Consider the following 56,907-nt stretch of genomic DNA (forward strand, 5'->3'; position numbering starts at 1 on the left):
CCCGGGGTGGGGAACTTCGACGATCAACTCCGGGGAATCTCACTGATCGCCATCATCGAGGACCTTGCGACGGTCAAACTCTTCTAGATGGGCTGACGCGCCCACTGTCTCCCCTCCGGCTGGGTAGAGTGCGAGATAGCCGAGCCTAGCGCCCCACCCTTCCTTTCCGACCTGGTTCGTTTGGGTCGCACCTCCGAGGGCCGGGCCTGCCGAGGGGATCAGCTAAGCTAGCTCCGGTCATGGTGACACCCAGAGTGACACTGGCCAAGGCGGAAATGTGGGCTGACCTGGGCTAATACAGCTACCAGGGGTCAGGGGTTCAAATCCCCTCAGCTCCACCGTAAGGTTCCACGAAGTCGGCCGATCACGCCCTAGGAGGAGCCACCGAATGTCCGAGGTCAAGGAGCAGGTCCTGGTACGTGGGAGGTCCGAAGCCGACGTGCTGCCATGGGCCAGAGCAGCGGTGGAGCAAGCCTGCGACCTTGAGCGCATCAACGATCCAGTCGGGTATATCGCAAGATTGCATAATGTGCTCGGCCCCTGGGCGTTCGGTGAGACGGCTGAGTCTGCTCGATCAGAACTCGCATCGGTCCTGATCGGCTGGGCATTGCTGAAGCTGGAGGACGGTGATGGCGACATACCCGTGATGGGTGGTATCTCGCTCTACTAGATGGGTCGTAGACTCGGGCCAGTTTCGAGGCGCAATCTCGTCAAGAGGTTGCGCTCATTCGGGTGGGAAGGTCCAAGGTCGCGGGCGGGCCACTCGTACATGTCAAAGAACGGGCGCAAGCTGACGATTCCGAACGATCACGGTACGGATATACGCCCCGCTCTGGTTGCCGAGATCCTCAGGCAGGCGGGTATTGCCAGGTCTGACTGGCTGTCGCGTAGGTAGCCGCCACCGGACGTTGCGGAATGTTCGGACAGGATCAAACTGTCCCTGGCGTTGTCCGACGTATCAGAAGTAGGAGCCACTGCCGGAAGAAGTAGCTGCTCCGCTCCCGGTTCCTACGAATCGAGCCACGAGAAGCGTGGCTCTGCCTGTGCGTTGATCGTGTGGTCGGGGAGCTTCCCTCGTAGTGCCTGGATCGCTGCGCCGGCCATCTTTCTGCTCAGCTCGCGGCCCGACTGCTCCGAGTACCACGCGGCGTGCGGCGTGACGACCAGGTTATCCAGCCCCAGAAGCGGGCTGCGTATGTCGAACGGTTCTGTGGCCATGACGTCGAGGGCCGCCCCGGCCAGGTGCCCGGAGTGGAGGGCCTCGTAGAGCGCTCGCTCCTCGATCAGGGCGCCGCGAGACACGTTGATGAGCCGGGCTCCGGGTTTCATCAGCCGGATCGAGTCAGCGTTGATCACGTTCTCCGTCTCCGGGGTCTGATGGGTGTGCAGCGACACGAAGCCCGAAGAGCCGAGAAGCTGGGCCAGGCTCTCCGCCGGTGTCACCGAGGAGTCTTCCATTTCGGAGGGGTTCACGTACGGGTCGAAAGCCATGACCGCGAGCCCGATGCCTCGTGCCTTGTCCGCGAGCCGGCGAGCGATACGGCCGAATCCGTAGAGACCGAGCCGGCATCCCCGAATGCGCGTGAGCCTGCCTCCGCCCAGATGGTCCCACTCGCCGCGGCGGCTGCTCGCATCCAGAGGGAGAAGGCCTCTGGCCAGGGCCAGAAGCAGCGCGAGGGCGTGATCAGACACCTCCTCGACGCAGTAGTCCGGCACGTTGGCGACCGCAATGCCGCGCTCGGTGGCGAGCTCCAGATCGACGTGCTCGTGGCCGACGCCGCCGAGGATCAGAGCGCGGCACTTCGAGGCAGCGTCCAGGGTCACCTCGGTGATCGGGCTCGTGTGGACGAGTCCGGCGTCGGCGTCGCGCAAGGCTGCGGCCGCCTCTTCCTCGCTCACGCAAACGGCTGTCAGGAGGGTGGCGCCCGCCGCCTCGAGCAGGTCGCGCTCGATCGACCAGTCCCGAGAAGGCGTTTCGGGACCATCAACGCCCACTACGAGCCAGTCCGTCATGGCGGGCCTTCCATATCGTTCTCCTGCCCCAGAACGCGACCGAGCGAGCCCGAAACGCAGGCGTGCGGGTCCGGTTGACGCGCTGACCCGGGGCCGTTTACTGTCGCGGTGTCAGCTAGCAACACAGTAGGGGAGGGGTCATGTCGGACCCGGGAAGCGTGATGACCGTTCTGGGGCCCATACCAGCAGACCAACTCGGCTACGTGCTTCCCCATGAGCATCCCTATTGCCAGCTGCGCCAGGCGTCGTACCGCTACGACTTCCCCGACCAGTTCGACGACGACCGGGTGGTCACGGCCGAGGTGGCGGCGTTCGGAGAACTGGGCGGAACCACCCTCGTCGACCTGACTGTACCGGACATCGGCAGGTCGCCGGAGCGCCTGCGTACGCTTTCGGAGAACACGGGCGTCCAGATCGTGATGGGCTGCGGATGGTATCGGGGCAATTACTACCGGCCCGAGGATGTCATCGAGAGACGTACCGTCGGCTCGCTCGCCGACCAGCTCATCGGAGAGATCACCGACGGAGTTGATGGGACCGGCATCAAGCCCGGAGTGATCGGCGAGATCGGTGTTGAGAAGACCTGGGTGGCTCCGGTGGAGGAGCGGGTGCTGCGAGCGGCGGCGCGGGCCCACAAGGAGACCGGACTCGCCCTGGGCGCGATCCACGCCATCGGCCCGGTTGCACCCGACATCCTGACGATCTTCGAGGAGGAGGACGTCGACATGTCGCGGGTGGCGGTCGGCCATTGCGACTCCTATCCCCACATGGAATTCCTCGAAGGCCTCATCGCGCGAGGGGCCCTCGTCATGTTCGACAACTGCGGACAGTACGGTGCTCTGAAGACCTTCGAGGAGCACATCATGAACACCGTGAAGGAGTTGGTCGACAGGGGGCATGAGGACTACATCCTGCTCTCCCACGACACCTGCAAGTTCCCCCAGTTCAAGATCCACGGCGGTCCTGGTTTCGTATACATCTCCGAGACGGTCATCCCGGTGCTGCGCGAGCTTGGTATCACGGAAGAGACGATCAACAAGATCATCCGGGACAACCCCCGCCGCTGGCTCGTCGGGTCGTAGGCGGCAGGCGGGCGGAGGGAGAGGCCGTGGAGCCGGAGCAGGTCGATCTCCTGCTGCGTCACGGGCACATCCTGACGATCGACCCGCAGCGACGTATCCTCACCGACGGCTCCATCGCCATTCGCGGAGACCGGATCGTCGCAGTAGGGCCGGACCGGGATGTGGCCGCTGCCTACACGGCTCCGATCGTGAAGGATCTGCGCGGCGGGCTGGTCCATCCCGGCCTCATCGACGCACATGCTCATGCCGGCGCAATGGAGGCGATCCGCGGGTTCACTCCGAAGGACACTGCGAACTGGGAGGTCGTGGAGCACGCTCTCTGGCCCGTGCGGTCACCCGAGTCCGAATACCTGGGCACCTTGCTGGACGCCATGGAGATGGTGATCAACGGGACGACCCTCTATTCGGACACGGGGGGCTCGAAGTGGCTCGATGAGACCGTCCGGGCCCTGGAGACGGTCGGCCTCCGCGGGCTTCCGGGCTATTCGATCCTCGACGGATACCTGGCAGTGGACGAGGAGGAGCTAGCCGATCCCCGCTTCGGCTCGATGCCTCCGTCGGAGATCGAGGCGCTCTCGACCCCGACGGACGAGGCGCTGGTGCTGCTGCGTGAGCAACTCGAGGCCTACCCCTTCGCCGGCGGGGGCCGGGTGCGTTGCGCCATCACCTTGTTCGGCTCCGGGAGGATCACCGATCGGCTCTACGGCGAATGCATGGAACTGGCCGAGGAGTACCAGGTCCCGATCATCATGCACCAGTCGTGGGGCCCCGAAGAGGTCACGGGGTCACTGCGCGTCCATGGAAAGCGACCGATCGAGCACCTCGCAGACCTCGGCATGCTCGGGCCCGGCCTCACCCTGGTACACATGATTCACCTGGACGAGAAAGAGGTGGAGCTCATCATCGACTCGGGGAGCGCCGTGGTGCATTGTCCGGCGGCGTCCGTGCGCAGAGGCATGGGCGCCCTGCGAGTGGGAAAACATCCGGAAATGGTTGCCGCCGGTGTGCCGGTAGGTCTCGGCTCGGACGGATACAGCGGGAAGCGCGATGTGCTGCGCCAGGCCTACCTGGCCGCAGTCGGGTTTCGCGAGACCCGAGACGACATTCCGGTCCTGACCGGCGAGACGGTCCTCGAGATGGCGACGATCCACGGCGCGGCGGCGCTCGGGATGAGCGACGAGGTCGGATCGATCGAGCCCGGCAAGCGTGCCGACATCGTCATTCACACGGTGGACCGGCCCGAAGCTCACCCACGGTTCCAGGACCCCGTCGACAACCTGGTCTTCTACCGGCAGTCGGCAACCGTCGACACGGTGTACATCGACGGCGAGGCCGTCCTCGAAGACGGCAGCTTCACCCGCTTCGATCCGGCCGCCGCCTATGAGTCAATCGATGCGTTCGCGGCCGAGTTCGAGGCCATGGTCGGGCCCTCTCGCTTTGCGAGCTGGCCCATCGTGACATGACCGCTGCCCGCGAGGAGCATCCGGCCACGGGTGTGGACACCGTGCTGAGGCACGGTCACATCATCACCATGGATCCCCATCGCCGCATCCTGCTGGATGGTTCGATCGCGATCGGCGACGGCCGGATCGTCGACATCGGACCGGATGATGAGGTTACGGTGCCCGATGGTGCGGCGGAACGGGACCTCAAGGGTGCCCTCGTTCACCCCGGATTCGTCGATGCCCACGTCCACGTCAACAGCCAGGAATTGATCCGCGGGTTCGCACCCAAGGACACCGCCGACTGGAGCGATCTGGAGCTGGCCCTGTGGGACGCGCAGTCACCGGAGATGGACCATTTCGGCACTCTCATCTCGTCCATGGAGATGGTCGCCAACGGCACGACCATGTTCGCCGATACCGGGAGCGCATTCTGGCTGGAAGACGAGGTGCGCGCCCTCGAGATGGTCGGTATCCGGGGCTTCCCCGGCCACTTTCTCATCGACGGCAACCTCGAGATCGATGCCGACGAGCTCCAGGACCCGCGGTTCGGCTCGATGCCGCAGTCGGAGATCGACATCCTCGGCGTGACCACAGATGTGGCGTTCGAACGACTGCAGCGCCAGATCGAGGATCACCCTTTCCACAGCGAGCGCCGGGTGAGGGGCGTCGTCAACATGTTCGGCAGCGGACGGAACACGGACGATCTGCTGGTCCGCGCCAGGGAGCTGGCGAACGAGCACCGGGTGCCCATGATCATGCATCAGTCCTGGGGACCCGAGGAGGTCAGCGCCTCGCTCGACGAGCACGGAAAGCGGCCCCTCGAACACCTCGCCGACCTCGGAATCCTCGGACCGCGGCTCACTCTCGTCCACATGATCCACCTCGACGAGCGCGAGCTGGAACTCACGATCGAGTCGGGTACCCACGTGGTCCACTGCCCCACGGCCTCGGTGCGCCGGGGTATGGGAGCCCTGCGGATGGGCCGTTTCCCGGAGATGGTGCGCGCCGGTCTGACGGTCGCACTCGGGTCCGATGGAGTGAGCGCACGGCGCGACGTAGGGCGGCAGATGTATCTCGCCGCGGTCGGATTCCGCGAGGTCCGGAACGAGATCCCGGTGTTCACGGGGGAAACGATCCTCGAGATGGCAACACTGCACGGTGCGGCGGCTGTGGGCATGGCGGACGAGATCGGGTCGCTGGAAGTCGGCAAGCGCGCCGACATCGTGATCCACTCCCTGGATCGGCCCGAGGCGCACCCCAGATTCCAGGATCCCGTCGACAGCCTGGTGTTTTACCGGCAATCCCGCACGGTGGACACGGTCATCATCGACGGGGAAGCCGTCTACGACGGGGGTCGCTTCACCCGCTTCGACGCGGCGGAGGCGTATCGCCGGATCGATGCAGTCGCTTCCCGCTTCGAGAACGAAGTGGGTCCGGGGAGCTTCACCACCTGGCCGATCGTCGGCTGACGCCCGTGAGGGGCTCGACGAGGACCGGCACCGATGTCGTCATCGTGGGTGCCGGGCACAACGGGTTGGTGGCGGCGTTCTACCTGGCCCGTGCCGGACTCCGGGTGCGGGTTCTCGAAGCGCGCAGCCTGGTGGGCGGCGCCGTGGCCACGGAAGAACTCATTGACGGGTTTCGCTTCTCCACGTGCGCGTTCCGGCTGTGGGGCCTGCAACGACCGGTGATCCGGGACATGTGCCTCGCCGGACGTGTCACCGTCCGCAAGCCGGAGCCGGCCGTGCTGCGGCTCTATCCCGACGGCCGCGCCCTCAAGCAGTGGAGCGACCAGCGCCGCACCGCCGCCGAACTCGAGTCCTTCTCGCCCGGGTCGTCGGCTCGCCTGGCGGACTGGTCGGCATTGTGGGAGTTGGCGGGTGCGCTCTACGAGCCGTTCGTGTTGCGTGAACCTCCATCCGAATCGGAGTTGCGTGCTCGATCCGTCCTTCTGGGCCATCCCGACCTGTACGACACCCTCCGGACGGCGGACATGGCATCGCTGGTGCGGGGTCACTTTGCCGACGAGGCCGTGCAGGGGGCCTACATCGCGGCGCCTGCCGATCCGCGGCAGCCGGGGTCACCCCTCGAGATCGCTTGGGCCTCGGTTCCACTGGAGCCGGATTGGGCGGGGCTTCCGGTCGGCGGCATGGGCGCCCTCGCTTCGGCGATGGCCGAGGCGGCAGCCGGGGCAGGCGCGGAGATCACGACCGATACCCCGGTGAGACGTGTCCTGGTGGGCGATCAGGGAGCGGCCGGGGTCGAGTTGGGGGACGGGAGCCGTCTCGATGCCGGCATCGTGGTGTCCAACCTGAGTCCGCGGGCGACCTACACGCGGCTCGTCGACCCCGGTGTGTTGCACCCGTCGTTTCTCAGCAGGGTGGAGGGGATCTCGAGCACGATCGGCTACCTCAAGCTGCATGCGGCCCTTCGGGAGCCGATGGACCTCTCACGCTACCTGGGTCCCGACCATGATCCGGCGGCGGGGTCCTACATGAGGATCACCCGGTCGATCGACCACTACATCTCGGCATGGGAGGACTGCGCCGCCGGCCGGCCGGCGAGGGACCCCGTCATCCAATTGGGAACGCACACCGTGCTCGACCCGGCCAGCGCGCCGCCGGGGGGCCACGCGGTATCGGCCCTCGTCCTGTACGCACCACCGGTTCCCGAGAACGGAACGTGGAGCGATCTCCGCACCTCCGTCGCGGAAGACCTGATCGACCGGATCACCGAGTACGTGCCCAACTTCCGCAGGGCGCTCGTGGACTACGTCCTCTTCACGCCGGCCGACCTGGAGCAGAGGCTGGGCATGCCGGACGGGGACATCCATCACGGTGATCATCTCCCCGGCCAGTTCTTCACCGGACGACCGTTCCCGGACTCGGGTGGATGGCGGAGTCCGATCGCCGGGCTGTACCTGTGCGGCGCCGGTACGCATCCCGGCGGCGAGGTGACCGGGGCGCCCGGCTACAACTGCGCGGCGGCGATCCTGGCCGATCGGAACGAAGGGGCTCGCTAGCCGGCCCCGTCCTTGGTCCATCGCCACGATCCCGGGATAGTCCCGGGCAGCCACGACATGCCCAGTTCGGTGAAGTCTCCGCCGACGCCCTCGTCCAGGGCCAGGACCCGGTTCTCGTGCCACAGCGCCGCCCACGGCAGATCGTGGGTCAGCACCTCGGCATAGCGGTGATATACGGCGGCTCGCTCCTCAGGATCGGCGGCCGCCCGGCCGCGTAGCAGCAGCTCGTCGGCTTCCGCGCTGACATAGCGCGCGCCGTTGGATCCCTTCGGCGGCATCGACGACGAGTGGAAGTAGATCGCGGTGAAGTCCGGATCGGGACCGGAGGCGCCGCAGCAGGTATACACGTCGAACCGGGAGTTCTCGTAGTCGCCGACGTACTCCACTATCGGCTTGATGTTGAGCACGAGGTCTATGCCGATGTCGGCGAGGTACCGCTGGACCTCCCCGAGGAATGGGGCATTGTGACGAGCCGGGATGGCGCCCGGGCCCGTGACCAGATCGACTCTGAAACCATCGGCGAACCCGGCTTCGGCGAGCAGTGCCCTGGCGCCCTCCGGGTCGTACGGGTATTGCGAGTCAAGGCGGTGGTTCACCGCCCACTCGGGCATGATGAGCGGCGAGCCGATCACCTCGCCCATTCCCTTGTACACGTCGCGGACGATGGCCTCGCGGTCGATGGCGCGGACCACCGCCTCGCGCACCCTCCGGTCGCCCAGCGCCGGATGGCTGTGGTTGAAGATGATCGTCCGCCATTCGCATGTCCGGAACGCCTCGACCCTGGCGCCTGGACGCTCTCTCACACGGTCGGCATCGAGCGCGTCGATGAACATGACGTCGATGTCCCCGGCGGCGAACGCCACGAGTGCCTCCTCGTCGTCGAGCCTCCGGAGCACGAGGCCGTCGAGATTCGGACTCCCGCCCCAGTAAGCATCGTTGGCGACGAATACGGCATCCCCCCCGGGCTCGAACGAGGAGATCCGGAAGGGCCCGGTTCCGACGGGTGACCGGAGCGACCACTCCGTGTCCTCGACCCGTTCGTCCGTTGCTACGTCCTCGAGGATGTGCTTCGGGACGATCGGGAATGCCATCGTCGCGAGGAAACCGAAGTGCGGTTCGGCGAGTTCCATGACGACCGTATAGTCGTCGACCACGCTGATGCCCTCGACCGTCGCGGCGTCTCCCGCGGCGTACGCCTCGGCGCCCTTGATCGGGAGCGCCAAGGACTGGTACCTGCTCGTCGATCTGGGATCGACGAGCATCGTGTACGTGAAAGCGACGTCCTCCGCGCTGAAGGGTGCGCCGTCGTGCCAGGTCACATCCCGGCGAAGGTGAAAGGTGTACCGGCGCCCGTCGGCCGACACTTCCCAGCTCTCGGCGAGCTGGGGACCGACGTGAGCTTCTCCGTCGAGGTTGACAAGCTGGTCGAAGATGAACCAGATGGGGAACCAGCTCGGCATCGACAGGTTGGAGAAGGGGTTGAAGGACGGCGGACTACCGGGCCAGTGGAGCACCAACTCGGAGCGGGGGCCATTGGTGGGCATGGATTCTCTCTTTCTGGCGTGAGGGCGGTTTTCGGGTCGTGGTCAGCTAGGAGGGTACTGAAAAATGTCCCGTTGGCCCGATAGCCGGAAACGAAACCCCAGGTCAAGACGGCGCGGGCCAACCTGTCCCCGTCTTTTTCAGCACGCTCCTAGGCGGGCGAGGCCGGCACGGGCATCAGCCGGGCAGGCAGGCGGAACCGCCTCGTGACGTCCTGGAGCACCTCTCGCTCGGTGATGAGCTCGGTCTTGGAGCCCGAGACCAGCACGGTTGCCGGGCGGGGCATCGAGTTGAACTGCAGGCTCTTGCTCTCGCAGTAGGCGCCGGTGTCCAGGAACGCCACTACATCGCCACGCTCCACGTGGGGAAGCTGGACGTTGAGGGCCAGGTTGCCGAACCAGCACAGCGGATCCCCCAGGTTGACCGTCTCGGTGGGTGTCTCGTTGACCCGATCCGTCACGACCGGGTGGTAGTAGAAGCCGCCCGACAGGATGTTGAGCAGGTGGTTCTCGCTCGCATCGAGTCCGATCCAGGTCTGGCCCACGTCGGAGAACGACTTCCTCATGCCGACACGGGAAACGAGGATGCCTATGTCGGACGAGATCCCGCGTCCGGGCTCGACCATCAGCCGGGGCTCACCGAGATCATGGGCGTCGAGCCCCTCGCGGAAGTGCGTCGTCATCACCTCGGCGAACTCCTCTGCGGTCGGAGAGCCGCGGTCGAATCCCATAGGCCCGTGACCTTCCGGCCTCCCCCACGCGAAGCCGCCGCCGAAATCGAAGTACTCGGGCACCCATCCGAACCGGTCCTTGAGCCCTCCGGCGGCCTCCATCTGGTCCTTGACGACCGCCTCGTGGACCCGCAGGTCGGGCGCCCAGCGACCGACGTGGTGATGGAACCCGACAAGCTCGACTTCGGGGGCACAGAGAGCTTGCTCGCACACCGTCTCGAGATCGTCGAGGGCGATCCCGAACTTGTTGATCTCGCGAACCCCCGGCCCGATCTTGATCCCGGGCGGCCAGTCCGCCTCCATGTCGTCGAGGTCGTGCAACAACAACCTCGTCCGCATCCCGATGCGCGCTCTCATCCCGACGTCGTGAGCCACCCGGATCACGTCATCGAGCTCGTCGGGGGCATCGAGATGGATGGCGGCGCCGGCCTCGACGGCCATCCGGATTTCCTGATCCTGCTTGTTGAAGCCGTTGAGAACGACTTGATCGGGATCGGTACCGGCGAGCAGCGTCAGGTACAACTCACCGGGGCCGAAAGCGTCTCCTCCCGCTCCGGCCAGGGTGAAGATGCGCCTCACGGTGAGGTTGTTGTTGGCCTTGGTGGCGAAGAGGATCTCGGACCGGGGATACCGCGACGCGAACGCATCGTGCCACTTCTTGACGTTGGCGTGGATCTGGTTCTCCGAGATGACGTAGAGGGGGGTTCCAAACCTGTCGGCGAGTTCGGTGGCGTCCACGTCCTCGACCTGGAGCCGGCCCGATGTGTTGACCCCTATGTTCTCGTTGAAGGAACGAACGAAATCCCGAGCCATCGGTCCCCTCCTCCTCTCAGCCGTGCCGACTCACGAGCGTAGTCGGGCACCTGGAAGGACGTCCCGGGCTATGAGCTCGAGCTGGGCGATCAACTCCTCGCGGGTGTGAGCCACCACGTGGATGACGAAATGCGTCACGAACTCGGCAAGCCCCCGAAGCTCGGCAACGATCTGCTCCGGCGATCCCGCCACCATCCGCGCTCCCAGCCAGGTCTCCTCGGGATCGGGTGGCGTCTCCGTGACGAGAACGGGGATCCCCAGCGCAATCTCAGGCTTCCCCCGACGTCCCGCCCCCTGCCAACTCGTCTGCAAATGGTCGACGAGGGCGACGAGCTCAGCCTCGGAGAGAACCGTCGTGGGGTGCCAGCCCTGTCCCAATTCGACCGCCCGCCGGATGGCGCGGCGGCTGTTACCGCCGATGAGGATGGGCGGATGGGGATCCTGGACCGGCGTCGGCGCGAAGCGAATCTCCCCGAACCTTGCCGAACGGCCCTCGTCGCGGCGCGTCCACAGGCTGACAAAGGTGTCCAGTGCCTCATCCGTTACCGCACCGCGGGATGCAAAATCGGCGCCGAGCGTGTGGAATTCCTCCTCGAGCCACCCCGACCCCACTCCGAGGATCAGCCGCCCGCCTGACAACGCATCGATGGTGGCGAGCATCTTGGCCGCGACGACGGGGTTGCGGTAGGGCACCACCATGACGGTCGTGCCCAGCCGGACCCTCTCGGTAACCGCTGCCAGGTGGGCGAGTACCACCAACTGCTCGTAGACGTCTTCGCCGAACACGTAGACGCCCGAGGCGGGGATGACGATGTGGTCGATCGCCCAGATCGAATCGAACCCGACCTCGTCCGCCAGCCGGGCAACGGCGACTATGGATTCCGGTTGGGCGAGGGCCCCGCTGGACGGCACCACGACCCCGAAACGAGGTGCCTGAGATGCCGGTCGATCATCCATCGGTTCGAACCCTAGCCCCGGTGGCTCCCGGGCTCTGTTACCAGACGAAGCCCGGACGCCACTCGCAGCTGATCGGATCATCGAGGTCGACAGCGACCCCGGCCGCGACGCGCCAGATGTGGATGCACCCGTCGTCGGTTCGAGTCCTCCTCGGACCAGAACCCGTCCGCACGAAGGTGGGGCCGCGCCAGCGCTCCCACCCGAGGTGCTCGTAGAAGGTGGGCAGCTCCGAATGTAGGGCTCCGAGCTCGTACGTGTCCTCGATGTGACGCTGGGCCGCGGTGAGAACGCTCCGGGCCAGGCCCTTGCGCCGATCGCGATACCGCGTGCCGACCGCTTCGACGTACCCGGTGCTGATCTCACGGTCCCGAACCGCAAGGAGGCGAGGAACGACCGAGGCATGGGAGATTGGGACGCCGTCTTCCTCAATGAAGAAGTGCACTCCTCCGATTGCCTGGCCCCAGAGCGCATCCGTGAACCTGCCCTCGAATGCCCCGTCGAGGAGCTTCCTGATCCTGGTCGCTTCCGACCGGGTCAGTTCCTCAGTGCTTCTCGAGTTCACGGCGCGCACGCCAGTCCTTCCGCGGATTCAGGCGCGCCGGTGTGGCCGGAAGGGCAGGCGGACGACCTCGGCGGCGATCTCAACCGTCTGACCGGCAGCCGACCACAGCACGGTGTGCTGCGCTCCCAGGCTTGCCGATTCCCTGTCGATGTGGCCGAGACCGATGAGCATCCCGACTGTCGGTCCCCAGGTGACGCTGGTGGCGTATCCCACCCGCCGGCCCGAGTCGATCACGGGGAGGGGCATGTCGTGCACCCGGGGAAACATCTGCACGAACTCGCCCCGCTCGAGCTGGTACTCCAGCATCGCCCGCCAGTCGATACTGAGCCCCACCATCCGTCGAGGCGCGCCCCCGGCGGCCTGCTCGTCCAGAAGGGCTTGCCGTCCTACGAAGTCCGGTTTGTCGAAGTCGATGAACCGACCCAATCGAAGCTCGAACGGGGAGCATTCGCGCATCTGGGTAGGGTCGTCGACAGGCGGGGTCGGATCGGGACCGGCCCCCATGTAGTCGGCCCCGATGATCAGCAGGCCGGCCTCCACCCGAGCGATGTCGATCGCGTACTCCCCGGCGGGGCGGAGGCCGTATTCCTCCCCTGCCTCGACCAGGGCGTCCCACATCGGGCAGGCGCCCTCCGGCGACACCCATAGCTCGTAGCCGACCTCGCCCGTGAAGCCCTGCCGGCTCACATCGACGCTCGCTCCGCCTATTTCGGTCTTCGCCATCCGGGAGAACCCCAGGGAGGACCAGTCCTGGCCGGTTGCACGCTCCAGAACCTTGGTCGACTCGGGTCCCTGTAAGGCGAGGATGCCGATCGACGGGCTGATGTCCTCGACCTCGACGTCGAGCCCCGCGGCGTTCATCGTGAACCATTGTTCTTGGGGCCCGGCTACGAACACGTAGTCCTCTTCGCCGAAGCGGAAGACGAGGCCATCCGCCACCATCTTCCCTTCATCGTTGCACCACGGCGAGTAGAGGACCTGGCCCACCTTCTGCGCGACGGCGTTCCTGGGGAGGATCCGGTCCGCCACCCGGGGAGCATCGGGGCCGCTGATGCGGGTCTTCGACAGGGGAGACATCTCGTTGAGGGTGGCGGCCGTTCGCATCGCCGCCAGCTCCTCCCTGAAGTCGGTATAGATGTCGGGCACGATGTACGGGGGCCAGGGGAACCAGGAAGATGGCTCGACGGCTGCTGCCGTCCGCTTGTGGAATGGCGTCCCGACGAACCCCTCGACACCCAGATCTTCCAACATGCGGTCTGCTCCCCGGTGCGATGGCGGCGAGTGTACAACCGGCCGGGCGTATTCCTCGTGCCCTGAATCCTGGACCCGGTCTTGCTGACCAGGCGCCACCGGACCCCCTACCGGTACGAGGGTTCCCGGTACCGCCGGCTGAACGCCCGTGCGTACAAGGGGGTTGAACATGTCACACACCCGCCGCATACTGTCCGGCAGTCACAAGCACTACCGGTTTCTTACTCTTCGACGTCGAGGGAACCGGAACGGATCAATTCGGAAGCGGACCCGTCGGGGGATGGCGGAACGCGCCCGGACCGAAGGAGGTGGTGGCTGGGGGATGGGCCCGCCGGGTAGGCCGCGTGTTCGCGATTTTCGCGTTCTTGCGGCTCGGGGACACTAGCTGGGCTGCTGATAGTGTGAGGAACATCGAATAGCCGCCTGTCCTGCATGTACCGCGGGCCGCTTCATCTGCTCCCGTAGACATGCCAAGCATCGTGGTAAGGCGGGTCTCACGATGGAGGGCGCCGAGTTGGATTACGAGTTCGTCAGGTTCAGCCGGGACGATGCAGTGGCCACGATCACCCTGGACCGTCCGGATGCGATGAACGCGCTTTCGCACGGGCTCGAGCGGGAACTCCATCACGCGCTCGACGAGGCCGAGGCCGACCCGGCCACGAGGGCGATCGTCCTGACCGGAGCCGGACGGGCGTTCTCCGCAGGCTATGACTTCGACGAGGATGTTTCGGGCGGCGACGCCACCACTGCCGCCACGTTGCGCCGATGGCTCGATACCAACCAGAGAAGCGTCGAGGGCTTCATGCATGTGATGGAACTCTCGACGCCGGTGATCGCCGCGGTAAACGGATGGTGCCTGGGCGGAGGTTTCTGGTACGCGTTGTGCTCGGACATCACGATCGCCTCCGAGGACGCGACGTTCGGCCAGCCGGAGGTCCGGGGGATTTCTAGTTCGTCCATCCTGTTCGCCGTGCTGGCCGGCTGGAAGAACGCCCACCGCTACACGCTCACCGGCGACCACTTCGACGCCGCGGAGGCGCTGCGGATGGGGGTGGTGAACGAGGTGGTGCCGGCTGACCGGCTGCTGGAGCGGTCCCACGCCCTGGCCGCCAGGATCGCCACGGTGCCGCGCGACTCGGTGCGCCTCAACAAGGCGATCACCACCTATGGGTTGGAGGCGATGGGACTGCGGAACGCCCACAACGTGATGGCGTTCCTGGCGACCATTGCCCACGCTTCCGGCGATTCGCCCGAGGTCCGGCACCTCAACGAGGCATATCGCCGGGGTGGGATCAGGGCGTTCCTCGACGCTCGCGACGGTCCGTTCCAACCCGAACCCGGCGGGCCGCGGTCTCGCAGAGACGGGTGATCCGGTCACCCTGTCCACCCGCGGTCTAGCATCACGTGCGTCACCACGATCGAAGGGCGCGCCGTGATCACCAGCTTCAACCACTCGGGCATCGTGGTCCGGGATCTCGACGAGATGTTGCGGTTCTACACGGAGGATCTCGGTCTCACCGTCCTCGAACGCTACGAGATGGAGGCAGGACCCGAAGGTGATCACGCCGGAATACCGGGAGCGCGCCGTACGGAGGTCTTCCTCGGTCTCGGGGATGACGGCCACATGCTCGAACTCATCGAGTACCTGGAACCTCTCTCGAGCGACGGCCACGTCGAGCTGAACAAGCTGGGAGCGACCCACGTCTGTTTCCTGGTGGACGACCTGGACAGGGCCCACGAGGAACTGGTGGGCAAAGGCGTCACCTTCGTTACGAAGCCGATCTTCTCGAAGACCCCGGATGGCGACGATTGGGGCGTGGTCTACTTCCAGGATCCGGAGGGCAACTGGCTCGAGTTCATCCAGCTCTAGGCGAGTCCACTCGGGTTCCAGAGGTAGATTGATCGGCGGACCGGCCGGAGGCACAGGAGAGGGATAGATGGTCACGGTTGACTGCCACCTTCATTTGACGGAGACGCCCAGCCAGGTGCCCGACTGGTGGATGACCGAGATGTACCGCCCCTACGGGGGCGTCTTCGGCTCGACCGACGGGGCCTGGATGGTCGATCTGCTGGATCGATCCGGTGTCGACGTGGGTCTGGTGCAGGGCGCCGACATCCGCCGCACGACCTGGCACCCGGACTTTCCTGAGGAACATGAGGTGTTCGTTCCCAACGACTACACCGCCGAGCAGGTGGCAATGTTCCCGGATCGGCTCAAGGGGGTCGTCTGCGTGGATCCGATCCGCGATGTCGGGGCTGCGCTGGAGGAGATCGACCGTTGTGTCCTGGAACTGGACTTCCGCGCCGTCAAGCTCGTGGCGGCCTACCAGCACTACTCGCCCAACGACCGCCGGCTCGACCCCGTCTACGAGCGATGCATCGAACTGGATGTCCCGGTGCACATCTTCACGGGTTGGACGCCGACCATCACCGCCAAGCTGGAACACGCCGATCCGGTGCTCATCGACGAGGTCGGCCGCCGCTACCGGGATCTGAAACTCATCGTGGCCCTCGGTGTGCCGTGGATAGATCAGTGCATGCTCATGGTCGCGAAACATCCGAACTTCTACGCCGATATGTACCACTATTCGGAAATGGGACCGGAACCCCTCTACGGGGCGCTGGAGACGTTCCGGTCGCTGTCCGCCCTCGACCGGGTGTTGTACGGGTCCAACAACAGCGACAAGGTGCGCGTGGGTCGGGAGGAGTCAACCGTCCCGGACGTGTACCGGAGCGTCAACGAGGTGGCCCAACGACGGGGCGCCGCTCCGTTCTCGGACGAGGAGATGGCGGCGATCCTGGGTGGTTCGGCCGCCGGCATCTACAAGATCGGCGTCTAGACCGTTCGACAGCGACGGCCTGTACCTTCCTGCCGCCCCTGCCAACCGGACGCCGCGGTTCGCGCCTGTGTGGTCCTAGGACACTGCCGGGACGTCGAAGACGGTGGGCTCCGAGACCTCGGCCTCGAGGGCCGAGATGGCGGTCTCCACGACCCGGCGGCGATACTCCATCTCGTCGGCCGCGTCCAGCTCCGGATCGCCGAAGGGATGGGTGACTGCCTTGCCCTGGACGATCCGGAGAACGCCCACGGACTCGGCCAAGGGGACCAGCGCCGTGACCAGCGCCGCTGGAACGCCCTGGTTCTCGATCGACTTGGCGAGCGTAGACCCGCTACGCGTCCCCGTCCCTCAGGTCGAACCCACGATCGCGGCCTGAACCCCGTCCGCGATCAGGGCGCGTCCCATCTCGGCGCCGATGCGGGTCATGTCGCGCAGGGTGCCCATGTTGCCCGTGGTGCTCAGTAGCTCGGGATGGAGGCTGAGCCGGCCCGCCTGCTCCATGAACCGGGCGGCGTCGAGCGGTACCTGGCGGTCGGGGTCCTGGTTGGCGAAGCTCGTGTCGATACCGCCATGCACCGATTCGAACTCGCCCTCGGCGAAGCCTTCCCGGTCCTGGATCGGGTATCTCATCCAGTCGGTCGCCCATCCCGACGGCAGCCGGTCGGGGTTGCCAGCCGGAACAATCCCTGCCTCGGTCACCAGCGCCAACCGGAAGGGGGCGCCGCTCGCGATCGGCTCGGAGGCTTCCGCGGGCTCGTAACTGGGAAGCGGCCACTCCGTTACGAAGGGCTCCCCGCGCATCTTCGTGAGCAGCATGTCGATCGCCCGGGTAGAACCCCGCACGTCTTCGAACTTGTTGCGGCGGAGCCCCTTGGTAAGGACGCCCTCGTCCGCGGCGCTGCCGAGTGCTTCACCCCGTCCCAGCCTGGACGCCAGTTGCGCGAGGCGTTCGAGGGCGGTGGTCATGCCGGCGGCTGTCTCGGCGGTGGCGAGGATCGGGACCCATGCGCGGTACTCGGCGGCGCCCGGGCTCTCAGGATGGAGTCCGGTAAGCGCCGGCACGCCGAGGTGTTCGATCACCGCCGAACAAACCGCGCCGCAGGCCAGGCCGTACCGCCCGGATCCGAACGCCGGTCCGGCCACCACGACATCGGGATCGAACCCGGAGATCAACCCGATCACCTCGTCCACCGCGCCACTCCCGCCTTGCGCCATGTAGTTGTCGCCGCCGATGACGGTCCCGACGATCCGGTCCTCGCCTTCCAGGAAGCGGGTCAGACCCCGGCCGCTTCCCACCGGACCCGGTTCGGAGACCGGTCCCATGCCCGCCTGGTCCTCGCCGCCCAGCCCCCCGAAGAACTGGTTGAGATAGTGGACGATTCTCGCCATCGGTTACCTCTCAGTACTCCTCGCCGCGGATACGTGTCCCACCGAACTGGTGGGTGCTGGCCATGACGATGGCCAGCGGCGCCTCGAACGCGCCGGACGGGTCTTCTTCGATCCGGATCAGTGCGTCACCGCCGATCACCCGCTCCACGGGCTCGAAGCGAACGGCCTCCTCGTAGTTTCCGGTGCTCACGATGGCATCGGCTTCCGGTACGAAGTGGACGAAGCCGGACTCGCCCGGGTTGGCCGCCATCTCCATCGACAGCATCGTCGTGGTCACTCCCCGCCGCTCCAGGTTCCTGCATATCATCATGGCGTCGACGGCGGGATGCCCGCCGCCGGCGTAGTTGATCAATGCCCCTTCGGCTCCCATCATGATCGCCAGGTTGGCCGCATGGTTGGCGAGGCGCTCCTTGGCGGCGCGGGTGTCTCCGTTGGTGAAGAGGACCACCCCCCGGAAATCGATGTCCTTGCCGTGGCGGCCGTAGAGGTCCTCGATGATGGCGTGGTTCTGCACGGTGTAGGTGAGTTCCCGCATGCAGGCGATGGCGTTCCAGCCGCACACCAGCGCCCCGTCGAGCAGCTCGTTCGGATGGATCGGCGTGGGCAGGTGGGCGGCGCCGCCGATGGCCCCGGCCCCGGGAGCGATCTCGCCATGCAGGAACGGGATGGCCAGCTGGTACAGGTACACGACCGCCGGTAGCCCGTTGACCGGCGAGGGGGCCAGGTCGTAGGTGTCCACCCGGTCGGGTCTCTTCCCGAGGGTTGTCTCGGCCAGGTACCGGGCCGCCTTGAGGCCAGCGAGTCGGACCGCCTTGTTGTATTCGACCGCCTCCGGCGTTCCCTCGAAGACGTTGGTGGGACGGTCCTCGCTCTCGAGCAGTGCGGCGGTCGGCTCACAGGAGACCACCACGTTGATCAGTTCCGAGAGGGGCGAGTATCCGGCTGTGGATCCGGCCATGTCGAAGACGGCTTCCCGCCAGTAGCGCGGTTCGCCCGGTACCGGAAGGGCGGTCTCCACGACCGCCACCCCTTTCAGGGCGTGGGCGGTTCCCGTGCCGACCAGCCGCGGCACGGTCAGGAGACCCGAGAAGTCCGTGCCGGGAGGGTCCACCTTGATCCTCGGCTCCACCGCGTCGATCGCGTTGATCACCCTGACCGATTCCCCGGGCCGGATGATCTCCACCGAAACGGCGGCAAGATCGGGATCCGCGGACAGCTGCTCTTCCAACTCTCCGATGTTGATGGTGAGGATGCCGTCGGAGAAAGTGGTCTCAGCGCCGGCCCGGACATCGGACACGTCGAATGACCCGACGTCCAGGATCTGGCGGCGCGGGCCGGAACTCATGCCGGCGTCCTCCCGCGCCTCGCGGCGGGCTCGGGACGCTCCCGCCGAGGTCCGGGCTTCATGCGACCTGCGGGAGGCCCAGCATCCGGCGGGCCTGGGCGGGGGTGGCGATCTCGCGGTTCATGTCTTCGGCGATCCTGCGAATACGGCTCACCAGTTGAGCGTTGCCGGTGGCCTTCTCGCCCCGCCGGTAGTAGATGTTGTCCTCGAGACCAACCCGCACATGGCCTCCGAGCAGGATTCCCAGGACGTTCATCGGGATCTGGAACGGCCCGGTACCGATCACCGAGTAGAGCGCTCCGGCCGGGAGTTCGTTGATGAGCGACATGAGGTTGGCGGGGGTCGGGAACGACGCGGTCTGGGCGCCCAGGACGAACTGCACCATGTAGGGGGGTGTCACGTTCTCGTTGTAGATCAGATCGCGCAGCACCCAGTACTGCCCGGGGTCGTAGATCTCCAACTCCGGCTTCATCCCGCGCTCGGCGATTACCGACGCATAGTGGTTCAGCTCACCGTAGGTCGTGCCGCTGCACATGTCGTACTCGACCGGCCCGCGGGGATGCGGAAGGTGGGGAGGCCGCTCCGGCATGGTGAATTGCGACACGAACGGGCCCAGGTTGAGGGTGGCCACGTCCGGGGCCGGGTCGGCGTACAGCGGCGAGTACCGTTCCTCCGTGGTCAGGGTGGGCCCGCCGCCGGTGCTGTTGTTGATGATCACATCCGGGCATAGCTCCCGGATCATCCCGTTCACCTTCCCGTAGTCGGCGGGGTTGCCGGTGCACTGGCTCCAGTCGTCGGGATCCCGCACGTGCACGTGTATCTGTGACGCGCCGGCTTCGTATGCCCTCCGGGCTTCCTCCGCCTGCTCCTCCGGAGTCTCCGGAAGAGCCGGATTCGACTCCTTGCCATGGCCGCCGCCGCTGATGGCCGCGGTGATGATCAGGGGCGGCAGCGCACTCCTAGCCGTCTTCTGCATCCAGAGGTACGGGTCGCGAAAGTCCCAAGTCGCTTCGATTTCGCCCATCGGTGTTCCTTTCGAGACGGTTATCACCCCCAGGCGGCGCCTCGTCGTGGTACCGAGGAATCACCGTACGCGGCCCGGATCACATAGAACATAACGGTTCCGGCCGATCGGGCGTAGCCCGTCTCCCGGAGTGCCGGATCCCGGGAGTCAAGCCCCGCCTTGCGGCGCCGCCGTTCGCCACGGTTCGAGCAGCGGGGTGAGCCCGGCACGGGCTACGAGATCCGCGGCTCGAGCGTTCGCTTCCTCGACGACGGCCGCTTCGTCCACCATCGTGCAGCTGCCGTTCTCGAAGATGACATCGCCGCCGACGATCGTGTGGGTCACGTCGGCGGGGCCGGTCGAGTAGACGACGGAAGCCACCGTGCGGTGGAGCGGTGAGTGGTGGGGAGCGGACTGATCCACGATCACCAGGTCCGCGAGCTTGCCCGGCGCGATGACACCGGCATCGATGCCCATGTACTCGGCGCCGGCGCGGGTGGCGAGTTCGATCGCTTCCTCACCGTTCGACTCCGTGGGGTTCTGGGAATGGACGCGCTGGAGGAGGACCGCCTGCTTCATGCAGGCGAACATGTCCAGCCGGTGCCCGCTGCCCCCGTCCAGACCGAGAGCAACGGTTGTGCCGGCGCCGCGCAGGTCGCGGAGACGCATCACTCCCAGGGCGATGTACTGATGGGAGATCGGGCAGTAGGCGATACCGGTTCGTGAGTCCCCGACGAGTTCGACCTCGCGGTCGTCGAGGAAGATCCCGTGGGCCAGGGTGGCGCCCCGGCCCAAGAGCCCCCGCTCAGCCAGCCACAGCACCGGCCTGCGGTCGTACTCCTCGAGATAGAAGACCGGGTCGTTCGCCGCCTCCGAGCAGTGCGAGTGCCAGCCGATCCCTTTCTCGTGTGCCAGACCGACCGCATCGACCACGAGATCCTGGCTGACGTAGATGATGTTGAGGGGCGCCGGCCAGACGCCCACCCGGGCGCCGGCCGGGCGGGCCTCGATACAGGCCCGGGTGATGTCGATCTCCTCCTGGTTGGAGTAGCGGAACAACTCGCCCGCCAGGCCGTGTTTGGCCGCCATCCCGGTCAGCTCGCCGGTCATGCCCCTGGCGACCGCCCCTCGCAGCCCGACCGCCTCGATGGCGTCCGCCACGGCGAGGGTGGATGCGAAGTCGGTGGGGGCGTAATGGTTGTCGAGCACAGTGGTGACACCGGAGCGAGCGGCCTCCACCGCTCCGAGCTGAGCGCCGATCCTGGCCTCATCGATGGAGATGGCGGTGGTGACCGGCCACATGAAGTCCGACAGCCACGGCCACAGTTCCAGGCCTTCTCCGAGACCCCGCGTCAGGTACTGGAACAGGTGCTGGTGAGTGTCCACGAGCCCGGGCAGGACCGCCCCGCCCGTGGTGTCGATGACCCGGCTCGCCTGGTAGTGGCTCAGGTCACGGGCGGTGCCCACCGCTACGATCCGGTCCCCGGTTATGGCCACCGCTCCCGGGTCGATCAACCGGCGCCGGTCGTCCACGGTGACCACCGCCCCTCCGGTGACCAGCAGGTCGCAGGTGACGTGCTCCGAGGTCGGATCCCCCATGGAGCTTCCGGCGGGTGGGCTCACCACCCGGTGTCCGGTGGCCAGATGTTCGGTCCGGAGATGGGCCGAGGCGCTCCGTCCGAGTAGTACCCGCCGTATCGATCGAGATGGGCAGCCGTGTAGGGCGCGGCCGCGTGGTCGCCCGCCGCGGCGCCATCGGTGTGGACCCGATAGAGCCAGAACTCGGTGGCGATGTCGAGATTCTGGTTGATGTCGAAACGGAGCAGCCCCTGTTCCGCTGCTGCGGCTGCACGGGCCTGCTCCGTCACCGATCCGATGAAGCCGTCGGTGTCCTCGGGTCGCACGGAGATGCGCGCCTGGTAGACCACCATCCCCCCGGTGGATGGAGGATCTTCGGATCGCTCCCCGGTCGCGTCACGGCGCGCCTTGGCGGTGCTGTCGAGGCTGCGGCACGTTGCCCAGACCAGTTGATCCGCCATTCCATCGGTAGCCGCAAACCAGGCTGCGAAGTGCGCCGACTCGCCGTGGGCTTCGACCGCGCCGTCATCGTCGTAGATCTCGTTGAATCCCACCCTGGCCGGGTCCGTATCGTCACCGAAGATGTCGAAACGGCGGCACCCTGGCTCGGTCGCCACAGACGCACGGGCGTTGGCGATCGACGCCGTCAGGAACCTTTCCAGGTGATCCTGGCGGATGGTGGCCTGAACAGTGATGGTTCTCATGTCGTTCCCGTCGGGTGCGTTACAACGCTAGCGGTCTACCCCTTCCCGCATCGTTGGATTCGGCCGTTCGGCGGCCAGGACCGGCGGGTAAGATTTTTCGAGATGGTATGCCTCCGCAGGCAGACCACTGGCCGGCTCCCGAAGGGACGATGGAATATGGCAACCGGAGGGGCTATCTCCGCAAGGGGAGTATCCGGTTGGCGATCGGCCGCCCTCGGGGTTGCAGGCGTGGGAGTCCTCCTCGCGGGATGGGAGTTGGTCGGCCAATTCGAGGTGTTCGGTAGGGGTTGGCCGCCTTTCACGGATGTTCTCGAGTCTCTCTCCAAGGACAGGGAAATCCTGCGTCGGGCCGCCGCAGGCACGATCCGGGACGCGGTGCGGGGATTCGCCGCCGGGATGGCACTGGGAATCTCTCTGGCCATCATCGGGCTGGTCATCATCCCGCTCCGCCGGGGCATCGGGCGCCTGGCCACCGTTGTCAATTCCATCCCCTGGATCGCCCTGGGCCCGCTCATCGTCATGGTGGTGTCATCGTCGGCGACTCCGGTGGTCTTCGCGAGCCTGGCCGTGTTCTTCTCGAGCTTCATCGCGGTGAGTTCCGGTTTCAACCTCGTGAGCGCATCCCATCAGGACGTGTTCACCGTTCTGGGGGCGTCCAGGACCAGCCGCTTCTGGAGGCTGGAGATACCGGCGGTGCTGCCTTCGATCGTGTACGCGGCCAAGCTCGGCGCTCCCGCCGCCATGTTCGGCGTGGTCTTCGGCGAGTGGTTCGGCACGACCGAGCCAGGATTGGGCCTGGTGATGGTCGTGGCCCTCCAGCAGTTCTTCACCGCCCGGCTCTGGGCCGCCGCAGGGCTGACGGCCTTCATAGCGATCGTGGCTTTCGGCCTCTTCGCCCTGGTGGAAGAACTGGTCCGGCGTCGCGACTTCTCCGTCCGCCAGGACGTGCGGGAACTGGCCGATGCCGGCCGATCGAAGGAGGGGGAGAGGGAGCCCGCTTCCTGGCGCGGCCGGCTGGTGGACATTGCTCTCACGGTGTGGCCCTTCGTCTTGGTCATCGGCTTCTGGCAGTTCGCGGTCACGATCTGGGACGTCAGTCCCATCGTGGCCCCCACCCCCGAATCGGTGGTGAGCGACATCGCCGGAGATCCCGGTACCTACCTCTCGTACACGTTCAACACGCTGCAGATGGCTGCGGTGGGTCTGCTGGTCGGCAGCCTCATCGGGCTGGTGGCGGCACTGGCGAGCTGGCTGTCTCCGGTGCTGAGGGGCATGCTCACCACACCCATGATCATCATGTACTCCGTTCCGCTGGTAGCGACCGTCCCGATCATGGCGAGGGTGATCGGTTACACGCGGACCACGGTTGTGGCGGTTGCCGCCCTGGTCTCGATGTTCCCGACCTTCGTGCTGGTCAGTTCCGGTTTTCGTTCCACACCCCCCGGCGCCGACGATGTGTTCTCCGTCATGGGAGCACGGCGCCGCGCCAGATTGCGTCACCTGGCGTTGCCTTCAGCAGTACCCGACTTCCTCACCGCGCTCCGGCTGAACGGGGCCCTGGCGATCGTCGCCGCGATCTTGGGGGAGTACCTCACCGGCCGCGACGGCCTCGGGTGGCTCTTCGCTCTCTCGTACGGCGGTCTCGAAATGGCTCGGGCCTGGGGCTCCGCGGTGGTAATAGTCGTCCTGTCGGTGGTCGTATACGTCGGCGCCAGCCGGCTCGAGGAGCGCGGGCAGCAGCGGATGCTCTAGGCCGTACCGGCCTCCTGCCGTACTCGGCGCGGACAAAACCAGGTGCATTCCCCGACCAGGGGTGGCAGACTGAAGCACCCGAGGCGAAGTAGGAGGAGACCTTTGCGGTACTCACGTAGATCACGACTAGGCGGGATGATTCTCGTATTGGCCTTGCTGGCGGCCGCGTGCGGAGATGACGAGCCTGCCGCCACGACGGCTGCCCCCGCCACGACCGCCGCGCCCGCAACCACGGTCGCGCCGGATACCACGGCCGCGCCGGATACCACGGCCGCGCCCACCACAACGGCGGCGCCCACCACAACGGCGGCGCCGACCACCGAAGCTCCCATGGAACCGACGGTTATCCGTGTCCGGCTGAACTGGACGGCGGATCCCGGATTCCTCGGGCTGTACATGGCGGACGAATTGGGGTTCTTCACCGAGGAGAACGTGGTGGCCGAGTTCGAGTACGGCGGCCCGAACGTGCCGCATCCCGTCCAGATCCTGGCCGGGGGAGCTGCGGACATCGGCTTCGGCGGTCTGGCCATCATTGCCGATGCAGTGTCACAAGGCGATGAATTCGTGATCTTCGGGACAAGGCTTCAAGAGGGCATCCTGGGGATCAGTTCGCTGGCCTCGGACCCGATCCTGACTGCGAGCGACATATGCGGCAGCAAGATCGGGGCCACCCCCGGTGACATAGTCCAACTCGATGCGCTGCTGACCCTCAACGGGCTGGAGGCCGGGTGTTACGACATGGTCCCGGTTGGTTACGACCCGTCACCGGTCGCTGAAGGCTTGGTGCGTGGCCAGATCAACTACATGAACAGCCACCCCGTCATTCTCGACTTCATGGGCATCGACAACGTGGCCGTGTCCTATGCCGACCTGGGCATGCAGATGTATCACGACCTGGCGTTCGTCAACCGAAGCTTCCTGGACGCCAACCGCGATGCGGTGGTGGGATTCCTGCGGGCGATGATCAAGGGCTGGGAGGCGGCCTTCGCCGATCCGGATGCCGCCATCGACCTCATGATGAACAAGTGGGGAGGGGCCGAGATCGGCATGGACATCTCGTTCCAGCGGCCCGTCCATGACGCTCAGGTACCTCTGATGACGAGCAGCCTCACCGATGAGAAGGGTCTGTTCCAGATGGACTTCGATCTCATGGCGTCCACTATGTGGGACGTCTTGGCCCTGACGGGTATCGAGAACCTTCCCAGTGCCGAGTCGATGATCGACACCAGCCTGCTCGATGATGCGTTCGCCGGCTGCGGAGCCTCGCTCCTGGCCTGCTGATCGCTCCTGTTTCCGGTTCTACGGAAGTGGCGCTCCCCGACCAAGGGGGCGCCACTTCCTTTTGTGGATTATGCGCGGGTGCGACGGATCCGAGGTCTCGGCCTGTCGGTGGGAAGAGAGCCCTCAGGCTCCAGTCGAGTCCAGGGCCAGGGTGAGTTCGTCGGCTATGGCGTGGAACTCCGGTGTGGTTGCCAACTCTCGTGTCCGAGGCCTCTCGAACTCCACTTCCTGCACCAGTTTCACCCGCCCTGGACGCTCGGTCAGAACGATGACCCGGTCGGCGAGGAACAGAGCCTCGTCTACCGAGTGGGTCACCAGAATCGTGGTGTGCTGCTGAGCGGACCAGATCCGCTGCAGTTCCATGTTCATTTGCCGGCGGGTCACTGCATCGAGGGCTCCGAACGGCTCGTCAAGGAGTAGGACTTCGGGGTTCAGGGCGAGGGCGCGGGCGATGGCGACGCGCTGGCGCATCCCGCCGGAGAGCTGTTTCGGCCTCGCCTTCTCGAACCCCGCCATACCGACGAGCGAGATGAGATCGGAGATGCGCTCGCGGTCCGGCTTCATCCCGGCCACGTGGAACGGCAGCGCGATGTTGTCCCACGAACTGAGCCAGGGAAGCAGAGCGTGATCTTGGAAGGCCACGCCTAGGCGATGCGCGGCCGCCAACTCGGCAGGCTGTCGCCCGTTCACGACCACGGTGCCGCCGGAAGGCACTTCCAGCGATCCGACCAGCCGTAGCAAGGTCGACTTACCGCACCCGGAAGGCCCGATGAGCGCAACGAACTCGCCGGCCGCCACGTGGAAGCTGACGTCGGAGACAGCCAGCAACGACTCGCCCCTCCGAAGCTTGAACTCCTTGCTCACATCCCGCAGCGATATGACCGGTGACCCGTCCGCGACCTCTCCGCCCGCGTCACCATCGGCGAAGCTGCGGTCAGTCAATGGCGCCTCCTTACGGGGTTCCGCGGAAACGGAGACTAGTGGAGGGCCGGCTGCGGTGGCACGCCGGTAACGCAGCCAGGTATCGCACTGCGCCTAGAGGCCGGTATCGGATCATAGGGTTCCCCAGAACTCCGGCGGATCGCCCACCAACTCCTGGACGGTGGCTTCCATCGCGAACACCATGGTTCCGGGGTTGATATGGCCCCCGATGGTCCGGCCGGTCGAGTCGGCGAACACGGCGTGTATGTGGACCAGCGGTTGACCCTCATACAGGGAGATGTTTCCCGTTCCGCCCGCAACCTCCAGCTGCTCCTCCCGCACGAAGGTGCGATAGTCGCCGGTGTCGGGGTCGTACCAGGACAGGTCGGCGCGGCTCACCGAGCCGAGAAAGGTGATCGTCGCACCCAGGACGCCGTTGGACCGGGCGAATTCTGTCAACGAGTCCACCAAATCATCCCCCTGGCTCAGGCTCACCAGGTGGACCCTGCCCGGATCGAATTCGAATACCTTCACACCGGCGGGCTCCCATCGGGTGGGCAAGCTGGCAACAACCGCACCCGCCGGAGTCTATAGGGAGGTGCCCCACGGCAGCGCGTCGCGGAATGACCAACCACCGGATTGATAGACTTTCGACCCTGCCAGGCGATTGGAGACCTCGTTGGCGGAGACGACCGAGTTCTTGATAGTGGCGCCGATACTCCCCGGGAAAAGGGAGGCTTGGCGCCGGATGATGCGAGAGGTCACCGGTCCCCGGTACGAGGAGTGGGCCGACCATCACCGGCGGATGGGCGTGGCGCGCGAGGTGGTCTGGGAGCAGCGTCTTCCCGGGATGGATCTGGCCATCGTGGCCATCGACGGCGTCGATCCACAGGACATCCTCGACAAGATGACCGCGTCCGACCACCCCTTCGACATCTGGTTCAGGGACACGATCGTCAGCGTCACCGGTTACTTGGAGAACGCACCGGACGAGATTCCCGCTCCCACCCTCGTGGGCAAGTTCGAGGCCCGGACACAGCAATGATGCTCCGGCCCGGCCTCTGGGCGGTGACCGCATGAAGATATCCCGGATCACGGCCTTCTCGGCCGGCTACATGAAGGTCGATCCGGAGATGCATCGCAGCTTCTCGCTGGTCAAGATCGACACGGACGCGGGGCACGTCGGATGGGGCGAGGCGAGCTCGTCCTACGGGCACTCGTACCCCACGGTCGTGGAGACCATCGTCAATGATGTTCTCGCCGACGTACTCGTCGGCAAGAACCCGCTGGCCATCAGGGCCCGCCTTGCCGAGATGCACCTGTGGCTGGACGGCTACCTCGGATGGGACGGGATCTCGGCCCAGGTCATCGGCGCCATCGAGATAGCTCTCTGGGACATCTTCGGTCAGGAGCACGGTGTCTCCCTCGCGGCAATACTCGGCGCCGGCGTGGACAGTCTGCCCCTGTACGCCACCGGGACGACATCGTTCGAGGTGGACCTCGGCTGGCACGAGACGTACTTCGATGATGTCCTCGAGGTCGGGATCAAAGCCATCAAGGTGCGGCTGGGCAACGACCCGGATCGGGATCTCGAGTTGATCGCCCGGACCAGGAGCGTCATCGGTGACGATTGCCTCCTGATGGCTGACGGCTACTGGACGTACACCCTCCGCGAGGCGATCCGCCTGGCCCGGAGGATGGAACCGTACGACGTGAGCTTCTACGAGGAACCCATTCCCCAGTACATGATCGAGGCGCTCGCCGAGCTCCGGGCCGAGTCACCGGTCCGCATCGCGGTCGGTGAGCGGGTTTTCTCCCTGGCCGGATTCAGGAACGTGGTGCATCATCGCGCCGCGGATGTTCTCCAGCCGGACCCGACGGTTTGCGGCGGCATACTCGCCTGCATGGAGGTGGCGGCCCTGGCGAAGGCACACGATCTCGCCGTGGTCCCCCACATCGGAGGCCTGACCGCTGTAGGAGTGGCGGCGGGTCTTCACCTTGCGGCCGCCATCGAACCCGAGGTGCTCGAGTACGACCCCGATCCCTACCAGCCGCTACGGGACGGTCTGCTGGTCGACCCCATCTTCGGCATGGATCGCGTCGAGAACGGCCGCATGGCGGTCCCCACCGGGCCCGGGCTGGGGATCGAGATCGACGAGGACGTCCTGGCTGCCTACCCATACGAGCGGGGGAGGCTCTATCAAGAGTTGTACCCCGAGCACGGCGCCGGCCGCCTGTAGCCGGGAGCTGGTTCTCGAGTCGCCAAGAAGAACGCGAAAATCGCGACGGCTCGGCCCCACCCGCTGGGCCCTCCCCCTCCGCCACCACCTTGGTGTCGAGCGCGTCCGCTCCTGCCCCGGGTGGGGGCCGCTCGACTAGATGTTCCCTCGCACGGCCCGGTCGACGTCAAAGATGGGCCGCAGGTGCTTTTAACCCGGATTCTTAATTGACACGGGCCGGCTGGCCGACGGCCACCTCAGAGAGAGCCCTTCTCTATCAGCCTCGAGGAAGCGGCCGTCCGAGCATGAAGAATCGGGGTTAACGGTTATCGAACACCATATAGCGAGGGTGTGACAAGAACAACCACCTTGGTCGGGGTGCGAGTCCGGTGGGAGCCGGCGACACGGGAATTCCTCACACCGGCAACGGACACCGGCGGAGTTTCGGCAACAAGGCCGAACTCAGGGTTCGGCACTGTCCTACAGCGGTGAGAAGGCGTCTGCCTCCTCCAGAGCGTCCAGTACGGCCAGGTAGGCCAAGTCCCGCTTGCGCACCACATCTCGCTCGGAGCGGCCGCCGTAGTCGTAGAAGCCCCGGCCCGTCTTCGGTCCGTAGAAACCCTGGTCGACGACCTCTTTGAGGTAGGGGGGCACTTCGAGTCCCATCTCCTCCGTGCCTTCCGCGATCAGGTCGAGTCCGTTGAAGTCCAGGCTCTGGAAGATGCCCACCAGCCCCAGCCGCACGCCGACGCTGGTCTTCATCACGAAGTCGATGTCCTCCAGGGTCGCGGCGCCGTCGTCCATCAGTTCTTCCGCCGCGGCTCCCATCGCCATCATGATCTTGTTGGCGATGAAGCCGATTGCGAACCGCTTCATCACGAGCGGCTGCTTCCCGATCCGCCGGAGCAGGCCGGCGGTCCACTCGAGCGAGCGTCCGGACGAGTCGGGCCCGCCGGCGACCTCCACCAGAGGGACGATGTACGGGGGCATGAACCAGTGGGCACAGACGAACCGCTCGGGTCTGGCGGCCGTCACCTGAGCGAACAGGTCCAGAGCCGAGGTGTTGCTGGCCAGTACCACGTCTGGCGCGGCCGCATCTTCGAACGCGTTGACGACGGCTTGCTTGGCGGCGATGTTCTCGCTGACCACCTCCATCGCGAACTCGGCCCGGGCCGCCGCGTCGGCGAGCGAAGTGGTGGGATGGAGGCGCCCGAGGACTGCAGAAATCTCCGCGGCGTTCAGACGGCCTCCGTCGACCAGCACGCGCAGGTTGGCCTCCACCAACCGGGGGGCACGCGCCAGCGCTGTCTCGTCGAGATCCACCAGGTCCACATCGATCCCGGCCTGGGCGAAGACCTGGGCGATCGAGTGCCCCATCGTCCCGGCGCCCACCACGGTGATTCGCTGTACTTCGTCCGGGCTAGGTCGCATCATCCTCCTAGTGATCTGGCGCGCCACCATAGTTGGGGGCGCAGAATCGCTGCTGGCCCAGGCTGGGCCAGCGTTAGCCGACCAGGGTCTCGAGGTGGCCGTCGATGGGGATGACCGCTCCCGTGATACCGCCGCTCAGAGGGGAGCACAGGTACAGGACCAGATTCGCGATCTCGTCAGGCTCGATGAAGGTCCGCAGGGAGGCTTGCATCTTCCACTCGTCGGACACCTCCTGGAATGGAACGCCCCGCTCGTCGGCCAGATCCTGCATGACCCGGTCGAGCCGGGGACCGGCCACGCCTCCCGGACAGACCGCGTTCACCCGGATGCCGTACGGGCCGAGTTCGGCGGCCCAGGTCTTCGTCAGGCCGAGCAATGCCCACTTGGCCGCCGCGTACGGGCTTCGCAACGGGGAGCCGAAGAGTCCCGAGACCGACGACATGTTGACGATGGCCCCGGTCCCGGCCTCCTTGAGGTGGGGCGCCGCGGCCCGCGTGCTGAGGAAGGCACCATCGAGGTTTCCGCTGATGCAGGCGCGCCAGTCCTGGTAGGTGAGTTCGTCGACCGGGACCGTAGGGCCGCTCGGTCCGGCGTTGTTCACCAAAACGTCAAGGCCTCCGAGTCGCCCGACCGCGTCGTCGAACAGCCTTTCGATGTCTCGTTCCGATCCGACATCGGCCAAGGTGGCCGAGATGCCGGGCACTTCCTCCCGGGCTGCCGCCAACCCGCCGGCATCGATGTCGCAGATGTGCACTCCGGCGCCGGCCTCGACGAACCTCTCGGCCACGGTGCGACCGATCCCGGTAGCCGCGCCGGTAATGACAACCCTCGAGCCCGACAACCCCATCATTCCAAGTCCTCCTGTATGGCGCGGGAGACAGAGGATGCCCGAGAACTTCCCGTGAGATCCAGCCGGCGCCAGCCTACATCCGGGGCGATGGGCGGGCACGCCGGGGCCGCCCTGTACAATGACCCGCCGACCGCCGGATCGAACTATCCACGATGGGAGGCCCAGTTGGTCAGCGTCGACTGTCATCTGCACCTCGGCGTGGTCCCGGACCACATACCCGAGTGGTGGTTGACCGAGATGTACCGACCGTACGGGGGTGGAGCTCTCGCCAACTATGACGGGCAGTGGATCGTCGACCTCCTGGATCGTTCCGGAGTCGATGTCGGTCTGGTCCAGGGTGGAGACATGCGGCGCACGACCTACCATCCGGAACATCCCACCGAACACGAAGTCTTCGTTCCCAACGACTACACGGCGGAGCAGGTTGCCCTCTTCCCGGACCGGTTGAAGGGAGTGGCCGTCATCGACCCGATCCGGGACATGGGCGCAGCCCTGGAGGAACTGGACCGGTGCGTCAACGAGTTGGACTTCCGCGCCCTCAAGCTGCTCGGTTCCTACCTTCACTTCTCGCCCAACGACCCGAGCCTGGATCCGATCTACGAGAAGTGCATCGAGTTGGGTATACCCGCCCACTTCTTCACCGGATGGACGCCGATCATCATGGCCAGGCTCGAAAACGCCGATCCGGTGCAACTCGACGAGGTCGGTCGTCGCTTCCGCGACCTCAAAGTGATCATCTCGATGGCCGATCCCTGGATCGACCAGTGCATCCTGCTGGTGGCGAAACACCCCAACTTCCACGGCGACATGTATCACTACGCCGAACTCGGGCCCGAGCCTCTGTTCGAGACCCTGGACCGGTTCCGGTCGCTGTCGGCGCTCGACCGGGTGCTGTACGGATCCAATAACAGCGACAAGGTGCGGGTCGGCCGGGAGGAAGCCACGGTGCCTGACGTGTATCGCAGCGTGAACCGGGTTGCCCGGGAGAGGGGGGCCGAGCCGTTCACGGACGAGGAGATGGCGGCGATTCTCGGCGGTAACGCAGCGCGCCTGTACGGATTGGGGGACTGACCAATGGTAACGATCGATTGTCACCTGCATGTGACCGAGGTGCCCGAGCATGCTCCCGAGTGGTGGGTACGGGAGATGTACGCGCCATGGGGATGGGACGTCGGTTCCGTAGACGGTTCAGACATCGTCGAACACCTGGATGCCACCGGATTCGATATCGGCATGATCCAGGGTGGAGATATCCGCCGCACGACCTACCACCCCGATCATCCTGCCGACCACCGCGTCTTCGTTCCCAACGACTACGTCGCTCACCAGGTCGCCCGGTCCGGGGGCCGACTCTATGGCGTCGCGGCGATGGATCCGCTCCGGGACATCCCGGCGGCGGTGCTCGAGCTGGAGAGATGCGTCAAGGAACTGGATTTCCGGCTGCTCAAGCTCGTCCCGACCTATCACCACTACGCCCCGAATGACCGGCGGCTGGACCCGCTCTACGAGAAGTGTCTCGAGTTGGACATACCGGTGATGATCCACACCGGATGGACGGCCACCATCAACTCGGCGATGGAGTTCCAGGACCCGATCCAGTTGGACGACGTCGGGCGTCGCTACCGGGATCTGAAGGTCATCGTGGCGCATCTCGGTTACCCGTGGGTGGACGAAGGGGTGGCGGTGGTCGCCAAACACCCCAACTTCTACGCCGAGATGGCGGGATGGACCGCCTGGGGACCCGAGGTCCTGGCCGGCGCGCTTGTGAAGCTCAAGGAACTCGGCGCTATCGACCGGGTCGTCTTCGGATCCGACAACACCGACGCCAGGGATCTCTACCGCGACGCTCGCCGGATCGCACGCGAACAGGGCACCGAGATCACCGATGAGGAGATGGCCGGGATCATGGGCGGTACGGCGGCGGAACTGTTCCGGATCACCGCGTAGCGGCGTTCTCTGGCTCGCGCCGGATCCGGCCAAGGAAGTGGATGTGGCCATCGCGGACATGAGCGACCGGACGATCGGAGATCTCGTCTCTCTCCGTGGGCGCACCGCGGTGGTCACGGGAGCAGGTCGGGGCATCGGTTACGCGATCGCTCGGCGGTTCGTCGAGGCCGGAGCCCGGGTGATCGTCGCCGACATCGACCGGGAACGCGCCTCGGAGGCGGTCAAGAGCCTCGATACCGATAGTGCCGTCGCAGCCGGCGTTGACGTCACCGACCGGCGGTCGATCGCCGCCCTGGCTGATCTCGCCGTCGCCCGGACGGGCGGGATCGACGTGTGGGTCAACAACGCGGGCATCTACCCGGATGATGCCCTGTTCGACATCGATGATGACCAGTGGGATCGCGTCCTCGACGTCAACCTGCCGGGTACCTACCTGGGCGCCCGGGAGGCGGCCACCCGGATGATCGCCCGGCGGATGGGCGGCGTCATCATCAACATCTCGACGGCGCCCGCGTACGTCAGGGAAGGCGCTCCGCACTATGTCGCCTCCAAACTGGGTGTGGTGGCCCTCACTAGGAGGATGGCGGCGGGACTGGGTGCGCACGGGATCCGGGTGCTGGCGCTGGCCCCCACCGTGATCCTCACCCCGGGCATGGAGGAGTCAGCGGAGCAGGGGGGCTGGGAACTCGGGGACCTGGCCGAGCAGATGAGTCTGGAGTTGCCGCTCGGCCGCGCCGGCGTTCCCGACGATGTTGCCCGGGTTGCGTTGTTCTGCGCTTCCGACTTGGCGGCGTTCATGACCGGCTGCGAGGTCCGTGTCGACGGTGGCGACAAGTACGGCGGGCAGACCTAGCGAGGTTCCGGAAAGAGGTGGGATCGGGGGCTAGCCGTCAGTGGGGGTCATGTAACGTTGGTTCCGCGGGGTGCCGGTAAGCCCAATGGGAGGATCAGTTGACGAGCCCTAGAGTCTCCAGGAATAGGTGGGTATTTGGGATAAGTTTGACAGGCGGACTTGTCCAGCTCGGTCTGGGCGTATCGGTGATCCTCGACGTAAGCAGAGCTACGAACGAGTTGCGTAGTAGGTGGTTCAGCGGCGAAGCCTTTCAGACGGAGGACGCGTCGCTGTATCTCTCCGGAAATCGAGATGCGATTCTAGACGGCTGTTTCTGGTGTCCCTATAAGGAAATTTATCTGTGGGGCGTATGGCTTGTAGTGATGGGTTTGTGGCTCGCAATTCAACGCAATACTTGGGACTGGTGGATAGCCGCATGGGGGCTGTTTCTAGGATTTGACAGCATGAGCGACACGTTAAGCGGCCTTTTGCTTATATGGGTCTTTCGAGTTGACTTGTTTGATTATGGTTCTCTTAGGACGATTTCCAACTTTCTATTTACCACATCGTTTTCTAACATCATCAGCTTGATTGCTTCAGGTCTATTAGGGGTTGGAGTGTGGCTGATAGCTCGACGCTTCTTTTTGGTCAAGGGATCGCCGCCTGCGGACGCTGACACGACCGTACCTGACTTACAATCGCCGCCGGCGCCGGAGGGTGCTCCGGTCCCCAGCGGCGAGCCGATGAACCCGGCCCCGGTTTCTCCAGAGGATGGCTGAGAACCGGCTTCAGTGATGCTCGTCAGCGAAGTCCCATGCGCGCAGTGCGCCGGGTTCGAGCCGGACAAGAACGCCCGGGGGTAGTCCGGCCAGGTAGTCGTCTACTTCCGCTGCGGCGACGTAGCGCTCGACGATCCGGCGGTCGACTTCGGGACTCTGGTGCAACAGCCGAGCGGAACCGCGTATCTCCAGGCCCCGCATGGGCGGTTCGGCCTCCGCCACCACGACCGACGCCCGCGGGTCACGCCTCAGGTGCCTCGCCTTCACGTCGTTGCGGCCGATAGCGATGTTGAACCCGCCGTGCCGCCACTCGAACCACACGGGCGACAGCAGGACCAGACCGTCCCGGCGGTAGGTCGCGAGCGTCGCCAGGAGCGGGCGATCGAGCATGTCACCCAAGTCCTCGGCGGCAAGACCGGTTCGCATGGCCGGATTCTATGCCACGCGCCGGCCAGGCCTGATCTATGCCGGTCGGCCTCTCTAGTACTGTGCCGGATCAAGCCACCCAGCGCGGAGGGCAGGCAACCGACTACTAGGAGCGACCATGGTTACCGTCGACTGCCATCACTACATCGGATTGACGCCGAGCCAGGTTCCGAAGTGGTGGATGGAGGAGATGTACCTGCCATACGGAGGCACGGGCGTCTCCCGGTATGGTCAGGACATCGTGGACATGATCGACGATGCCGGAATCGACATCGCGATCGTGCAGGGCGGCGATATCCGGCGTACCACCTCGCATCCGGATCATCCCGGCGACCACGGGGTGTACATCCCGAACGAGTGGATCGCCGAAGAGGTGGCGAAGCACCCGGGCCGGCTCCTCGGCCAAGTTGCGGTCGATCCGTTGCGCGATCCGCAGGACGCCTTGGCCGAAACCGAGTACTTCATCAAGGAGCACGGGTTCGTGGCCCTCGCGCTCAAGACCGCCTACCACGACCACGCCATCAACGACCGCCGGGTGTATCCCTTCTATGAGAAGTGCATAGAGCTCGACGTTCCCGTGGACCTTTTCACGGGGTGGACGCCGATCATCAACGCTCCGATGAAGTACTCGAATCCAATCCTCCTCGACGACGTGGGCAGGGAGCTCCGCGACCTGAAGGTCGTCTTCTACCTGGCCTTTCCATGGATCGATGAGGGAATCGCCGTTGCTGCCCGCCATCCGAACTTCTACATGGACCTAGCGTGGTTCGGAGGGGGGAGCGCCGAGCAACTCTACGACGCGCTGCTGAAGATCAAGGACTTCGGCTGCATCGACCGGGCCTTGTACGGATCGGACGGGAACGACAAGATCAGGATCGGTAAGAACGTGGCGACCGTTCCCGAGCTGTTCTACGCCGTGAACGAGGTCGCCGCGAGGCGGGGCACGGCCGAAATCTCAGACGACGAGATGGAAGCCATCATGGGGGGCACCGCCAACCGACTCTACAAGCTCGGACTCTAGATCCGACCCAGCCGGGCGCTGGCAGGTGCCGAAAAGAGGCGCTGCCCCTCCTCTCGGAGAGGCAGCGCTCTATCCGGCGAGGATTCGCTTCTAACAGTCCAGCAGCGAGGATCCGCAGCCCTCGTAGGCGGACTCGAGAATCGAGATGTCGTAGACGTCGGCGGCGTCCGGTACGGATTCGAGCCCGGTAGCCGTCAGCACGTAACCGTTCTGGATGTTCTGGATCTGGTCGAGATCGAACCAGAACAGGCCCTTCTCATCGGTGAGGGGGCTGGTCATCAGGGGTATCTGTGCTTCATGGATCGGGAACTGGTCCTCGAGAACCAGGCCGAGATCGACCCCGCCCCACGTGTTCATAACCAGGTCTATGGCGTGGGCAGGATCGTTGAAGGCGTACTCCCAGCCCCTGATGTTGGCCCGGAGGAAGCCCACGATCGCTTCGCGATTGTTGTCCATGAACTCTGTCGTCGTGAAGAACAGGTCCTGGTAGGCGGGCAGACCCATCTCGCTGAACGTCCAGCTGACGTTGCAGATCCCCTGCGCGTTCAGCGGGAGGGGATGGCTGTTGACCCAGATCAGCATGCCGTCGACCGTTCCGTCGACCACCGGCGACATGTCCCAGCCGGCCGGAATCAGCTCGTAGGTGCCGGGCTCCAGCCCGTTGGCGGTCAGCAACGCATCGATCAGGAATCCGTCGGTGGTGCCGCCTGCGATCTTCTTTCCGGCGATGTCGGCCGGCGAGTTGATCGGGTTGTCGCAGAGCGAGCCGATGCCGGTCGGGTCGGACTGCATCCTGACGCCGAACACGACGAAGTCCGCTCCCTCGGACATGGCCAGAGCGAGCGAGAACGGATCGGTGACGCCGATATCGGCAGCTCCACCCGCAACCACCTGGGTCGAGTTGGGCACGTTCGGGCCACCGTGCTCGATCGTAACGTGGATGTTCTCGTCGTCGAAGAATCCTTGCTCCACGGCCTCGTAGAGCCCCATGAAGCCGGGATCGGCGATCCAGCTCAGCCGCAGTCTTATGTCGGTCGGCTCGGCAGGAGCGGGTGCCGCGGTGGTCGTCGGGGCGGCCGTGGTGGTCGTAGCTGCCGCAGTGGTCTCGGTCATCTCGGCCTCGGTCGTGGTCGGCGCGGCCGTAGTGGTCGGCGCGGCCGTGGCCTGCGTTGCCTGCGTCTCGGCAGGCTCGTCGTCTCCGCAGGCGACCGCCAAGAGCGCGAGGAGCGCCACTACCGATATCCATTTGACCCGCTTCCTCTGGATGATCATGCGTCCTCCTCCTGGTAGTCGCACTCCGACTTTTCGCTAGCTCATTCCGTGCGCGGATCGGGGCGAACCGATCCGCGGCCCGGATAAGCATACCGATGCAGGCTGACCGCTAACCGAGAGGGCCTGCCCCACGACATGATCGGGCGCCCGGTGACCGCTTCCGGCGTATCCGCCGTCTCCGAACGGTCGCGGGTCCCGATCGACGCCGACCCGCGCTCGCTCACGTCCAGCGTTCGATGCCCCGTTCCTCGACCCGGCTGGCGAGTGCGTAGGAGAGAATGGACAGAGCGATTATGACCATCGCCGCACCCCAGGCCCGGTCGACATCGAACCGGCTGAACGAGAGCGCGAAGAGCCAGCCCAGGCCCCGGACGCCGGTCAGGTACTCGCCGATGACCGCCGCAATGAACGCGACTGCCGCGTTGAGCCGGAATGCGACCAGGAAGTTCGGCATCGCGGCAGGCAATGCGAGTCTCATCAGTTCCACCGTTCGCGGCGCCCCGAGGCTCCGGAAGACATCCACCGAACCCGCCGGCAAATCCAGAAGACCGGAGTTGACGAGGACGAAGGTGGGGAACATCGACACGATGGCCGCAATGGCCAGAACCGTGGTGGCGGAGTAGCCCAGCACCTTCGCCATGATCGGAATCGTGGCCACGATGGGAGCGGAGTAGAGCAGGATCATGGAGGTCGTCAGCAGACCGCGTAACACCCGCGAAAACCAAACTGCGATCGCGGCGGCCACGCCGATGGCGGTCCCGATCGCCAGACCGGCGGCGGCTTCCAGGACGGTCCGCCAACCGTAGGACCAGTACTCGCCCGGGGCCGACCAGATATCGAAAGCCACCGCGCCCGGTTCCGGGATCACGAGCCGGTGTACACCCCCGAGGGTCACCCACGCCTGCCATGCGCCGATGACGAGGACGTAGGGCCAGATGGCGACCAGGAAGCGGCGCGCCAGGGACCGAACGGTCCGCAGCCGGGAGTCACCTGAATCACCCTCGAGGCCCCTTCGGCTCGATGGATCCTTGACGGTGGCCGGCCTCCCATGGGTAGGTGGCATCAGCGGAACCTGTTGAGCGCGGCCCGCTCGAGGGCGGCGAACACGGCGAATACCGCGATGGCGATCAGGGATGTGAGAGCGGCCGCCGCCCAAAGGCGGTCAGCGCGGAGACTCCGCATCGAGGTGACGATCAGGGCGCCCAGTCCGGGGCGTGATGAGCCGAACCACTCCCCGAAGACCACGCCGAACATGGCCGCCGGGGCGCCGAGCTTGGCGGCGTAGATCAACGATGGCACCGCGACCGGCAGCTGCAAGCGCCGGAATCTGGTCCAGCGAGACGATCCCAGGCTGGAGAGGAGGTCATGGTGAGACTGGCGGGCGAGGTAGAAACCCGAGGTGATGGCGATGAAGCTGGCGAAGAAGACAGCCAGTAGCGCGAACGTGAACGGCACGGTCTCCTGCGACACGATCATCACCAGGACAGGCCCGAGCGCGATCCACGGTATCGAGTTGATCAGGGTCGCCATCCTGCCGATGCCCCGGTTCAATGCCGGTGCGAGAAGTCCCAGCACCGCGAGTGCCAGCCCCAGCAGGATCCCGGCGACGAATCCCTTACCGGCGTCGATGATGGTGGCCCTGGTGGCTCTGGCGAAGACAGGAAGGTTCTCCAGGAACGCCCGGACCACGGCCGAGAGGGGTTGCCAGTTGCGTCCCAGGAGTTCGAGCCTGCCCACCAGTTCCCAGGCGCCCATCATGAGCAGGACACCGACGGCGCCGAGCACGACCATGGAGGCTTGCGAGGAGTCCCTGGTCGCGTCCGCGGACATCAGCCGACCGAGGCTCGAATGCCTGCGACGCCGGCCTCGAGAAGCAGCGTCGCCGGAGTCCGACCCTTCGTCTGCGGCACGACAAGTCTCCTCACGCCTCGGCTGCCCGCCGACCGTCGAGTGTATCCGGCCCTCATGGCCTGCGCCACAGGGCGCTACGTACCCGGTCGTCGCGCCGTCGTTCGGCCTCTGTCTATTCTCCTACCGGTAGCGGCCGCTTCCGGTCCCGCCCAACGCCTGCAGGAGAACCATGGTCACCGTAGATTGCCATCTACACCTCACCGAGGTACCGGAGCAGGTCCCCCATTGGTGGATGCAGGAGTTGTACAGGCCGTACGGCGTCGAGTACGGCACCACCGACGGGGAGTGGATGGTCAATCTGCTCGATCGGTCGGGAATCGACATCGGGATGGTCCAGGGGAGCGACATCCGCCGCACCACCTTCCATCCCGACCATCCCGACGAATACGAGGTGTACGTTCCGAACGACTACACGGCCGACCAGGTCGCCAAGTACCCGGACCGGCTGAAGGGCGTCGCGTGCATCGATCCGATGCGGGGTATTCCGTGGGCGGTCGAGGAGCTGGAACGGTGCGTGAAGGAGTTGGACTTCCGGGCCCTCAAGCTTGTTCCCAGCTACCAGCTCTACTCCCCGAACGACCGCAGCCTGGACCCGTTGTACGAAAAGGCCATCGAGCTGGACATCCCGGTGCATTTCTTCACGGGATGGACCCCCATCATCAACGCGTCGCTGGAGTTGGGGGATCCGTTCCTGCTGGACGGTGTGGGACGACGCTTCCGCGACATGAAGGTCATCGTCGTTATCAACTGGCCCTGGGTGGCCAAGGGGATACTGATGGTGGCGAAGCATCCCAACTTCCATGCCGATCTCTGTCACTTCGCCGGCGGAGCGCCCGAGCCCCTCCACGATGCGCTGGCCATGCTCAGGTCGTATGTGGCTACCGACCGAGCCATGTACGGCTCGGACAACAGCGACAAGATCCGCATCGGTAGAGACTTCGCCGCGGTGCCGGAGCTCTACCGGAGGGTCAACGATGTCGCCGAGCGGCAGGGCTCGGAAGCGTTCACGGACGAGGAACTGGCCGCGATCATGGGAGGCACCGCCGCTCGCCTCTACAAGCTGAGGTAGCAACATGTTGTCCCGGGAGCAGATCGACTCCTACAACGAGCACGGCTACGTCGTGGTGAGGGATGTCCTGTCATCCTTCGAGGTCAGCGAGCTGCGACGGGTCACCGATGAGCTGGTAGAGAGCGCCCGGTTCATGACCGGGAGCGATGAGAGGTTTGATCTGGAGCCCGGTCACACGGCCGATGACGTCCGGGTGCGCCGCATCAAACGTCCTTCGCTGCACCACGACCTGTACATGTCGATGCTGCATCACCACGCCATCCTCGACATGGTCGCGCAGCTCATCGGCCCGTCCATCCGGTTCACGGGCGAGAAGCTGAACATGAAGTCCGCGGAGTTCGGCAGCGTGGTGGAGTGGCATCAGGACTGGGGCTTCATGCCGCACACCAACGACGACCTTCTGGCCGTGGGCATCGCCATCGACGACACGACCACGGAGAACGGCGCCCTGCTCGTGATCCCCGGCTCCCACCGCCACCCGGTCTACAACCACCACGAGGACGGATACTTCGTCGGCGCGGTCGGCCGCGAGCACTTCGACCCGGCGGACGCGATTCCCGTAGAGGTCCCGGCCGGCGGGATATCCATCCATCACATCCGCATGTTGCACGGGTCCCCGCCCAACACGTCCGATCGCCCGCGGCGCGTGTTGTTCCTCGAACTGGCGGCCGCGGACGCCTGGCCGTTGTTCGGCCTCGGCAATTGGGACACCTGGAGTACATGGGACGAGTACAACGCGTGCCTGCTGAGGGGAGAACCTGTCGTGGAGCCGCGGATAGCGGACGTCCCGGTGAGGCTGCCCCATCCGTCCCGGCCCTGGCCGGGTTCGATATACGCCCTCCAGGAGAACCTGTCGTCCTCCGCATTCTCCGAGTAGGACGGCCTGTGGCCGGGTCGTGCCAACGCCCACCATGTCCGTACCCATGCCAGTCCGCCGACTCTCGATCCACTAGGAGCTAGGGACATGCAAGGCTCGCCCGGGCTCGACGCGATGCTCAAACCCGAGTCGATAGCGGTCGTCGGCGCCTCCCGTGACAAACCGGGTGCGAGCTGGGTGGACATGTTCGGCCAACTGGTCGACTTCGGCTATCGCGGCCGCCTCTACCCGATCAACCCGAAGGCCGACGTCATCCGAGGCCACAAGGCCTATGCCGGCCTCACCGACCTTCCGGAGCCGGTGGATCTCGTGATAATCGGCCTCTCAGCCCGCATCGTCCCCTGGATTCTCCGCGACTGCGTTGCCACCGGGAACCGCAACGTTCACATCTTCTCGGCCGGTTTCGGCGAGACGGGTGAGGAGCAGGGGAAAGCTCTCCATGACGAGATCACGCAGATCGCGGTCGACGGTGGTCTACGGGTGATCGGTCCCAACAGCATGGGTGTCTTCTCGCCGAGACTCCGGTTGGTCACCTGGGCCGGGGCGCCGGAGGCGGTCGGATCGGTCGGGATTCTCACCCAGAGCGGCGGCTTCGCCGACGGGATCATCGGGTACGGCTCCCAGATCGGGCTCTCGTTCAGCACCGTCGTCAACTACGGAACGGGCCTGACGGTCGATGCATCGGATCTGGTGGAGTACCTCTCGGACGATCCGGAGACGGACGCCATCGGGGTGTATCTGGAAGGAGTCGCCGACGGCCGCCGGCTCCTCGAGGCCGTCGCCCGGACGACCCCGGACAAACCGGTCGTCATGGTGAAGCCGGGCGCCAGCCGGGCCGCCCGCCGGACCGCTGCCTCCCACACGGGCTCCCTGGCGGGCGACGACCGCATCTGGCAGGGGTTCTTCGCGCAGAGCGGAGCGATCCGGGTCGATACGGTCCAGGACATGGCGCACACGATCGACGCCCTGAAACGGCTCCCGCGGCCGGCCGGGCACGGAGTCGCCATCGTGGGCACGGGAGGGGGGAGCAGCGTGGTGGCGGCCGACGCATGCAGCCGAGCCGGCCTTGAGGTTCCGCCGCTGTCCGCCGAGGCCCGGGCCGAGCTTCGTGTGACCATTCCTGCGGCCGGCAACATCATCACGAATCCGGTAGACGCGCACGATGTCATGACCGACCCGGCGCAGATGCCTCCCGTGCTGGAGGTGCTCAGCTCGCAGGACTATCTCGACATGGTGGTCGTGTACTTCCACGTCGACTGGATGTACGACGTGGCGCCCGACCGCATAGCCGCGCTGGCCACCTTCCTCGCCAAGTCGGGCTCCGCGCACATGAACGGCAAGCCGCTGGTAGCAACATGGCGCTCCTACCGTTCGGGACCCGAGTACCGCACGGTCATCCGGGAGATGCGGCAAATACTTCTCGACGGAGGCATCCCGGCGTTCCCGGACATCGACTCCACGGCCCGAACCCTGGCCCGGCTGGCCGACTACTCAGGTTTCGTGACCGCGGCGAAGGCAACATGATGGAGACCGGGGCCGATCTGTCGGGTCGAGCGGGCGACACGCGGTCATTGTCGGAGTTCGAGAGCCGCAAGATCCTCGTCAGCTATGGCATTCCCGTGGTGGCGACGACCCTCGTCACCACGCAGCAAGAGGCTGTGGACGCGGCCACCGGCACCGGATACCCCGTGGTGTTGAAGGGATGCGGCGCCGGTCTGACCCACAAGTCGGAGGCCGGAGTCGTCAAGCTGAACCTCAACACAGGCGCCGAAGTCGCATCGGCGTTCACAGCCATCGAGACCGCCGCAGCCGGAGCGCTGGACGGCATCCTGGTGCAGCCCCAGATCAAAGGAACCCGTGAGTTGGTGGCCGGCATGATCCGGGACCCCCAGTTCGGCCCCTGTGTGATGTTCGGCCTGGGCGGCATCTTCACCGAGGTCCTGGACGACGCCTGCTTCCGGATAGCCCCGTTAGAGGAACGCGACGCACTGGCGATGATGGACAGCACCCGAGGCTCGGCAATCCTCGGCCCCGTCCGCGGCACCGCTCCCGCAGACCGCTCCGCCCTGTCAAGAGTCCTGATATCCCTAGGCCGCATCGGCCTGGAGCACGACCAGGTCGAAGCGATCGACGTCAACCCCCTCCTACTCCAGGAGAACGGCGCCCCCGTGGCAGTAGATGCCGCCATCTGGCTAACTCTGTAGGGCTATGCCGAATGGCGAGCCACATGCTGGTGTCAGTGTGGCTGAGCCAGGTTGACCGTGATCGTCATATTGAGGGCTGCTGCGGCTCGGTGGAGGGTCGTGAGCGTGGCCCTCGTGCCGCCGGATTCGAGGCGGGCAACCGCGGCTTGGCTCGTCGACATACGAGCGGCAAGGTCGCGCTGTGTCAGCCCCGCGGCTTCTCGCGCGTCGCGGACCTTCTCACCCACCTCCAGAGCTAGACGAGCCGCGGTGAGGGCCTCGTCGAACTCGACGCGTTCGTCGGCGCTCATCGTGTTGAGCCGTCTGTCTCGCAGTTCCTCAATCGTTGGACGCGCCATCACTCCTCCTCGGCTGCATGTCCTTCAGCAAGACACCGTCGCATCGCCCGGCGAGCCCGCCGGACTTCGGCCCGCTCATTCTGCCGCTGCTTGCGGAACGTAGTCAATAGAACGATCCGCCGGTTCTCCGCGAAGCAGAACGTGATCCGCCGCGCGACTCGGTCGAGGCTGATCCGAAGCTCGAAGAGCCCGTCGCCTAGCGCACGCGAGGCCGGGAACCGCAGACGGTTGCCATCCTCGGCGAGTCGTTCCACGGCCGCCACCACCTTCGCGAAGTCTTTCACAGAGAGCGACTCGATCCATCGCTCGACTTCCGGCTCGACCTCTACCGACCATATGATATCACTAATGATATCAAACCACTACGACACGGTGCTGCGGCCCCGTGGAGGGTCGTGATCGTGGCGCCGGGCTCGGGCATGTCAGGGAGCCAGGCGGCGGTTGCCGCCGCGAAGCCGGTGTTCGGGTAGCGTGTGCCTCGTAAGCAAGCAGAAGCGCGCCGAGCGCGTTCCCTCCTGTGGGCGAGTCCCAAGACCACGGGGACGGCGAGAGGTACCGTGACCACGACCAGCACCGATGTTCTCAATGTAAGAGCGACAGCGCGCCGGAATAGGCGGCGCCGCCGGGTCTCCTACGTTTTCTATTCGGTCCTGGGGATGTTGCTGTTCCTGCTGTACTGGCAGCTGCTGGCCGCGCCCTTCTCGCCCCTCTCCTCCCTCATCCCGACGCCGATCGAGGCCTCCACCCACTTCCGGGACAACCTGATGTTCAGCGAGCCGATGAAGGAGAACTTTGTTCACGCCTGTCCGGACCTATCGGCAGATCTGGAGTTCAAGAGGGGTCGGCTGGACAGCCTTCCCGATCGCTGTTTCGGGTACCTTCCCCATCTGCTGCACACCACCCGCAACATCCTGATCGCAGTCGCGCTGGGGACCGTCATCGGCTTGGCGGTCGGGCTGAGTAGTCTGCTCATGCCGTGGATAGCCGATGTGGTCACGCCGGTGACCGGTTTCTTCGGGACGACCCCCATCTTCATCGTGGCGCCTTTCTTCGTGATCTGGTTCGGGATCGATTACCCCCTGTTGACCACCATCGGGGTGGTCGCCTTCTACACCACCCTTCTGATGTATTTCTTCACCCGGCGGGCGGCCGAGAACATACCGGTGGGGATCATCGAATCAGCCCTCACGCTGGGAGGGGACCGCCGCACGATCTTCCGTTGGGTCTATCTGCGGGGAACGATTCCGGAGATCGCGGGGGGCTTCCGGATCACGCTGGGAGGCGCTTGGGGTCTGGGGACGCTGGTGGAGGTGCTCGGACCACAGATGGGAGGAGGGTTCCTGATCCGCATGTGGAGCTACGTGATGGGCCACGCTGGTGGGCCGACCGCGGTGGTCGCTCTGATCCTCTTCTTCGGCGTGCTGGCTGCGGCGGTCGACGGGATCCTGGTACTGGCAATACGCTCCCTCACCAGATGGTCTGAGGGCGGCCGCCAACTGGCCTTGTAGGCAAGGGGAAGGCGACGACGGTTTGAATCAGCAGCCTGTGCTCCTCCGAGCCCTCTTCTGGATTGGATGGCTGATCTGGGCTGTCCTGACCCCGTGGTTGCTCGTTCAGCTGCCTGACAGCCTTCCCTTCGTCACCTGGACACATGGCGAGGGCGTGATCACCGTCACGTGGTCTTACCTCGTTTCCGGGTCGGTGCTGTTCTTGGCCTGGCCGGTTGCGTTCCGCACGACCCGGGTCAAGGACATTCTGATCAGGGCGGGACGGGGAATAGCGGCGTGGCCGGACATGCTGTGGGCCGGCATGCGCCGCAGTCCCCTCTTCTTCCTCTCTTGGGTGTTGTTGATGCTGGCGTGGCAGGTGGCGTCTTACATCGTGCCTCACGGGACTCTCGAGCATCCCCTGGTTCCCGGATGGGAGTACGTGTTCGGTGACACCCTCTTCGGAATGTCCAAGTACTGGACCGTCCGCGGGATTGACCTCGGCTCCGTCAGCTTTAACGTCGAGGGACTGGCGCCCCTTCCCATCCTCCGTGGCGAGGCGACCTGGTTGGGTGCGTTCCTCGCCATCGCCTATCACTCCGGTGTGACGCTCCTCAGGCTGCTGTGCGGCCTGGTACTCGGCATGACGCTCGGCCTCCTGACCGGTCTGCTCCTTCCCTACTGGCCGGCTGTGCGCAAGACCGCGTGGGCGCCCATGAACTTCCTGCGGATGATCCCCCTCCTGGTGGCGGCTCCGTGGTTGCAGCTTGTCCTGGGCCGCCGCTTCCTGGGCATCACCATCTACATCGCCTTCGGGGTGTGGATAATCCTGGTGGTGGCCACCATGAATGCGGTATCCAACGTGCCCGACCGGTACATCGAGAGCGCCCGTACCCTGGGCGCCTCCCGGCTGCGCACCTACTACAGAGTGATAGTGCCCGGGTCGATTCCGGAACTGCGCACCGCCCTCCTGCTCGCCATGGGAGGGAGCTGGTCACTGGCGATCGTCGCCGAGTTCCTGGGCTTCGGTTCCGGGCTGGGGCACCTGGCTGACGCGGCGGTGCAAGGAACCAACACCGCCCAGCTGTTGGTGGTGACGTTCATCGTGGCCCTCTATGCCCTCACGACTTTCTTCCTCCTCAACGAGGGATTCAAGAAGCTGATCAGCTGGGTGCCCCAACGCACCACCGGCAAGACGGACATCAGAAAGGTAGCCGGAGCGGCAACAGGGATGTGATAGCCGAGCCCACCGCGCCGGCAAGGTCTCGGCCGCTGAGTCTGTCGAAACTGCGAGGTAACAAGGGAGAGGGCGCAGCCAGACTGCCGGCGACTGCCACGCATTGAGGCTTTCGGCTTGGTCGTACGGCTGATCGGGATTGACACCCCGCTTGCTCTGTGGACTGTTACAACGCCTCGTGCATCTGGCGGGTGATCGACCACATTTCTATGTCGTGAAACCGGCCATCGAGGAACGCCAGTGAGCGCATCACACCCTCCTGGGTGTAGCCGCACTTCTCTGCCACCCGCCGCGATGCGAGATTGTCCGGATGGATACTGAGCTGGAGTCGGTCCATCAGCTTGGTCGAGAACAAGTACTCCGTGAGCAGCCCTAGGGCCTCGGTTGCATAGCCTTTCCCGGAATACTGCTCGCCGAACACCTGGTAGTTGATCTCGTAGCCGTAGAAGTAGTAGGTGATGGGAATGAAGCCGACCCACCCGACAATGTCGGCGGCCGCATCGATCATGAGCAGCACTCCGGAGTCGTCGGACCAGTAGCCGTCCCGCTCGAACCGGCTGCGGATGTCCGTTTCGGACTTGAGAACGTGGCCGAGAGCACCGCGCATGTCGAGGTCGTTCAGTAGCTCGATCAAGCCGTCGATGTCGGAACTGCGCACGAGGCGAAGGCTGATCAGATCTCCTCGCAAGGGCGGCACCTAATCCTCCCGGTCGGGTCGATTCCCACCACGCTTCTTCGTGGGCCAGTGCATCGTTCGCCAGGGTGTGCCGGCTGTTCCCACCAGGCTCGGAATCGTGACGGAGATCCTGACCGCACCGGCTCGGCTCTGACCCCTCCGCAGGGTAGCCGCCGTTGTTGTGGCTATAGCTCCATGGGATTGTTCCGATGGCCGTGAGAGCGGGGCTGGAGGGTCGTCCGGGTCTATTCGATGGTGAGGCTTGAGAGGATTGAGTTCGCCTCCTGGGTAAGGGGGTGGCGGTGGTGGTAGGAGCCGATCGCGGCGTGGAGGCAGAAGGCCCGACCGGCCGAGTGGAAGAATCGTTGGAGGCCGGCCTGTTCTCGCATGGGCCGCCGGAGTGCGTTGGGATCGAAGTCGTCGGGTTGTAGTTCGGCGGGGACGCCGTGGTGCTCGAACAGCATGGAGCCGACTGCGCCGGGATCGAACTCCACGAGTGCGATGAAGACGCCTGCCGGTCCCATGGCCTCTAACGCCTCGGAGCCGTAGTCGTCACGCTCGTTCGGTAGCCAGGAGTTGGCCGCGTGCAGAACGATCAAGCCGTCGCCAGGCGGCGCCGGGCCGGCGTCGGTCTTGTCGGCGTCCTGCTGCAGGGACAGTTCGGCTTCCCAGCCGGTCGGCACGGCCAGACCAATCCCGTATGCGGAGAGGCGGTGCATGCTGTCAGGTCACCAGGGCGACCGCGGACAGGGCTGCCAGCAGGGCGGAAGCGAGAGCGCCGAGGCGCCTGGCCCTCTGCGCGAGGTTGTCGAGCCGGTGATGCAGCCTGGCGAGGTCCGCAGCGTTCCTGACCCGGCCATTCAGTGTCACGGTGAGCCCCCGTATCGCGCCGAAGGCCGCGCCTACCAACAGTCCACTCATCGGGTCACGGGTCAGCAGGGCGGCCAGCATGAACATGGGAACGAGGGCCGTGTTGACCGCTGTGACGACCGCGGCACCCAGTTGGAGCCCGTAGCCCCAGCCGTATACCCACGGCCGGAAGGCCGAGAGCCAGTCCTCGTTGACCTGGCGACGGATGGGGAACCGGCGTACCTTCAGATCCCACACCGCGGCAACCACTCCGGCCAGGGCTAGCGCGGACAGGCGCCAGGTCTCGTCGAGGGTGACGGGTAGGGCTCGCCTGGCTGCGCCTAGGACGGCGCCCAGAGATGCTCCGCCGACCAGCGTCCCGGCCACCAGCCACGTCACGGTCAGTGGCCAGCGGTTGCCCCGGGCCCGCTCGCCGAGCGGGCTGATGCTCGTGAGCATCGAAAGGCCTCAGGGCGACCAGGTGGAGCGGAATCCGGCAACGACCGCGGCGGCGACGCCTACCGCGAAAGAAGTGATCACTGTTCGGGGGGCAGGTTGCGACGGGTGTCCGTGTCGCCGGTGCCGGGTTCGGGGTTGACGCTCGGATGGTCCCGACCGATGCCGGCCGCCGCGAGAGCCTCATCGGCGCGCCTTGCCCGGTCCCGGCCCGAGGTCGTGCCGCGTTCCGGGTCGATCTCACGGAGGTAGTCGCCCAGGGCCGTCCGGAGCATGTTCCGCATCTGGTCCCAGTTGGCGGCGGTGCCTGAACCCACCATCCGGTTGTTCGTACCGTCGACCAGCGCGAAGTACGGTGATCCGGGAACGTCATAGTCCTGCCACGCCGCGCTGGACAGCACCGTCTTGACACCCGGCGGTGCCAGGGCGGCAAAGGCGGTCTCCGACTCGAGGGGCGGATCCTGACCGACGATGACGAGCCGGGTCCTGGCGTCCGAGAGGTCGAGGTCGGCTTCGGCGAAGGCCGTCCAGAACGTCTCGCACGTCCGGCAACCCGACGAGAGAAACGCCAGAAGTGTCAGGCCGCGAGCGTCGGTGACGCTGATCTTGATGGGGTTCCCACCGGGAGATGTGCCGACGATGTCGTGCGCGGCCCCGTCCGGTGGGGGGCGCAACTCCACGGGCGCATCGGGTCGTCCAGCATGCCCGCCGCTCTCCTCGAGAGGGATTCCCGCACGGTGGAGAGCTCGGATTATCTCGGCGTGCGACCTCAGCAGGCCGAACACCAGCAGGGCGAGGACCGCCACCGCGCAACTGAGCAGGACGAGAGCGAGGGCCACCTCGCCAGATTATCAGGCGGAGGGTGCCGGTTAGCAGGACGGACGGGCGCCATGGTGGGACTTACTACGGCGTCCGGCAGCTATCGGCGAGGAGCGCGTTCGACGTGTTGGCCCGGCCTTCCAGCGCCTGGGATACGGCGGCCCGTACCTGGGCGATGGGAGCATCGCCGGGCTGGAACTCGGGAGGGATGAAGTTGACGGTGACGATCCTCGACGTGTCGAGGCGGTCCGCCATGCCCATGAGGTCGCTGAGGCGGCCGATCGGGATGTCGGTGCTGACATGGCTGGCGATGATGTCGGTCAGGTCCGCGTACCGGTACACCAGCTCCATGCGCGGCACCTGGTCCAGCAGGGCCTCGACCACGCATCGTTGGCGGGTCATCCGGTGCCAGTCTGTGGTGCCGGTCCTGGCACGCACGTAGCCGAGGGCGGTGAGGCCGTCGAAGTGGTGGTATCCGGGTTCGGTGGCGATGAGGACGGGTGGGCCGTCCGCCACGATGGGCTTGATCCGCTCGTCGATCGTCTCGCTCACGTACAGGTCGATGCCGCCGAACAGGTCGATGACCTTTACGAAACCCACCATGTCGAGCAGCACGTAGTACTGGATGGGCAAGCCGGTCAGCTGGGCGAGCGCGGACTTGATGGCGTGTCCGGCCGGATCGTCGACCTGCGGGAAGGCTTCGGGGTGTCTCAATCCGAGGCCGTAGATCTCGTTGACGATCTCCGGATACCCGTCCGGCCACAGTGCCGCGGCGGCTGTTCCGTCCGGGAAGGTGACGTGACGCCAGTTTCGCGGCACGCTGAACGCGGCTGCATCGCCGGTGGCGACATCGATCGAGACCACGATGATCGTATCGGTTCGGACCCCGACCCGGTCGAACCCGGCGTCGCTACCCAATAGCGCAATGGTGAGGCGGCTCGCGCCGTCCCATGTCAGTTGTGGTTGCGCGGCCGGGGCTAGGGCCGTGGCCGTGGTGGATGTGGTAGGCGCCGGGGTCGTCGCCTGTGTGAGCGGAACGATGGGTCCCGATGGGTCGGCCTCGCCGGCCTCCGGCAGGGAGGTCGTCGGGGAGGTGGTGGGAAGCGGGGTCGGAGCCGCGGTAAGCGTGTTGGTGGCGACGAAGACGTCCGACAGCAGGGCCAGCTGCACCGAGGCGAGCCGGATGACCACCACGTGGGGAGCGGCGATGAGAGCGGCCACCAGGGTGAGCGTGACGGCTGTCCCGACCCGCCGCCTCGGCTTGTGGCGCCATCGCCAGTAACGGCGGTCCGCAGTTCTGAACGCGTCCACCGCAACCGCAGACCGAAAGGCCAGAACCACCAGGCTGCCCACCATCAGGATCCGGAGAGCGGAGACGTTCACGGTCCAGAGGAGCAGGGTCCTCGTACCGGTCGCCACCACGTAGCCGAGCGCGAAGACGTAGGCCATCAGGGTCCCGTTGGCGAACAGCAGCGCACGGCGGGTTCTGTGGCCGAAATGGCCCAGGCCGGGCCAGATCGCGGAGAGCGCCGCGGCCACCAGCGGGTCCGGTCCCCGGCGCCGCAGATCCATCCATGCTCCGCTCAAAGCGCGACCTCGTTTAGGAGGGTGCTGAAAAAGACGGGGATGGGTTGGCCCGCGATGGCTCCAACTTGGGGTTTCGCTGCTCGCTATCGGGCCAACTGGACATTTTTCAGTACCCTCCTAGGGGCCGAGCTTGCGCATCAAGTCTGCCATGCCGCAGTGCTCGGATCGGGTTTATCCCCGACCCCACGAGTACGACCGGTCCAGGATGTCGGCGGTAGCCTTGACGCTGGATGACCCTCCTAGACCTCACCATGGCGTTCTACGCGGCCGGCTCGCTGTTGCTCGTCTTCGCCGGGGTAGCGAAGTTGCTCTACCCCCGGCCTGCGGCCGACCTCATGGGCGCCATCGGTTTCCCTGCCCGGGTGTGGTTCGCCCGTGCGGCCGGTGGCGCGGAGTTGGTACTCGGAGCGACCGCCCTTGCGGCTATCGGGTCCGGGCCGGCGCTCGTCGCGGCCGGCGTTTACTCCCTGTTAGCGATGGTTGCGCTGCTGGCGGTCAACAGACGTCTCTCTTCTTGCGGATGCTTCGGGCAGGTGGATTCACCACCCTCGTGGATACATGTGATCGGCAACCTCTTCTTCGCAGCCGTGTGCGTACTGGTGGCAGGAGCGGGCAGTTCGCCACGTGTCTGGATCGGATCCGCGACAGATCATCTGGCTGGCGCAGTTGCGCTGGCTCTCGCTGTGTGCGTGCTGGCCGGGATGGTCCTCGTGAGCTTCACAGCGGTGCCGGAGTGGCTGCAGGCCAGATCGGCGGGAGGTAGGAGTCCGGAGACGTTCCGGATCGAAGCCGCCGGTCTCCGGCGGTAATCCACCGGCCAAGGGCAGCAGCTATGAGTCGCAAACTCGTCATGAGGGTATCGAGCCTGGTGGACCGCCACACGTCGCGGCGCGGGTTCCTCCGATCAGTGGTGATGTCCGCGACAGCCATCGCCTTCGCCCCTGCCTACCTCATCCGGCCCATAGCAGCGGAGGCCGCCATCATCACATGCCTGGGGCTGCGGTGTTCCTCCGGGTCGGCGTGCTGCGACGGATGGACGGAGTTCTGCTGCAGGCTGACGGGCGAGAACACTTGCCCGCCCGGGACGGTGGTGGGTGGCTGGTGGAAGGTCAACAATTCTTCGTTCTGCTCCTATGACAAGCCACGACCCCGCTACTACATCGACTGCAACGTCGCGTGCCTGCCGACTCGCCGGTGCTGGCCGGGAGGCCTCTGCGCGCGTTCGGCGACCGCCGCCTGGTGCCGGTGCCCGGACGGGTGCGACACAAGGAAAGTCGACTGTGTCCAGTTCCGTTACGGCCAGTGCAACCAGGACACCTGCGTCGGTCCGATCCGCTGCCGGGTCGTCACCTGCGTGCCGCCGTGGCAGTGGGATCCGGCATGCAGTCGCTGGCCGGCGCTGACCAGCGAGGCGACCCGTCACCACGACCGACCCTGCTTGCACGACTGGTTCAATGACGTGCCCCCTGACGCCTTCTACGCCGGAGCGGTGCGGTGGATGAGCGACCGGGGCATCGCCGCCGGCCTGACGAACGACCTCTTCGGGCCCGACGAGCCCATGCTTTGGAGGCACTTCGCAACGCTGCTGTGGTCGTACGCCGTCGGTGCCGCCAAGGGGGCTCCGAGCCCGCTCGACGATCCCAACCCGCGCACGGACTACGAAAAGGCCAGGGACTGGATGGCCCAACATGGGATCGCGCCGGGGCGGACGGTGCGGTACGTGGGTCCTGCCGGCCGGATCACCCGCGCGGAGGCCATTGTCCTCCTGCACCGGCTGGCTGCGGTCTCGAATACAAGGTCCCTAGGGGAACCGACCCCCGATGATCTGTATCCCGAAAGGGAGTTGATCACAGAACGACCGCCGTTCCCCGACGTGGCGGACGGCGCCTGGTACGGAGATGCGTTGGACTGGGCGGCCCGGCGTGGGATCGTTTGGTGGTCGCCTCCCGAGCCGTTCCATCCCGACCGGTTCGTCACCCGATCCGAGGCAGCCGTCTACCTGCACCGGTTCCACGACCCCTCGACTCCCACCCCCACGTCCCAGCCGGAACCCTCCCAACCATGGCTGTAGTCGACCGATTACCCGACGGGTGGGCTGGCCCTGAGGAGATCCGGGTTAGTCGGCTAGGAAGAGAGCTGCCATGGATGCGCCGAAACCCATCGTGGAGATGGCGACCACGATAAACCATCGGATGAGACGGTTGATGGCCTTCTCTACATTCGCTTCAGCGGTAGCGATGGCCTCTGCGGCCTTGGCGCCTGCGTATCCTGCGGTGGCAGCGGGCATCCCCATCCCCTCTCGTGCTCTTCAACTATAGGAGGGTGCTGAGAAAGACGAGATTGGTTGGCCCGCGACACTTCTCGCGCGCTCTTTTCCGGCAATCGGGCCAACGGGACATTTCTCAGTACCCTCCTAGCGTACGATGGTTAGGGTATATGGGGATAAAGGAATATAGAAGCCCTATGACAACCTGGAGGATTGGCTGTGAGTGTCGTCAAGATCAACGCCATCACCGTGCCGGATGGAAGAGGTGCGGAGCTGGAGGCGCGGTTTGCGGCGCGGGCTCGTGAGGTGGACGGCGTGGAGGGCTTCGAGGGGTTCGAGTTGCTGAGGCCGGTGGACGGCGAGACCCGCTACTTCGTGTACACCAGGTGGAGGTCGGAGGAGGACTTCCAGCGGTGGGTCAGCAGCCGGGAGTTCCGGCGGGGCCACAAGGCGCCGGACGCGGGTTCCGACAGCCGGCCGGTCGGAGTAGCGTCAGAGTTGCTGTCGTTCGAGGTGGTCGAGCCCGCTACCTGAGGGTGCGACGGGTTCTCAGTAGATCCAGGGGTAGATCCGGTACTTCACCCGTGCCTTGTACTCGGCCCACATCTCCGGGCCGTACTTCTCTTCACAGAACTTGTTGTCGTAGCGTTCACGAGTGGTGAACATGATGACCACGAAGATGAAGTAGGTCCAGGCCCACAGGTTGGTGAAGTGGCCGAACGCCAGGGCCATCCCCAGCGAGATGAACCCCTCACCCCCGTAGTTCATGTGGCGGGACAGGCCCCAGAAACCGCTGACCAGGAGCTTGCGGTCGCCGGCCTCGATGTACTCCGGCTCGATGAGGCCGAGGAACTTGCGGTCGGGCCAGCGCTTGAACGTGTACTTCTGCATGGCGGCGCCACGGGACATGCCCCACCCGAAGAGGAAGCTCACCGACGCCCCGATCAGCCAGACATACCTGCCCGGTCCGGAGAATCCGGGGTCCGGGTGGACGGCCATCCCCCACAGCGGGATGGTGAACATCCAACCGTAGATCAGGAGCCCGCCCCAGAACATCTTGAATCCCATCCGCTCATGGATAAGATCGTATGTATACAACTGGACGCGCTCGAATATGAAGTAATCCACGATATACCATGTGAAGAACGCGGTATACAGGACAACACCGGGGTTGGCGTCCTCGCCGAAGCGGTCGTAGTGGTAAGCCACCGCGGACCAGCCGTTGAGCACCAGCATCGTCCCGCCCACCACATAGAAGTACATCTTGATATCGATGCGCTGGTTGAAGAAGGACAGCTCCTGGGCCCGTCCGATCCACAAGGCCAGTAACGGGTTCTTTTCCTCACCCGGTGGCTGGCTGTAGACGGCGATGATGGCGAGGATCAGGGTGACCACCGTTCCGCCGGCCACGGCGTAGAGGGTGGACCGGTAGAACCAGTCGCGCGGCATCCCGGTGAGCTCGAAATACCACACGATCAGCACGATTGCGAAAACCAGGAGACCGTTCAGCCGGTATTTGCGAGGTTCGCCGGTCTCCGGATTGATGACGTAGCCGGGGACCCAACGTCCCGGCACCACGAGCTGTAGCACGAAGAAGCCGGCGAATGCGACCAGCGGGGTCAGGAATCCCCAGATCGCTTCCGACCCCGAAAGCTCGACAAGGTGGCCGATACCAAGCCATTCGAACATGACCGAAATCCCTTCCCCCAGCGATGTCGTGATTGACGATAGCCTCAATCAGTCACCGGTCGCGGATCGGTATCAGGCGCCCCACTCCTTGATGGCCGTGGCCAGGCGGGTTACGCCTTCCAGGAGGGGTTCGGTGGCGGTGGCCAGTGACAGGCGCACGTAGGCGGTGCTCCCGGGGCCGAACGTGTCGCCGGGGACCACCGCCACGCCCCGTTCCAGCACCAGGCGGCGGGCGAATTCCAGCCCGCTCAGGCCGCTTCCGCTGACGTCGGCCATGAGGTAGAAGGCGCCGGTGGGGCGGACGTGGGGGATACCTTCGCGCTCGAGTAGGTCCACGACCCGGTCGCGGCGCCGCCGGTAGGCGTTCCGCATGACGGGCACCATGTCCTGGGGACCGGTGATGGCGGCCACGGCTGCCTTCTGGGCGGGGGCGTTGACACAGGACGAGATCGGTTCCTGGGTCTTGATCACGTTCTCGGTCAGGTCGGGCGGGGTGACCAGGTAGCCGACGCGCCAGCCGGTCATCGCGTAGGTCTTGGAGAAGCTGAAGAAGGTCACCACCCGGCCGTCCGGGTCGAGGGGGCCGGCGGAAACGTGCGGGTCATCGAACCAGATCTCGTCATACACCTCGTCCGACAGCACCCACAGGTCATGGGCCCGGGCGAGCTCAAGCAGCTCCATCAGTGCCTCCCGGGTGGTGGTGGCGCCGGACGGGTTGCCGGGCGAGTTCAGCAGCAACACCTTGGTGCGGTCGGTGATGTAGGGCTCGATCCGGGCGGCGTTCGGGATGAAGTCGTCCTCCGCCGACAGCGGGAACAGGCGGGGAGTGATCCCTTGCAAGGCCATCATCAGGTGGTAGTTGGGCCAGCTGGGATCGCTCAGCAGCACCTCGGCGCCTGGATCGGTAACCGCGGCCAGGGTGCTGTAGAGGCCGACCACCGCGCCGGGCGTCACCACGATCTGGTCGGCCGTGGTTTCGATGCCGTTACGGTCCCGTACCTTCCCGGCCAGCACCTCCCTCAGTTCCGGGATCCCGGCGTTCGGCGTGTACCGGGTGAATCCGTCCACGGCTGCTCGATGGGCGGCCTCCACGACGTGGTCGGGGGTGGCGAAGTTGGGCTCGCCGACCTCCAAGTGGACGACCTCCTCGACCGTCCAGGCCAACTCCATGATCTCCCGGATGCCTGACCGGCTCATCGACTCCACGGCTACGGACGGCTTGGCCATGGGGCAACCTCCTCCACGTAGCGACGTTCGATCTTTGCCAGGGCAGAGTAGACCGGCGGTACCACCTGGCCCACCCGAACGGTACCGGCCGCACCCAGCAGGCGGTAGGCCTCGGCCAGTGAAAAACGGCCCGTATGGCGCATCCGGCGGGCAAGATCGTCGTAGGCCGCCCGGACCAGATCCTCCAGATGGCCGGGTCCGGGGGCCACACTGGCCCATTCGGTAGCGGTATTCACCTGGGGCAGGCCGCAGAACCCCGCCCGGGCCGGATCGCTGCGCCCGAAGCGGAGCGTGACGTCGGCCTGGCATTCGATGGCCGAGCGGTGGATCTCAGCGTCTCCCTGCGCGAGATGGGCGTCTCCCAGGGACACCATGCCGCCGTCCACCCCCGCCCTCAGGACAACGGTGGCGCCTGCCATCACCTCCGGCAGGTCGACGTTGCCCAGGAACTCCGCGCCCTGCCGGAATGACAGGACCGGGTCACCGGCGGGCGCCACCCCCAGCGTGCCGACGAAGGGCCGGTACGGAACGGTCACCGGTCCCCGAGCGGTCGGGATCTCCACCCGGTCGCCGATGCGGTGGCAGATGACGGTCTCCGCGGTGAGGGACGGGTGGAGGGTGGGCGTGGTCGTCATGTACCCGAAGCCGGTGACGGGGGCGCCTGCGACGTGTTCGATGTGCACCTCCACGCAATCCCCGGCGCGCACGCCTTCGATGGCGATCGGTCCGGTCACCGGGTTGGCGCCGCCGATGCGGTCCATCACGTCTTCGAGCGTCTCGTAGACCACCTCGGGCCCGGTGATGGTTCCGCTGTGGGCGTCCTCGGTCTCGACCAGGATCGATTCGCCCTGCGCCACCGTGATGGCGGGCGCGAGCGAGGCATCGAACTCGAAATGGGTCCGATCACGGGCGACCCGCCGGAGACCGGCGCTCCGAAGCCCCGTCGCGGCCGGACCGCTCAGATGATGGCCTTGGCTTCGGCGAAGTGGCAGGCCACCAGGTGGCCGGGCGCCTCCTCCTTCAGGGCCGGCTCCTCCGCCCGGCAGATCTCCTTATCCCTCCCGATCGGGCATCGGGTGTGGAACCGGCACCCGGGCGGTGGGTTGAGCGGGCTGGGTACATCACCCTCCAGCAGGATCCTGGAGCGTTGCCGCTGGACCTTCGGGTTGGGCGTGGGCACTGCCGACAGGAGCGCCTGGGTGTAGGGG

The 56,907-nt window shown here is 65.7% G+C and carries 58 protein-coding genes (1 of these 58 only partly in view); 27 read left to right on the forward strand and 31 right to left on the reverse strand.

What is annotated here, in order from left to right; genetic code table 11:
* The first annotated feature begins 388 nt into the window (after positions 1-388).
* Both OXM57_11105 and OXM57_11110 read left to right on the forward strand, forming a co-directional pair.
* Positions 389-670, forward strand: coding sequence for a hypothetical protein (locus OXM57_11105; protein ID MDE0353224.1), 282 nt, complete (start codon positions 389-391; stop codon positions 668-670).
* Positions 671-895 carry a type II toxin-antitoxin system HicA family toxin gene (locus OXM57_11110; protein MDE0353225.1) on the forward strand — a complete coding sequence of 75 codons (225 nt, stop codon included), beginning with the start codon at positions 671-673 and terminating at the stop codon, positions 893-895.
* Positions 896-1,008: 113 nt separating this feature from the next.
* Here OXM57_11110 and OXM57_11115 read toward each other — a convergent pair whose 3' ends face one another.
* Complete coding sequence (locus OXM57_11115) at positions 1,009-2,013, reverse strand: C-terminal binding protein (protein MDE0353226.1); 1,005 nt, start codon at positions 2,011-2,013, stop codon at positions 1,009-1,011.
* Positions 2,014-2,153: 140 nt separating this feature from the next.
* Here OXM57_11115 and OXM57_11120 point away from each other — a divergent pair, with 140 nt between their 5' ends.
* The 4 genes from OXM57_11120 to OXM57_11135 are packed head-to-tail and all read left to right on the forward strand — an operon-like array spanning position 2,154 to position 7,562.
* Entirely contained in the window at positions 2,154-3,095 is a 942-nt protein-coding gene (locus tag OXM57_11120) for a hypothetical protein (protein ID MDE0353227.1), read from the forward strand.
* Between the two features lie 26 nt (positions 3,096-3,121).
* On the forward strand, positions 3,122-4,558 hold the full coding sequence (locus tag OXM57_11125; protein ID MDE0353228.1) for an amidohydrolase family protein: 1,437 nt from the start codon (positions 3,122-3,124) through the stop codon (positions 4,556-4,558).
* A complete protein-coding gene (locus OXM57_11130) occupies positions 4,555-6,009 on the forward strand; it encodes an amidohydrolase family protein (protein ID MDE0353229.1) in 1,455 nt (484 codons plus the stop codon). The genes OXM57_11125 and OXM57_11130 overlap by 4 nt, the downstream gene beginning before the upstream one ends.
* 5 nt (positions 6,010-6,014) lie before the next feature.
* Positions 6,015-7,562 carry an NAD(P)/FAD-dependent oxidoreductase gene (locus OXM57_11135; GenBank protein MDE0353230.1) on the forward strand — a complete coding sequence of 516 codons (1,548 nt, stop codon included), beginning with the start codon at positions 6,015-6,017 and terminating at the stop codon, positions 7,560-7,562.
* Here the strand turns inward: OXM57_11135 and OXM57_11140 are convergent.
* From OXM57_11140 to OXM57_11160, 5 genes are all read right to left on the reverse strand, one after another.
* On the reverse strand, positions 7,559-9,106 hold the full coding sequence (locus OXM57_11140; protein ID MDE0353231.1) for an ABC transporter substrate-binding protein: 1,548 nt from the start codon (positions 9,104-9,106) through the stop codon (positions 7,559-7,561). The genes OXM57_11135 and OXM57_11140 overlap by 4 nt on opposite strands.
* A 149-nt stretch (positions 9,107-9,255) precedes the next feature.
* Positions 9,256-10,647 carry a hypothetical protein gene (locus OXM57_11145; GenBank protein MDE0353232.1) on the reverse strand — a complete coding sequence of 464 codons (1,392 nt, stop codon included), beginning with the start codon at positions 10,645-10,647 and terminating at the stop codon, positions 9,256-9,258.
* A 30-nt stretch (positions 10,648-10,677) separates the two neighbouring features.
* On the reverse strand, positions 10,678-11,604 hold the full coding sequence (locus OXM57_11150) for a TIGR03619 family F420-dependent LLM class oxidoreductase (GenBank protein MDE0353233.1): 927 nt from the start codon (positions 11,602-11,604) through the stop codon (positions 10,678-10,680).
* A gap of 37 nt (positions 11,605-11,641) precedes the next feature.
* Positions 11,642-12,166 carry a GNAT family N-acetyltransferase gene (locus tag OXM57_11155; GenBank protein MDE0353234.1) on the reverse strand — a complete coding sequence of 175 codons (525 nt, stop codon included), beginning with the start codon at positions 12,164-12,166 and terminating at the stop codon, positions 11,642-11,644.
* A 27-nt stretch (positions 12,167-12,193) separates the two neighbouring features.
* Positions 12,194-13,417, reverse strand: a complete 1,224-nt coding sequence (locus tag OXM57_11160) for an aminomethyltransferase family protein (protein MDE0353235.1) — start codon at positions 13,415-13,417, stop codon at positions 12,194-12,196.
* 499 nt (positions 13,418-13,916) lie between these two features.
* Here OXM57_11160 and OXM57_11165 point away from each other — a divergent pair, with 499 nt between their 5' ends.
* The 3 genes from OXM57_11165 to OXM57_11175 all read left to right on the forward strand — a co-directional run bounded on the left by OXM57_11165 (position 13,917) and on the right by OXM57_11175 (position 16,257).
* Positions 13,917-14,786 (forward strand): enoyl-CoA hydratase/isomerase family protein, encoded by an 870-nt coding sequence (locus OXM57_11165; protein MDE0353236.1) that lies wholly within the window; start codon positions 13,917-13,919, stop codon positions 14,784-14,786.
* Between the two features lie 63 nt (positions 14,787-14,849).
* Positions 14,850-15,287, forward strand: a complete 438-nt coding sequence (locus OXM57_11170; protein MDE0353237.1) for a VOC family protein — start codon at positions 14,850-14,852, stop codon at positions 15,285-15,287.
* Between the two features lie 67 nt (positions 15,288-15,354).
* The gene (locus tag OXM57_11175; protein ID MDE0353238.1) at positions 15,355-16,257 is read left to right on the forward strand and encodes an amidohydrolase family protein; all 903 of its coding nucleotides are present in this window, start codon (positions 15,355-15,357) and stop codon (positions 16,255-16,257) included.
* Positions 16,258-16,332: 75 nt separating this feature from the next.
* Here OXM57_11175 and OXM57_11180 read toward each other — a convergent pair whose 3' ends face one another.
* The 5 genes from OXM57_11180 to OXM57_11200 form a co-directional block, all read right to left on the reverse strand.
* Positions 16,333-17,646, reverse strand: a complete 1,314-nt coding sequence (locus OXM57_11180; protein MDE0353239.1) for a glycine/betaine/sarcosine/D-proline family reductase selenoprotein B — start codon at positions 17,644-17,646, stop codon at positions 16,333-16,335.
* Positions 17,647-17,656: 10 nt separating this feature from the next.
* Positions 17,657-18,991 carry a hypothetical protein gene (locus OXM57_11185; GenBank protein ID MDE0353240.1) on the reverse strand — a complete coding sequence of 445 codons (1,335 nt, stop codon included), beginning with the start codon at positions 18,989-18,991 and terminating at the stop codon, positions 17,657-17,659.
* Between the two features lie 58 nt (positions 18,992-19,049).
* On the reverse strand, positions 19,050-20,015 hold the full coding sequence (locus OXM57_11190) for a 3-keto-5-aminohexanoate cleavage protein (GenBank protein ID MDE0353241.1): 966 nt from the start codon (positions 20,013-20,015) through the stop codon (positions 19,050-19,052).
* Between the two features lie 147 nt (positions 20,016-20,162).
* Positions 20,163-21,593, reverse strand: a complete 1,431-nt coding sequence (locus OXM57_11195; GenBank protein MDE0353242.1) for an amidohydrolase family protein — start codon at positions 21,591-21,593, stop codon at positions 20,163-20,165.
* A 20-nt stretch (positions 21,594-21,613) separates the two neighbouring features.
* The gene (locus OXM57_11200) at positions 21,614-22,276 is read right to left on the reverse strand and encodes an antibiotic biosynthesis monooxygenase (GenBank protein MDE0353243.1); all 663 of its coding nucleotides are present in this window, start codon (positions 22,274-22,276) and stop codon (positions 21,614-21,616) included.
* A gap of 228 nt (positions 22,277-22,504) precedes the next feature.
* On the opposite strand from OXM57_11200, the gene OXM57_11205 reads away from it, so the two are divergent.
* Entirely contained in the window at positions 22,505-24,028 is a 1,524-nt protein-coding gene (locus OXM57_11205; GenBank protein MDE0353244.1) for an ABC transporter permease subunit, read from the forward strand.
* A 135-nt stretch (positions 24,029-24,163) separates the two neighbouring features.
* Positions 24,164-25,309, forward strand: coding sequence for an ABC transporter substrate-binding protein (locus tag OXM57_11210; protein ID MDE0353245.1), 1,146 nt, complete (start codon positions 24,164-24,166; stop codon positions 25,307-25,309).
* 123 nt (positions 25,310-25,432) lie between these two features.
* On the opposite strand, the gene OXM57_11215 is transcribed toward OXM57_11210, so the two are convergent.
* Positions 25,433-26,251 (reverse strand): ABC transporter ATP-binding protein, encoded by an 819-nt coding sequence (locus OXM57_11215; protein ID MDE0353246.1) that lies wholly within the window; start codon positions 26,249-26,251, stop codon positions 25,433-25,435.
* Between the two features lie 111 nt (positions 26,252-26,362).
* The gene (locus OXM57_11220; protein ID MDE0353247.1) at positions 26,363-26,764 is read right to left on the reverse strand and encodes a DNA-binding protein; all 402 of its coding nucleotides are present in this window, start codon (positions 26,762-26,764) and stop codon (positions 26,363-26,365) included.
* Positions 26,765-26,909: 145 nt separating this feature from the next.
* Here OXM57_11220 and OXM57_11225 point away from each other — a divergent pair, with 145 nt between their 5' ends.
* Positions 26,910-27,275 carry a hypothetical protein gene (locus OXM57_11225; GenBank protein MDE0353248.1) on the forward strand — a complete coding sequence of 122 codons (366 nt, stop codon included), beginning with the start codon at positions 26,910-26,912 and terminating at the stop codon, positions 27,273-27,275.
* Between the two features lie 31 nt (positions 27,276-27,306).
* On the forward strand, positions 27,307-28,470 hold the full coding sequence (locus tag OXM57_11230) for a mandelate racemase/muconate lactonizing enzyme family protein (GenBank protein MDE0353249.1): 1,164 nt from the start codon (positions 27,307-27,309) through the stop codon (positions 28,468-28,470).
* A gap of 459 nt (positions 28,471-28,929) precedes the next feature.
* On the opposite strand, the gene OXM57_11235 is transcribed toward OXM57_11230, so the two are convergent.
* Both OXM57_11235 and OXM57_11240 read right to left on the reverse strand, forming a co-directional pair.
* A complete protein-coding gene (locus tag OXM57_11235) occupies positions 28,930-29,880 on the reverse strand; it encodes a 3-hydroxyacyl-CoA dehydrogenase family protein (GenBank protein MDE0353250.1) in 951 nt (316 codons plus the stop codon).
* Positions 29,881-29,953: 73 nt separating this feature from the next.
* Positions 29,954-30,730, reverse strand: coding sequence for an SDR family oxidoreductase (locus OXM57_11240; GenBank protein ID MDE0353251.1), 777 nt, complete (start codon positions 30,728-30,730; stop codon positions 29,954-29,956).
* A 165-nt stretch (positions 30,731-30,895) separates the two neighbouring features.
* Between OXM57_11240 and OXM57_11245 the strand changes: the two genes are divergently transcribed.
* The 4 genes from OXM57_11245 (at position 30,896) to OXM57_11260 (ending at position 34,288) form a co-directional block, all read left to right on the forward strand.
* A complete protein-coding gene (locus OXM57_11245; GenBank protein MDE0353252.1) occupies positions 30,896-31,801 on the forward strand; it encodes an amidohydrolase family protein in 906 nt (301 codons plus the stop codon).
* Between the two features lie 3 nt (positions 31,802-31,804).
* Positions 31,805-32,677: an amidohydrolase family protein gene (locus tag OXM57_11250; protein MDE0353253.1), complete on the forward strand. Its 873-nt coding sequence runs from the start codon at positions 31,805-31,807 to the stop codon at positions 32,675-32,677.
* Between the two features lie 43 nt (positions 32,678-32,720).
* Positions 32,721-33,530 carry an SDR family NAD(P)-dependent oxidoreductase gene (locus OXM57_11255; GenBank protein MDE0353254.1) on the forward strand — a complete coding sequence of 270 codons (810 nt, stop codon included), beginning with the start codon at positions 32,721-32,723 and terminating at the stop codon, positions 33,528-33,530.
* Between the two features lie 146 nt (positions 33,531-33,676).
* The gene (locus tag OXM57_11260) at positions 33,677-34,288 is read left to right on the forward strand and encodes a hypothetical protein (protein ID MDE0353255.1); all 612 of its coding nucleotides are present in this window, start codon (positions 33,677-33,679) and stop codon (positions 34,286-34,288) included.
* 9 nt (positions 34,289-34,297) lie between these two features.
* Here the strand turns inward: OXM57_11260 and OXM57_11265 are convergent, their stop codons facing one another.
* Positions 34,298-34,714: a TIGR03618 family F420-dependent PPOX class oxidoreductase gene (locus tag OXM57_11265; protein MDE0353256.1), complete on the reverse strand. Its 417-nt coding sequence runs from the start codon at positions 34,712-34,714 to the stop codon at positions 34,298-34,300.
* 118 nt (positions 34,715-34,832) lie between these two features.
* On the opposite strand from OXM57_11265, the gene OXM57_11270 reads away from it, so the two are divergent.
* Positions 34,833-35,735 (forward strand): amidohydrolase family protein, encoded by a 903-nt coding sequence (locus OXM57_11270; GenBank protein ID MDE0353257.1) that lies wholly within the window; start codon positions 34,833-34,835, stop codon positions 35,733-35,735.
* A 90-nt stretch (positions 35,736-35,825) separates the two neighbouring features.
* Here OXM57_11270 and OXM57_11275 read toward each other — a convergent pair whose 3' ends face one another.
* The 3 genes from OXM57_11275 to OXM57_11285 all read right to left on the reverse strand — a co-directional run bounded on the left by OXM57_11275 (position 35,826) and on the right by OXM57_11285 (position 38,837).
* Positions 35,826-37,007, reverse strand: a complete 1,182-nt coding sequence (locus tag OXM57_11275) for an ABC transporter substrate-binding protein (GenBank protein MDE0353258.1) — start codon at positions 37,005-37,007, stop codon at positions 35,826-35,828.
* Between the two features lie 220 nt (positions 37,008-37,227).
* Positions 37,228-38,070, reverse strand: coding sequence for an ABC transporter permease subunit (locus OXM57_11280; protein ID MDE0353259.1), 843 nt, complete (start codon positions 38,068-38,070; stop codon positions 37,228-37,230).
* On the reverse strand, positions 38,070-38,837 hold the full coding sequence (locus OXM57_11285; GenBank protein ID MDE0353260.1) for an ABC transporter permease subunit: 768 nt from the start codon (positions 38,835-38,837) through the stop codon (positions 38,070-38,072). The genes OXM57_11280 and OXM57_11285 overlap by 1 nt, the downstream gene beginning before the upstream one ends.
* Before the next feature lie 250 nt (positions 38,838-39,087).
* Between OXM57_11285 and OXM57_11290 the strand changes: the two genes are divergently transcribed.
* The 4 genes from OXM57_11290 to OXM57_11305 all read left to right on the forward strand — a co-directional run bounded on the left by OXM57_11290 (position 39,088) and on the right by OXM57_11305 (position 43,068).
* Positions 39,088-39,987 carry an amidohydrolase family protein gene (locus OXM57_11290; GenBank protein ID MDE0353261.1) on the forward strand — a complete coding sequence of 300 codons (900 nt, stop codon included), beginning with the start codon at positions 39,088-39,090 and terminating at the stop codon, positions 39,985-39,987.
* A 4-nt stretch (positions 39,988-39,991) separates the two neighbouring features.
* Positions 39,992-40,864: a phytanoyl-CoA dioxygenase family protein gene (locus tag OXM57_11295; protein MDE0353262.1), complete on the forward strand. Its 873-nt coding sequence runs from the start codon at positions 39,992-39,994 to the stop codon at positions 40,862-40,864.
* An 87-nt stretch (positions 40,865-40,951) separates the two neighbouring features.
* A complete protein-coding gene (locus OXM57_11300) occupies positions 40,952-42,388 on the forward strand; it encodes a CoA-binding protein (protein MDE0353263.1) in 1,437 nt (478 codons plus the stop codon).
* Entirely contained in the window at positions 42,385-43,068 is a 684-nt protein-coding gene (locus OXM57_11305) for an acetate--CoA ligase family protein (GenBank protein MDE0353264.1), read from the forward strand. The genes OXM57_11300 and OXM57_11305 overlap by 4 nt, the downstream gene beginning before the upstream one ends.
* A 32-nt stretch (positions 43,069-43,100) precedes the next feature.
* Here OXM57_11305 and OXM57_11310 read toward each other — a convergent pair whose 3' ends face one another.
* Together OXM57_11310 and OXM57_11315 are read right to left on the reverse strand one after the other, a co-directional pair.
* The gene (locus tag OXM57_11310) at positions 43,101-43,406 is read right to left on the reverse strand and encodes a helix-turn-helix transcriptional regulator (protein ID MDE0353265.1); all 306 of its coding nucleotides are present in this window, start codon (positions 43,404-43,406) and stop codon (positions 43,101-43,103) included.
* Positions 43,406-43,705, reverse strand: a complete 300-nt coding sequence (locus tag OXM57_11315) for a type II toxin-antitoxin system RelE/ParE family toxin (protein MDE0353266.1) — start codon at positions 43,703-43,705, stop codon at positions 43,406-43,408. The genes OXM57_11310 and OXM57_11315 overlap by 1 nt, the downstream gene beginning before the upstream one ends.
* A gap of 258 nt (positions 43,706-43,963) precedes the next feature.
* Between OXM57_11315 and OXM57_11320 the strand changes: the two genes are divergently transcribed.
* Both OXM57_11320 and OXM57_11325 read left to right on the forward strand, forming a co-directional pair.
* Complete coding sequence (locus OXM57_11320; protein MDE0353267.1) at positions 43,964-44,914, forward strand: ABC transporter permease subunit; 951 nt, start codon at positions 43,964-43,966, stop codon at positions 44,912-44,914.
* A 22-nt stretch (positions 44,915-44,936) separates the two neighbouring features.
* Complete coding sequence (locus OXM57_11325) at positions 44,937-46,130, forward strand: ABC transporter permease subunit (GenBank protein ID MDE0353268.1); 1,194 nt, start codon at positions 44,937-44,939, stop codon at positions 46,128-46,130.
* Positions 46,131-46,296: 166 nt separating this feature from the next.
* On the opposite strand, the gene OXM57_11330 is transcribed toward OXM57_11325, so the two are convergent.
* The 5 genes from OXM57_11330 to OXM57_11350 all read right to left on the reverse strand — a co-directional run bounded on the left by OXM57_11330 (position 46,297) and on the right by OXM57_11350 (position 50,517).
* The gene (locus tag OXM57_11330; protein ID MDE0353269.1) at positions 46,297-46,818 is read right to left on the reverse strand and encodes a GNAT family N-acetyltransferase; all 522 of its coding nucleotides are present in this window, start codon (positions 46,816-46,818) and stop codon (positions 46,297-46,299) included.
* 233 nt (positions 46,819-47,051) lie between these two features.
* A complete protein-coding gene (locus tag OXM57_11335; protein MDE0353270.1) occupies positions 47,052-47,525 on the reverse strand; it encodes a hypothetical protein in 474 nt (157 codons plus the stop codon).
* Between the two features lie 4 nt (positions 47,526-47,529).
* Positions 47,530-48,114, reverse strand: a complete 585-nt coding sequence (locus OXM57_11340) for a hypothetical protein (protein MDE0353271.1) — start codon at positions 48,112-48,114, stop codon at positions 47,530-47,532.
* A 77-nt stretch (positions 48,115-48,191) separates the two neighbouring features.
* Entirely contained in the window at positions 48,192-48,950 is a 759-nt protein-coding gene (locus OXM57_11345) for a hypothetical protein (protein MDE0353272.1), read from the reverse strand.
* A 64-nt stretch (positions 48,951-49,014) separates the two neighbouring features.
* On the reverse strand, positions 49,015-50,517 hold the full coding sequence (locus OXM57_11350) for an LCP family protein (protein ID MDE0353273.1): 1,503 nt from the start codon (positions 50,515-50,517) through the stop codon (positions 49,015-49,017).
* A gap of 230 nt (positions 50,518-50,747) precedes the next feature.
* Between OXM57_11350 and OXM57_11355 the strand changes: the two genes are divergently transcribed.
* Together OXM57_11355 and OXM57_11360 are read left to right on the forward strand one after the other, a co-directional pair.
* Positions 50,748-51,326 (forward strand): hypothetical protein, encoded by a 579-nt coding sequence (locus OXM57_11355; GenBank protein MDE0353274.1) that lies wholly within the window; start codon positions 50,748-50,750, stop codon positions 51,324-51,326.
* Positions 51,327-51,367: 41 nt separating this feature from the next.
* Entirely contained in the window at positions 51,368-52,588 is a 1,221-nt protein-coding gene (locus OXM57_11360) for an S-layer homology domain-containing protein (GenBank protein ID MDE0353275.1), read from the forward strand.
* A gap of 45 nt (positions 52,589-52,633) precedes the next feature.
* On the opposite strand, the gene OXM57_11365 is transcribed toward OXM57_11360, so the two are convergent.
* Positions 52,634-52,804, reverse strand: coding sequence for a hypothetical protein (locus OXM57_11365; protein MDE0353276.1), 171 nt, complete (start codon positions 52,802-52,804; stop codon positions 52,634-52,636).
* A 198-nt stretch (positions 52,805-53,002) separates the two neighbouring features.
* On the opposite strand from OXM57_11365, the gene OXM57_11370 reads away from it, so the two are divergent.
* Positions 53,003-53,317, forward strand: coding sequence for an antibiotic biosynthesis monooxygenase (locus tag OXM57_11370; GenBank protein MDE0353277.1), 315 nt, complete (start codon positions 53,003-53,005; stop codon positions 53,315-53,317).
* A 15-nt stretch (positions 53,318-53,332) separates the two neighbouring features.
* Here the strand turns inward: OXM57_11370 and OXM57_11375 are convergent, their stop codons facing one another.
* The 4 genes from OXM57_11375 to OXM57_11390 form a co-directional block, all read right to left on the reverse strand.
* On the reverse strand, positions 53,333-54,472 hold the full coding sequence (locus OXM57_11375) for an ergosterol biosynthesis protein (protein ID MDE0353278.1): 1,140 nt from the start codon (positions 54,470-54,472) through the stop codon (positions 53,333-53,335).
* Positions 54,473-54,544: 72 nt separating this feature from the next.
* Positions 54,545-55,699, reverse strand: a complete 1,155-nt coding sequence (locus OXM57_11380; protein MDE0353279.1) for an aminotransferase class I/II-fold pyridoxal phosphate-dependent enzyme — start codon at positions 55,697-55,699, stop codon at positions 54,545-54,547.
* Positions 55,681-56,661, reverse strand: a complete 981-nt coding sequence (locus OXM57_11385) for an acetamidase/formamidase family protein (GenBank protein ID MDE0353280.1) — start codon at positions 56,659-56,661, stop codon at positions 55,681-55,683. The genes OXM57_11380 and OXM57_11385 overlap by 19 nt, the downstream gene beginning before the upstream one ends.
* On the reverse strand, positions 56,658-56,907 hold the 3' portion of the coding sequence (locus OXM57_11390; protein MDE0353281.1) for an ATP-binding cassette domain-containing protein. 809 nt of this gene lie beyond the right edge of the window; only the last 250 of its 1,059 coding nucleotides appear in the window; its start codon lies off the right edge, out of view; the stop codon is at positions 56,658-56,660. The genes OXM57_11385 and OXM57_11390 overlap by 4 nt, the downstream gene beginning before the upstream one ends.

It is taken from the genome of bacterium (genome assembly GCA_028820935.1).
Classification (GTDB): domain Bacteria; phylum Actinomycetota; class Acidimicrobiia; order Spongiisociales; family Spongiisociaceae; genus Spongiisocius.

Bases quoted from the DNA above. Each gene is read 5' to 3' on its own strand.
- OXM57_11285 (MDE0353260.1), bottom strand. From the start codon at position 38,837: ATGTCCGCGGACGCGACCAGGGACTCCTCGCAAGCCTCCATGGTCGTG.
- OXM57_11190 (MDE0353241.1), bottom strand. From the start codon at position 20,015: ATGGGCGAAATCGAAGCGACTTGGGACTTTCGCGACCCGTACCTCTGG.
- OXM57_11380 (MDE0353279.1), bottom strand. From the start codon at position 55,699: ATGGCCAAGCCGTCCGTAGCCGTGGAGTCGATGAGCCGGTCAGGCATC.
- OXM57_11210 (MDE0353245.1), top strand. From the start codon at position 24,164: ATGATTCTCGTATTGGCCTTGCTGGCGGCCGCGTGCGGAGATGACGAG.
- OXM57_11230 (MDE0353249.1), top strand. From the start codon at position 27,307: ATGAAGATATCCCGGATCACGGCCTTCTCGGCCGGCTACATGAAGGTC.
- OXM57_11160 (MDE0353235.1), bottom strand. From the start codon at position 13,417: ATGTTGGAAGATCTGGGTGTCGAGGGGTTCGTCGGGACGCCATTCCAC.
- OXM57_11265 (MDE0353256.1), bottom strand. From the start codon at position 34,714: ATGCGAACCGGTCTTGCCGCCGAGGACTTGGGTGACATGCTCGATCGC.
- OXM57_11175 (MDE0353238.1), top strand. From the start codon at position 15,355: ATGGTCACGGTTGACTGCCACCTTCATTTGACGGAGACGCCCAGCCAG.
- OXM57_11120 (MDE0353227.1), top strand. From the start codon at position 2,154: ATGTCGGACCCGGGAAGCGTGATGACCGTTCTGGGGCCCATACCAGCA.
- OXM57_11275 (MDE0353258.1), bottom strand. From the start codon at position 37,007: ATGATCATCCAGAGGAAGCGGGTCAAATGGATATCGGTAGTGGCGCTC.
- OXM57_11195 (MDE0353242.1), bottom strand. From the start codon at position 21,593: ATGGGGGATCCGACCTCGGAGCACGTCACCTGCGACCTGCTGGTCACC.
- OXM57_11150 (MDE0353233.1), bottom strand. From the start codon at position 11,604: ATGGATGATCGACCGGCATCTCAGGCACCTCGTTTCGGGGTCGTGGTG.
- OXM57_11105 (MDE0353224.1), top strand. From the start codon at position 389: ATGTCCGAGGTCAAGGAGCAGGTCCTGGTACGTGGGAGGTCCGAAGCC.
- OXM57_11300 (MDE0353263.1), top strand. From the start codon at position 40,952: ATGCAAGGCTCGCCCGGGCTCGACGCGATGCTCAAACCCGAGTCGATA.
- OXM57_11280 (MDE0353259.1), bottom strand. From the start codon at position 38,070: ATGCCACCTACCCATGGGAGGCCGGCCACCGTCAAGGATCCATCGAGC.
- OXM57_11235 (MDE0353250.1), bottom strand. From the start codon at position 29,880: ATGCGACCTAGCCCGGACGAAGTACAGCGAATCACCGTGGTGGGCGCC.
- OXM57_11375 (MDE0353278.1), bottom strand. From the start codon at position 54,472: ATGTTCGAATGGCTTGGTATCGGCCACCTTGTCGAGCTTTCGGGGTCG.
- OXM57_11165 (MDE0353236.1), top strand. From the start codon at position 13,917: ATGGAGGGCGCCGAGTTGGATTACGAGTTCGTCAGGTTCAGCCGGGAC.
- OXM57_11305 (MDE0353264.1), top strand. From the start codon at position 42,385: ATGATGGAGACCGGGGCCGATCTGTCGGGTCGAGCGGGCGACACGCGG.
- OXM57_11140 (MDE0353231.1), bottom strand. From the start codon at position 9,106: ATGCCCACCAATGGCCCCCGCTCCGAGTTGGTGCTCCACTGGCCCGGT.
- OXM57_11335 (MDE0353270.1), bottom strand. From the start codon at position 47,525: ATGCACCGCCTCTCCGCATACGGGATTGGTCTGGCCGTGCCGACCGGC.
- OXM57_11355 (MDE0353274.1), top strand. From the start codon at position 50,748: ATGACCCTCCTAGACCTCACCATGGCGTTCTACGCGGCCGGCTCGCTG.
- OXM57_11295 (MDE0353262.1), top strand. From the start codon at position 39,992: ATGTTGTCCCGGGAGCAGATCGACTCCTACAACGAGCACGGCTACGTC.
- OXM57_11115 (MDE0353226.1), bottom strand. From the start codon at position 2,013: ATGACGGACTGGCTCGTAGTGGGCGTTGATGGTCCCGAAACGCCTTCT.
- OXM57_11360 (MDE0353275.1), top strand. From the start codon at position 51,368: ATGAGGGTATCGAGCCTGGTGGACCGCCACACGTCGCGGCGCGGGTTC.
- OXM57_11185 (MDE0353240.1), bottom strand. From the start codon at position 18,991: ATGAGTTCCGGCCCGCGCCGCCAGATCCTGGACGTCGGGTCATTCGAC.
- OXM57_11270 (MDE0353257.1), top strand. From the start codon at position 34,833: ATGGTTACCGTCGACTGCCATCACTACATCGGATTGACGCCGAGCCAG.
- OXM57_11145 (MDE0353232.1), bottom strand. From the start codon at position 10,647: ATGGCTCGGGATTTCGTTCGTTCCTTCAACGAGAACATAGGGGTCAAC.
- OXM57_11340 (MDE0353271.1), bottom strand. From the start codon at position 48,114: ATGCTCACGAGCATCAGCCCGCTCGGCGAGCGGGCCCGGGGCAACCGC.
- OXM57_11365 (MDE0353276.1), bottom strand. From the start codon at position 52,804: ATGCCCGCTGCCACCGCAGGATACGCAGGCGCCAAGGCCGCAGAGGCC.
- OXM57_11290 (MDE0353261.1), top strand. From the start codon at position 39,088: ATGGTCACCGTAGATTGCCATCTACACCTCACCGAGGTACCGGAGCAG.
- OXM57_11130 (MDE0353229.1), top strand. From the start codon at position 4,555: ATGACCGCTGCCCGCGAGGAGCATCCGGCCACGGGTGTGGACACCGTG.
- OXM57_11200 (MDE0353243.1), bottom strand. From the start codon at position 22,276: ATGAGAACCATCACTGTTCAGGCCACCATCCGCCAGGATCACCTGGAA.
- OXM57_11110 (MDE0353225.1), top strand. From the start codon at position 671: ATGGGTCGTAGACTCGGGCCAGTTTCGAGGCGCAATCTCGTCAAGAGG.
- OXM57_11310 (MDE0353265.1), bottom strand. From the start codon at position 43,406: ATGGCGCGTCCAACGATTGAGGAACTGCGAGACAGACGGCTCAACACG.
- OXM57_11240 (MDE0353251.1), bottom strand. From the start codon at position 30,730: ATGATGGGGTTGTCGGGCTCGAGGGTTGTCATTACCGGCGCGGCTACC.
- OXM57_11250 (MDE0353253.1), top strand. From the start codon at position 31,805: ATGGTAACGATCGATTGTCACCTGCATGTGACCGAGGTGCCCGAGCAT.